This window comes from Noviherbaspirillum album, from assembly GCF_035916955.1.
Taxonomy (GTDB): Bacteria; Pseudomonadota; Gammaproteobacteria; order Burkholderiales; family Burkholderiaceae_D; genus Noviherbaspirillum; species Noviherbaspirillum album.
Window position 1 is genome coordinate 1 of record NZ_JAWIIV010000006.1, and the last position, 57,671, is coordinate 57,671.

45 protein-coding genes (1 of these 45 running past the window's edge) are annotated in these 57,671 nt (G+C 61.0%); 16 read left to right on the plus strand and 29 right to left on the minus strand.

All coding sequences use genetic code 11. The features are described from left to right. The 3 genes from RY831_RS09000 to RY831_RS09010 all read left to right on the plus strand — a co-directional run. A partial coding sequence (locus RY831_RS09000) for a DUF4832 domain-containing protein (RefSeq protein ID WP_326506000.1) occupies positions 1 to 242 on the plus strand: 242 nt, incomplete at its 5' end. 147 nt (positions 243 to 389) lie between these two features. Further along, entirely contained in the window at positions 390 to 1,868 is a 1,479-nt protein-coding gene (locus RY831_RS09005) for a DUF4832 domain-containing protein (protein WP_326506001.1), read from the plus strand. 183 nt (positions 1,869 to 2,051) lie between these two features. Beyond that, positions 2,052 to 3,065: a GNAT family N-acetyltransferase gene (locus RY831_RS09010; protein ID WP_326506002.1), complete on the plus strand. Its 1,014-nt coding sequence runs from the start codon at positions 2,052 to 2,054 to the stop codon at positions 3,063 to 3,065. 17 nt (positions 3,066 to 3,082) lie between these two features. On the opposite strand, the gene RY831_RS09015 is transcribed toward RY831_RS09010, so the two are convergent. From RY831_RS09015 to RY831_RS09080, 14 genes are all read right to left on the minus strand, one after another. After that, positions 3,083 to 4,660: a methyl-accepting chemotaxis protein gene (locus tag RY831_RS09015; protein ID WP_326506003.1), complete on the minus strand. Its 1,578-nt coding sequence runs from the start codon at positions 4,658 to 4,660 to the stop codon at positions 3,083 to 3,085. Positions 4,661 to 4,863: 203 nt separating this feature from the next. Further along, positions 4,864 to 5,961 (minus strand): acyltransferase family protein, encoded by a 1,098-nt coding sequence (locus tag RY831_RS09020; RefSeq protein WP_326506004.1) that lies wholly within the window; start codon positions 5,959 to 5,961, stop codon positions 4,864 to 4,866. Positions 5,962 to 6,069: 108 nt separating this feature from the next. Beyond that, positions 6,070 to 7,185 (minus strand): glycosyltransferase family 4 protein, encoded by a 1,116-nt coding sequence (locus RY831_RS09025; protein WP_326506005.1) that lies wholly within the window; start codon positions 7,183 to 7,185, stop codon positions 6,070 to 6,072. Positions 7,186 to 7,251: 66 nt separating this feature from the next. After that, positions 7,252 to 9,036 (minus strand): glucosamine inositolphosphorylceramide transferase family protein, encoded by a 1,785-nt coding sequence (locus RY831_RS09030; RefSeq protein ID WP_326506006.1) that lies wholly within the window; start codon positions 9,034 to 9,036, stop codon positions 7,252 to 7,254. Beyond that, complete coding sequence (locus RY831_RS09035) at positions 9,033 to 10,211, minus strand: glycosyltransferase (protein WP_326506204.1); 1,179 nt, start codon at positions 10,209 to 10,211, stop codon at positions 9,033 to 9,035. The genes RY831_RS09030 and RY831_RS09035 overlap by 4 nt, the downstream gene beginning before the upstream one ends. 5 nt (positions 10,212 to 10,216) lie before the next feature. Further along, entirely contained in the window at positions 10,217 to 11,371 is a 1,155-nt protein-coding gene (locus RY831_RS09040) for a glycosyltransferase family 4 protein (RefSeq protein WP_326506007.1), read from the minus strand. Next, positions 11,368 to 13,335 carry an asparagine synthase (glutamine-hydrolyzing) gene (asnB, locus tag RY831_RS09045; protein WP_326506008.1) on the minus strand — a complete coding sequence of 656 codons (1,968 nt, stop codon included), beginning with the start codon at positions 13,333 to 13,335 and terminating at the stop codon, positions 11,368 to 11,370. Before asnB ends, RY831_RS09040 begins: the two co-directional genes overlap by 4 nt. Before the next feature lie 122 nt (positions 13,336 to 13,457). Further along, positions 13,458 to 14,723 (minus strand): O-antigen ligase family protein, encoded by a 1,266-nt coding sequence (locus tag RY831_RS09050; RefSeq protein ID WP_326506009.1) that lies wholly within the window; start codon positions 14,721 to 14,723, stop codon positions 13,458 to 13,460. After that, on the minus strand, positions 14,704 to 15,897 hold the full coding sequence (locus RY831_RS09055; RefSeq protein ID WP_326506010.1) for a glycosyltransferase family 4 protein: 1,194 nt from the start codon (positions 15,895 to 15,897) through the stop codon (positions 14,704 to 14,706). Before RY831_RS09055 ends, RY831_RS09050 begins: the two co-directional genes overlap by 20 nt. A 40-nt stretch (positions 15,898 to 15,937) precedes the next feature. Then, a complete protein-coding gene (locus RY831_RS09060; protein ID WP_326506011.1) occupies positions 15,938 to 17,266 on the minus strand; it encodes a lipid II flippase MurJ in 1,329 nt (442 codons plus the stop codon). A gap of 71 nt (positions 17,267 to 17,337) precedes the next feature. Then, the gene (locus RY831_RS09065; RefSeq protein ID WP_326506012.1) at positions 17,338 to 18,108 is read right to left on the minus strand and encodes a GNAT family N-acetyltransferase; all 771 of its coding nucleotides are present in this window, start codon (positions 18,106 to 18,108) and stop codon (positions 17,338 to 17,340) included. Between the two features lie 36 nt (positions 18,109 to 18,144). After that, on the minus strand, positions 18,145 to 19,179 hold the full coding sequence (locus RY831_RS09070) for an SDR family oxidoreductase (RefSeq protein WP_326506013.1): 1,035 nt from the start codon (positions 19,177 to 19,179) through the stop codon (positions 18,145 to 18,147). Positions 19,180 to 19,240: 61 nt separating this feature from the next. Continuing rightward, positions 19,241 to 20,518 (minus strand): Vi polysaccharide biosynthesis UDP-N-acetylglucosamine C-6 dehydrogenase TviB, encoded by a 1,278-nt coding sequence (tviB, locus tag RY831_RS09075; protein ID WP_326506014.1) that lies wholly within the window; start codon positions 20,516 to 20,518, stop codon positions 19,241 to 19,243. A gap of 53 nt (positions 20,519 to 20,571) precedes the next feature. After that, entirely contained in the window at positions 20,572 to 21,777 is a 1,206-nt protein-coding gene (locus tag RY831_RS09080; protein WP_326506015.1) for an MraY family glycosyltransferase, read from the minus strand. A gap of 29 nt (positions 21,778 to 21,806) precedes the next feature. Between RY831_RS09080 and RY831_RS09085 the strand changes: the two genes are divergently transcribed. Continuing rightward, positions 21,807 to 22,115, plus strand: a complete 309-nt coding sequence (locus RY831_RS09085) for a hypothetical protein (protein ID WP_326506016.1) — start codon at positions 21,807 to 21,809, stop codon at positions 22,113 to 22,115. Between the two features lie 446 nt (positions 22,116 to 22,561). Then, the gene (locus tag RY831_RS09090; RefSeq protein WP_326506017.1) at positions 22,562 to 23,791 is read left to right on the plus strand and encodes a nucleoside recognition domain-containing protein; all 1,230 of its coding nucleotides are present in this window, start codon (positions 22,562 to 22,564) and stop codon (positions 23,789 to 23,791) included. Between the two features lie 23 nt (positions 23,792 to 23,814). On the opposite strand, the gene RY831_RS09095 is transcribed toward RY831_RS09090, so the two are convergent. After that, positions 23,815 to 24,048 (minus strand): hypothetical protein, encoded by a 234-nt coding sequence (locus RY831_RS09095; RefSeq protein WP_326506018.1) that lies wholly within the window; start codon positions 24,046 to 24,048, stop codon positions 23,815 to 23,817. Positions 24,049 to 24,160: 112 nt separating this feature from the next. Beyond that, on the minus strand, positions 24,161 to 26,587 hold the full coding sequence (locus RY831_RS09100) for a penicillin-binding protein 1A (RefSeq protein ID WP_437126249.1): 2,427 nt from the start codon (positions 26,585 to 26,587) through the stop codon (positions 24,161 to 24,163). A 362-nt stretch (positions 26,588 to 26,949) separates the two neighbouring features. Here RY831_RS09100 and RY831_RS09105 point away from each other — a divergent pair, with 362 nt between their 5' ends. The 5 genes from RY831_RS09105 to RY831_RS09125 all read left to right on the plus strand — a co-directional run bounded on the left by RY831_RS09105 (position 26,950) and on the right by RY831_RS09125 (position 31,486). Beyond that, on the plus strand, positions 26,950 to 28,032 hold the full coding sequence (locus tag RY831_RS09105) for a phosphoribosyltransferase family protein (protein WP_326506020.1): 1,083 nt from the start codon (positions 26,950 to 26,952) through the stop codon (positions 28,030 to 28,032). A 10-nt stretch (positions 28,033 to 28,042) separates the two neighbouring features. Beyond that, positions 28,043 to 28,978: an aldo/keto reductase gene (locus tag RY831_RS09110; RefSeq protein WP_326506021.1), complete on the plus strand. Its 936-nt coding sequence runs from the start codon at positions 28,043 to 28,045 to the stop codon at positions 28,976 to 28,978. Positions 28,979 to 29,067: 89 nt separating this feature from the next. Further along, positions 29,068 to 29,649, plus strand: coding sequence for a hemerythrin domain-containing protein (locus RY831_RS09115; protein WP_326506205.1), 582 nt, complete (start codon positions 29,068 to 29,070; stop codon positions 29,647 to 29,649). 101 nt (positions 29,650 to 29,750) lie between these two features. Further along, positions 29,751 to 30,623, plus strand: coding sequence for a YihY/virulence factor BrkB family protein (locus tag RY831_RS09120; RefSeq protein ID WP_326506022.1), 873 nt, complete (start codon positions 29,751 to 29,753; stop codon positions 30,621 to 30,623). Between the two features lie 29 nt (positions 30,624 to 30,652). Continuing rightward, the gene (locus RY831_RS09125; protein ID WP_326506023.1) at positions 30,653 to 31,486 is read left to right on the plus strand and encodes an aldo/keto reductase; all 834 of its coding nucleotides are present in this window, start codon (positions 30,653 to 30,655) and stop codon (positions 31,484 to 31,486) included. A 27-nt stretch (positions 31,487 to 31,513) separates the two neighbouring features. Here the strand turns inward: RY831_RS09125 and RY831_RS09130 are convergent, their stop codons facing one another. From RY831_RS09130 to RY831_RS09165, 8 genes are all read right to left on the minus strand, one after another. Next, positions 31,514 to 31,768 (minus strand): hypothetical protein, encoded by a 255-nt coding sequence (locus tag RY831_RS09130; RefSeq protein WP_326506024.1) that lies wholly within the window; start codon positions 31,766 to 31,768, stop codon positions 31,514 to 31,516. Positions 31,769 to 31,840: 72 nt separating this feature from the next. Beyond that, on the minus strand, positions 31,841 to 33,883 hold the full coding sequence (locus RY831_RS09135; protein ID WP_326506025.1) for an acetoacetate--CoA ligase: 2,043 nt from the start codon (positions 33,881 to 33,883) through the stop codon (positions 31,841 to 31,843). 51 nt (positions 33,884 to 33,934) lie between these two features. Next, on the minus strand, positions 33,935 to 35,188 hold the full coding sequence (locus RY831_RS09140) for an MFS transporter (RefSeq protein ID WP_326506026.1): 1,254 nt from the start codon (positions 35,186 to 35,188) through the stop codon (positions 33,935 to 33,937). 117 nt (positions 35,189 to 35,305) lie between these two features. Continuing rightward, entirely contained in the window at positions 35,306 to 36,580 is a 1,275-nt protein-coding gene (locus tag RY831_RS09145) for a branched-chain amino acid ABC transporter substrate-binding protein (RefSeq protein WP_326506027.1), read from the minus strand. 130 nt (positions 36,581 to 36,710) lie between these two features. Further along, entirely contained in the window at positions 36,711 to 37,352 is a 642-nt protein-coding gene (ribA, locus tag RY831_RS09150; RefSeq protein ID WP_326506028.1) for a GTP cyclohydrolase II, read from the minus strand. Positions 37,353 to 37,399: 47 nt separating this feature from the next. Further along, on the minus strand, positions 37,400 to 38,299 hold the full coding sequence (locus tag RY831_RS09155; RefSeq protein ID WP_326506029.1) for a pirin family protein: 900 nt from the start codon (positions 38,297 to 38,299) through the stop codon (positions 37,400 to 37,402). Positions 38,300 to 38,340: 41 nt separating this feature from the next. Beyond that, entirely contained in the window at positions 38,341 to 39,222 is an 882-nt protein-coding gene (locus tag RY831_RS09160; RefSeq protein ID WP_326506030.1) for a pirin family protein, read from the minus strand. A gap of 35 nt (positions 39,223 to 39,257) precedes the next feature. Then, on the minus strand, positions 39,258 to 39,878 hold the full coding sequence (locus RY831_RS09165) for an FMN-dependent NADH-azoreductase (protein WP_326506031.1): 621 nt from the start codon (positions 39,876 to 39,878) through the stop codon (positions 39,258 to 39,260). 117 nt (positions 39,879 to 39,995) lie between these two features. On the opposite strand from RY831_RS09165, the gene RY831_RS09170 reads away from it, so the two are divergent. Continuing rightward, positions 39,996 to 40,967, plus strand: a complete 972-nt coding sequence (locus tag RY831_RS09170; RefSeq protein ID WP_326506032.1) for a LysR family transcriptional regulator — start codon at positions 39,996 to 39,998, stop codon at positions 40,965 to 40,967. A 26-nt stretch (positions 40,968 to 40,993) separates the two neighbouring features. Here RY831_RS09170 and RY831_RS09175 read toward each other — a convergent pair whose 3' ends face one another. Next, on the minus strand, positions 40,994 to 41,365 hold the full coding sequence (locus RY831_RS09175) for a response regulator (protein ID WP_326506033.1): 372 nt from the start codon (positions 41,363 to 41,365) through the stop codon (positions 40,994 to 40,996). 192 nt (positions 41,366 to 41,557) lie between these two features. Here RY831_RS09175 and RY831_RS09180 point away from each other — a divergent pair, with 192 nt between their 5' ends. From RY831_RS09180 to RY831_RS09190, 3 genes are all read left to right on the plus strand, one after another. Then, positions 41,558 to 42,709 (plus strand): NAD(P)/FAD-dependent oxidoreductase, encoded by a 1,152-nt coding sequence (locus tag RY831_RS09180; RefSeq protein ID WP_326506034.1) that lies wholly within the window; start codon positions 41,558 to 41,560, stop codon positions 42,707 to 42,709. A gap of 389 nt (positions 42,710 to 43,098) precedes the next feature. Then, positions 43,099 to 44,934 carry a putative bifunctional diguanylate cyclase/phosphodiesterase gene (locus RY831_RS09185; protein WP_326506035.1) on the plus strand — a complete coding sequence of 612 codons (1,836 nt, stop codon included), beginning with the start codon at positions 43,099 to 43,101 and terminating at the stop codon, positions 44,932 to 44,934. A 56-nt stretch (positions 44,935 to 44,990) separates the two neighbouring features. Continuing rightward, positions 44,991 to 51,296, plus strand: a complete 6,306-nt coding sequence (locus tag RY831_RS09190; RefSeq protein ID WP_326506036.1) for a HAMP domain-containing protein — start codon at positions 44,991 to 44,993, stop codon at positions 51,294 to 51,296. 70 nt (positions 51,297 to 51,366) lie between these two features. Here RY831_RS09190 and RY831_RS09195 read toward each other — a convergent pair whose 3' ends face one another. The 3 genes from RY831_RS09195 to RY831_RS09205 all read right to left on the minus strand — a co-directional run bounded on the left by RY831_RS09195 (position 51,367) and on the right by RY831_RS09205 (position 55,866). Next, on the minus strand, positions 51,367 to 53,055 hold the full coding sequence (locus tag RY831_RS09195; RefSeq protein ID WP_326506037.1) for a methyl-accepting chemotaxis protein: 1,689 nt from the start codon (positions 53,053 to 53,055) through the stop codon (positions 51,367 to 51,369). Between the two features lie 261 nt (positions 53,056 to 53,316). Continuing rightward, complete coding sequence (locus RY831_RS09200; RefSeq protein WP_326506038.1) at positions 53,317 to 54,510, minus strand: serine hydrolase domain-containing protein; 1,194 nt, start codon at positions 54,508 to 54,510, stop codon at positions 53,317 to 53,319. A gap of 420 nt (positions 54,511 to 54,930) precedes the next feature. Then, entirely contained in the window at positions 54,931 to 55,866 is a 936-nt protein-coding gene (locus RY831_RS09205; RefSeq protein WP_326506039.1) for a serine hydrolase, read from the minus strand. 220 nt (positions 55,867 to 56,086) lie between these two features. Between RY831_RS09205 and RY831_RS09210 the strand changes: the two genes are divergently transcribed. Both RY831_RS09210 and RY831_RS09215 read left to right on the plus strand, forming a co-directional pair. Further along, positions 56,087 to 57,067, plus strand: a complete 981-nt coding sequence (locus RY831_RS09210) for a 2-dehydropantoate 2-reductase (RefSeq protein ID WP_326506040.1) — start codon at positions 56,087 to 56,089, stop codon at positions 57,065 to 57,067. Beyond that, positions 57,064 to 57,210: a hypothetical protein gene (locus RY831_RS09215; protein ID WP_326506041.1), complete on the plus strand. Its 147-nt coding sequence runs from the start codon at positions 57,064 to 57,066 to the stop codon at positions 57,208 to 57,210. Before RY831_RS09210 ends, RY831_RS09215 begins: the two co-directional genes overlap by 4 nt. On the opposite strand, the gene RY831_RS09220 is transcribed toward RY831_RS09215, so the two are convergent. Next, on the minus strand, positions 57,207 to 57,671 hold the 3' portion of the coding sequence (locus RY831_RS09220) for a M48 family metallopeptidase (protein ID WP_326506042.1). It continues 420 nt past the right edge of the window; the window shows 465 of its 885 coding nt (coding positions 421-885); its start codon lies beyond the right edge, outside the window — the gene reads right to left on this strand; the stop codon is at positions 57,207 to 57,209. The genes RY831_RS09215 and RY831_RS09220 overlap by 4 nt on opposite strands.

Consider the following 57,671-nt stretch of genomic DNA (forward strand, 5'->3'; position numbering starts at 1 on the left):
GCTTCAAGCTCAATGCCGATCCGCGCAAGTGGCTGCCAGGCCAGAACGTGACGGTGAGCCAGAACGTGACTCTGCCGGCGGACATGCCCAAGGGGAACTATGCGGTGCTGCTGAACCTGCCTGATCCGATGGCAGCGCTGCGCGGCCGTCCGGAGTACTCGATCCAGCTGGCCAACACCAATGCCTGGGAAGCCTCCACCGGCTTCAACAGCCTCAACCACACCGTCGGCGTCGGTTCCTGACCCGACAAATCCTGCACGGAGGCCGGCATTCGTGGTGGCCGGTCTTCGGCTGCAAGTCGGACGCGCTTGATCCACCTCAGCGGCCGGTCGTCCGGCTTTTGATATGGTTGGACTCACCAGTGTTCGCCATTTGCAGGTAATCCAGCCATGCGACTCTCCGCCGTCGGCACGACCACGTTTTTCATTCTGCTGCCGTTCTGGTCGGGCGCGGGTGCTGTGAGCGACGTTAAATCCGGGCGTGCCGATGCATCCCCCTTCTTTCGCAAGGCCGATCTTGTCAGCCGGGAGTACCGTCCCGCGCGCGGCCTCGTGCCGAATCCCGAACGCGGCTGGTATTACAGCGCGGACTGCGACGGGAAGGTTGCCGTCGAACAGCTGAAGACTTGGCGGAATCGGGAAGGCATTACCCTTGCCGTCTGTTCCGTCGGCCTAGGCGAATTCATCAGCAAGGAGATTTCTCCAGCCGCCCTGGAGAACTTCAGCAACAACATGAGCTCCTTTCGTGCCGCGGGCATGAAAGCCATACTTCGTTTCTCCTACAGTTCGGATATTTCCGGCATCGATGCCAACCTGCCGCGCATCCGCGCCCACATGGACCAGCTGAAGCCTTACCTGGAAAAGCACAAGGATGTGATTGCCGTGGTCCATGCCGGCTTCGTCGGCGGCTGGGGCGAATGGGCTTACAGTCGAAACTTCGGCAACCTCGGGCAGTTGAGCGAGGCAAACTGGCGGGACCGGAAGGCGGTCGTCGACAAGCTGCTCGCTGTCGTTCCGAAAGAACGCATTGTCCAATTGCGGACACCGGCTTTCAAGCGCCGCTTCGCTGGAGAAAAACCGCTGCAGCCGGGAGAAGCCTACGGTACCTCCGCGCGCGCAAGGCTTGGGCATCACAACGATTGTTTTCTTGCATCCGCCAATGACTGGGGCACCTATACCGACAGAACGGTCGAGTATCCCTATTTGCAGGAGGAAACCGCCTATGTCGCCATGGGAGGAGAAACCTGCAATCTCGAGCCCCAGCGCAGCAATTGCAAGAATGCCCTCGATGAACTAGGCCGCTTTCATTATTCCTATCTTAATGCGAGCTATCATCCCGAGGTCTTGAAGGCCTTCAAGCAGGAAGGCTGTTACGGCGTAATAGAAAACCGGCTCGGCTACCGATTCGTGCTGCAGCGGGCGGCATTTCCCAAGGCGGCACAGGCAGGCGGCGTTCTTTCCTTCGAACTGGCGGTGCAAAACGACGGCTGGGCTGCGCCGTTCAACCAGCGCGATGTCGAACTGGTTTTGCGCAATCGTTCAACCAGGGCATTGACGCGGCTGCGCGTGGAAACGGAGATTCGTCACTGGCGACCGGGCGCGACCACACGATTGCGACAGGCAATACCTTTGCCGGAGACGCTGCCGCAAGGCCGATACGAGCTTCTGCTCAACTTCCCTGACGCAGCCCCCGGGCTGCGCAACCGTCCGGATTATTCCATCCGGCTCGCGCACGAGGACGGATGGGAGTCCGAGACGGGTTTCAATCGTCTCCATCACAATCTGGAAATCAAGGGCGCGGTTGCATCGGACGGCCTCAGGAAACCATCGAACCGTTCGAACAATTCGATTGCGATTGACCAGCGGTGATCATGGATTCGAACGATCTCCATCACGCGACACCCGCAGGTCCGCGCATTTTCACTCACATTGAGCGGGAACAAGGCCGAACTATAACGAGCGCTATAGCGTAGGCGATAGATGCTTGACAGGCAGCCGAGGAGCAATCGACCGCCGGCCCGAGCCGATAATTTCTTGCATGTGGAGACAAGCATGGGCGAGCTCAACTTACGGCCCCTTCAGGAAGCGGATCTGCCGCGGCTGCGTGAATTGTTTGCCGCTTCCTTCGGCCAGAATCGTGCCCAGGACTACGACCGTTGGCGTTTCATCGATACTCCCTATGGCCTCGCACCGACCATCGTTGCCGACGACGGCGAAAAACTGGCCGGCTCTTACACGATCTGGCCGACGCTGCTCAATATCGGCGGCGAGGTGGTGCGCGGCGGCCAGTCGATGGATACGATGACGCATCCGGAATACCGCGGAAAAGGATTATTCACCAAGCTGGCGATTGCCTGCTTCGACCAGCTGGCCAAGGATGGCTATGAAGCGTTGTACGGCTTTCCGAATGCAAACAGCTACCCCGGCTTCATCAAGCGCCTGAACTGGGATCATGTGGGCGACGTGCCGCACTGGTCGCGCCTGATCACGCCGCTCGCGGAAAAGCCTGCCCCGCTGCCGGCGCTTTCCCGCATGGGGACACGGATCGTGTTCAAGACGAAATCACGCGGGCTGCATGTGGAGGCGCAAAGGCCCGACGACGACACCGTTAATGCGGTCATTGCCCTGCATACTGAAAGCAAGGACCTGTGCCGCATCGAGCGCAATGCGTCCTGGTACGCATGGCGGTATTCTCCGCCTTTCGGGCGTTCCTACCAATGGTTCACCGCCTTCAACGGCAGCGAGCCGCACGGCTTCGCGGTCATGGGTTTCGACACCGACAAGGCAACCGGCGGCGAAGCCCAGCTTTGCGAAGTCATTGGAACTGACGAGGCAAAGGCGGCGCTGATCGCGGAAGCGGTACGTGTCTGCTACCGTACCTACCGCAAGGCACTCAAGACGATCACCAACGATCCTGCCGTGATTGCGGCGCTGCGCGACAACGGCTTCATCCGGCGCAGCGAGATGCGCACCATCGTCAAGCCCCTGACCACCCGTCTGTTCAAGGCGAACATCCACAACTTCGACGCATGGCGCTTCATGGGCGGAGACTTCGATGTCTACTGAAACAAAATCCGACCCTGCTAAGTGCGGCTGCCGGTATTGAACACGGACGCGGAGTCACTGAGCTGCCCCGCCTGTTCATGCAGGCTATGCGAAGCCGCCGCCGCCTGCTCTACCAGTGCGGCGTTCTGCTGCGTGATCTGATCCATGTGCGAAATGGCGTCATTGAGCTGCTGAACACCGGCGGACTGTTCGTTGCTAGCCAATGCGATCTCGGACATGATGGTCGACACACCATCGATCGATGTGATGATGTTCCGCATGATCTCCCTGGTTTCCGATACCAGGGCGCCTCCCGCTCCAACCCGCTCGACCGATGTCCCGATCAAGGTACCGATTTCCTTCGCCGCTGATGCGGTACGCTGCGCAAGCGTTCGGACCTCCGTTGCCACCACGGCGAAGCCCCGGCCCTGTTCTCCCGCGCGCGCAGCCTCAACCGCCGCATTCAGCGCAAGGATATTGGTTTGGAAGGCAATTCCGTCGATCATGGCAATGATGTCCCTGATCTGCTGCGAGGATTCGACGATGCCGTTCATGGTCAGGCCGACTTTCTCCACCAGCTCGCCGCCCTGCTGCGCCACCCCGCTGGCGGATCGGACCAGTTCATTGGCCTGCTGCGCATGTTCGGCATTCTGACGCACGGTGGATGCAAACTCTTCCATGCTCGATGCGGATTCCTCCAGGCTGGAGGCTTGCATTTCGGTGCGTGAAGACAAGTCCATGTTGCCGGATGCGATTTCCTGCGTGGCCCGGCGCATCGATCCGATATTCACATTGATATCCCCGACCAGCGCGACAAGAGTAACGTTCATCTGCTGCAAGCCCTGCAACAGGCGACCGACGTCGTCACTTCGATGCGTGCCGACGTTTCGGCTAAGATCGCCGCCGGCGATCGCTTTCGTCATTTCGGTTGCTTCACGAAGTGGCAGCACGACACCGTTGCGGAACCAGAGCCATTGATACAGCGTGACCACGATCGCCGCCAGACCAAGGCCGCCGCCCAACATCGATGTCATGCTCAAAGGCGCGTCACCTACGAGGACCCCGATCGTGGCAGCGGTCAGCATGCTCAGCTGCAGCAGCGACGCCAGCGCAATCCGCTTGCCGAGATGCATTTCGCCGAGCCTGCGGAGCCGCGCCAGAAAACCTTTTCCTATCACCGAACCGCGCCTGAGCATCACGTCGGCCGTGCCTTCGCGCAAGCGGCGATAAAGTTCTTCGGCCTCGCGAATCTGCTCCCGCGTAGGCTTGGTGCGTACAGACATGTATCCAACCACGCGGCCGTTTTCCATGCATGGCGTGACATTGGCTACCACCCAGTAGTAATCGCCATTCTTGCGCCGGTTCTTCACCAGCGCAGTCCAGAGTTCGCCTTCCTGCAGGGTCTTCCAGAGGTCGGAAAACGCTTCCGCCGGCATGTCGGGATGACGAACAAGATTGTGCGGCGCGCCTAACAGCTCTTCTTCCGTGAAACCGCTGACTTCAACGAAATAAGGGTTAACGTAGGTAATTTTTCCCTTGAGGTCCGTCTTGGAAACAATGGGCCGGCCTGCGGCCATTTGATATTCGGTATTGGTTACCGGCAGGTTCTTGCGCAACGTATCCCCCTTCGCATCCATGAATGGAATGGCAATTTTGATAATCTATTTTTATGCGGCTACGTTTTTTGGGGAGCGCAATTGACATTAGACGAAAAAAAATGCCTTAGTGCAACTTATTATCGTATTTCGGCTTCGGACGACGGACGACGGACGACGGACGACGGACGACGGGCGACGGGCGAGCAGGCAAACTCTGTTAGTTAATAAGTAAGTTTTGGTTTAATAAAACGCCAGTTGAATGTCTTAAGCCTGAGGAAAGGTCTTTCTATGGCATACCAGCTGACCAGGCCAAGCACTAGCGAACACGCCAACGATGATGCAAACAGCATGCGCGGCGTCATTCCGGGCACGTACCAGAGCAGAAGCTTCTGCACGGGCCAGCCGTAGAGGTAGACTCCATATGACATGTCGGGACATTTCCTGTAACAAGCCAGGACGGGATGCTGCCAGAATGCGAGGCTGAAAAGCAGATACCCTGCACCTAACGCGAGAACGACATCCGGCAGCGCCTTGTACGACACGCCGAGCAGTAACAGCAGACCGCCGGCGAACAAGGGCAGCCACCGGGACGGCGAACGATCCGGATACGGCACGTATTCCCTGAACAGATAGAAGCAGGCGCCGATAAAGAAGAAGGTCGACAGGCGCAATGCCGGAAAGTAGAAGTTTTGCGCAGGAAGAAATGGCCAGGCCTTTTGGGCAATGCCGAGGGCCACGAGCAGGAGCGTCGCCATGAGCCAGTAGCGCCGATGACGGATGGCGCCTGTCAGCCCCAATACCGCGACCGAAAGATAGCAGAGGAACTCGAAGAAAATGGTCCACATCGAGCCGTTGACCGTCGGGAAAGGCAGGCTTTCGAAACTAGGCGGTACGGCGGGCACCTTCAGAAACAGCATGCTTTTCGCAAGTTTGAATAGTTCGAGCTGCGAAAGATAGGATGCGGCATTGCTGCCCAGCGGGCCGGCCACGAACGCGGAAAACAGGGCGGCGACAATGAAGCCCGGATAGATTCGCCATATCCGCTTCATCATGAACGACCAGAGATCGGGGGTCTTTTCCCAGCTCTGCACGATCAGATATCCGCTGAGGAGGAAAAATCCGTCGACTGCCAATTCGCCCAAGGTGATTCCTCGAAAAAGCGAGGCCAGCGGGTCGCTCGCATCCCTGCCGTCGAACATGATATAGGAGTGCGAAAGTATGACAGACACCGCCAGCAGCAGGCGCAACAGGTCGAAATTGTTGGCACGCTCCGGCCGCACCGGCGGCGACTGCGCTGGCAGTGCATGAATGACTGGCATCTTGTCTCCTTTCGCGGCGAGGCGGTCCGGTGGCGTAGAGTGCGTTTGGCAAACACCGTGCGCCGGAATGTACGGGACGTTTTCGGATTCGGTGTGAATCGGTGTGAATCAGTCCTGAACCAGCAATGCGCTCCTGCGTCGGGCAAATATGGTTTCATAGACGCGCACCGTCTTGCCCACCATGCGTTCGGACGTGAACTGCGACAGATAGCGTTCGCGACCGGCGCTGCCGAGCCGTTTTCGCAGGGAAGCGTCGCCGAGCAGCCGGCGCAGCGCATTGGCCAGTTCGATATGGCTGTTCGGCGCGACGAGTATTCCGGTCACGTCATCCATGACGGCCTCGGGAACGCCGCCCACACGGGTTGCCACGACCGGCAAACCGGCGCGCATGCCTTCGAGTACGCTGATCGGGAATCCTTCCCAGCGGCTGATCAGGGTAAATACGTCGGCGTCTCGCAAAAGGTCGGCGACATTATTGCTGGCGCCGGTAAATTCGACGCGGTCGTCGAGTCCGAGCGCGGTCGATAGTGCCTTGCATTGACCAAGCATGGGGCCGTCTCCCACGCACCGCAGCTTGAAATCCAGGTCGCCAAGCATCGCGGCAGCATGCAGCAGGGTCTGATAATCCTTGGGTGCGGCGAAGCGCGCCACCATGACGATGCACGGCACCGCGTTGTCGTGCGCGGATACGCATTCCGGCAGATCGGGAATGCCGTTATGCACGGTCATGAGTTGTGAGCCTTCCACGACCTCGTGCCGCATCGCCAGATTGGCATCGTATTCGGATACACAGATGACCTGCCGCGTGATGAACGACGAAATGCGCTCTATCCACTTGTACACCCGCGCACTGCGGGGGTCCGAGCCTTCTGTAAATGCCCATCCGTGCGCAGTAAACACGGCGGGCACTCCGGCGAACAGCGCGGCGACACGGGCAATCACTCCCGCCTTTGACGAGTTGGCGTGAACCAGGTCCGGTTTTTCTTCACGCAGCAGCCGATACATGTTGAGCATCGCCTTCAAGTCCTGCCACGGGCGAACCGGATGGATCAATCCCTTGCAGACCTGATACCGTATATCAAGCTTCTCAGCGGTTTCGGTCAGGTAACCGGTATCCCCGGTAATCAGGACCCGTTCGTACTGCCGTACCGATGACATGAGAATGCGCAGGTATTCCTGCGCGCCGCCGAATTCCGACTTGGTAATGACGTAGGCAACTTTCATGCAACACTCCATTTGAATTGGCAGAGAACGGCAACGATTCACGCGATCTCATGCCAGGGAACGGAATCAACCCAGGCGCCCGCCCACCCTCGCCCTGCTCTGCGATGATTGGCTAAGCAGAGCCGGCTCCGCGCTTTCCCTGCGTCCGGCAAGCCAGGCCGGCAGGCATCGAACGGCATTGTTGAATAGTTGCCGGGGACGCTTGCGCACTTTCATGGCGTCGATGCAGCTCAAGCCGCTCATGTGCGTGAGCGTGTGCGTGCACACAATATCCTCGTCCCAATCAGGGTCGAGGCGGCTGACCGGCGTTTCGCGGTAGTACATTTCATTGATCAGGTCGATGCGATGGATCTGTATCGCCTTGCCGTAAGCCCCCGAGCAATCCTGAGACGGGCGGTACCAGTGCTCGCCGACCTGGAACACGCGCCCCGCCTGGCGCGCATTGCGCACGTCGGAAACGATGGGATTGGCCGGATGGGGATGCCAGCTGTCGCTGAGCAGGTCTTCTGAATAAAACAGAAACAATTCGTCGCAGGTGGACGCGCCCGGGGTCTGGGAAATGTTGGTGAACATCCAGTACTTGCCGTCGTGGTGCCAGATGGTCGTGTCGACCGCACGCACATCGGTCATCAGATTGATGACGAATTCCCACTTATCGGGAAAGTGCTGCGCCCGGTACAGCTCGATCGTACCGTTCTGGCTCGTCTCGGGAACCATGTAGAGATTGCCCCTATCTTCAAAGACATGGGGATATGAAAGATGGTACGGCTTCTTCAGGATCGGCACGGGCGGCAGCACAGGTTCATGCTGATCGTTGAAATTGATCACCGAGAGATAGCCGATGTTGTCCGCATATTCCAGCTCCTCGATGAAGATGGCATGGCGGCCCTGATGCTCGTACACGAAAGGGTCTGCCCAGAACCGGTCTTCCGGCGGCAGCAGCTGCTTGAATTCCCGCGCGCGTACCGGAAACGCGTTTTCGTCGCCGAAATGATAGAGCAGGATCCATTGCTTCCAGTAGAGCTTGTCGACCAGCTTTTCATGCAGTTTCTGGCCGAATAATGCCACCAGTCGTGTCAAGACCGCCTTGTTGTCGAAATCGGTAACATCGTCATGGTGATCGGTATTGTCGTGCTCCATCTGCGCATGCCTTGCGATGAACGCATCGAGCCCTTCATCGCGCAGTTCGCACAGCTTGCGCGGCACGAAGGACGCGGTCTTCCAGTAGACGACGCCGGCGGTACGCGCGGCGGAGATCGAATCGGTCGCGGACCAGGAACGCTGCAGCACCAGCGTATCGCTTTCCTTCGCCGCAAGGACGGTCAGCTCGGAGCGCGTCGTCGGCTTGCCGGTCAGGACCTCCCAGGCGCCGGCGACGGCTTCGTCGGCTTCTCCCTGCCGCGCATACTGGCAGGCCCAGACACCGCAGGATGCAGCATGCAGGATGTCTCCGCGCAGCGTGCCGAAGCCAAACTGGATCATGACGTCAAGCCGATACTCGGTGATATGCCGAATGTCCTCTTCGGAAAACTCGTCGAACTTCCCATGCCGGTGCGTCGCAACCTGATGGACCGGAATGCCATCGAGCGGTGCGGTCATGTCTACCGGGCGGAACGCGTCGCGCTGGTTCTTGAATAATTGAGAGTCGAGTTTTTTCCAGAGCCGGTAGGCGAGCGGAGCATAGGTGCGCCGCAGCTGTCGACCGCCGCCGCTGCCGCGCCGCGAGCCCGCATTTCTCACCACCAGGGCTATCTCCAGTCCCTGTTCCGCCAGAATCAGTTCCAGCGACCGCGCAATCCATGCCGGTACGATCAACTCATTGACCAGCACGCCTATTCGTATGGTTTTCATTGCTGTCCCCTTGTATTGGTCACTGCGCTCAGCTTGCATTGCCCGGCGTTTTCCGCCGGCTCCGGCTCAGGCTGCATGCCGGCAGAGTACCCGGCATAGAGTTGCAGCCATTTCTGCACCACGGTGGAAAGTGCATAGTGCGTCATGATGCGTTCGCGTCCCGCCATGCCGCGCCGCTGCCGGTCCCCGACTCCAGCCTCAAGCGCGGCGCCCAGCGCATCGGCCAGCGCAAGGCTATCGCGCACCGGTACCACATAGCCGCAGTCGCCCAGCCATTCGCGCACGCCGCCGGCATCCGTTGCCACCACCACCCGCTGGCAAGCCATGGCTTCCCCGACGACCAGCGGCAGGCCTTCCCAAGCGGAGGACAGGACGAACAGGTCGGCGGCGCTCATGAGCGCCGGCACGTCCCGCCGCAACCCGAGAAAGCGGACATGTTCAGCGATGCCGAGACGCGCGGCATCGGCCTGGAAAGTTCGCTGTTCGTCTCCCGTGCCGGCAATCCATAGCACGCAATCGTTGCGCCGCTTGCAGAGGCGAACGAATGCCTCGGACAGGTTCCCGTAATCCTTCTGCGGGCTGAACCGGCCTACAGCCAGCAGCACGTGCGTATCGTCGGGCACCTGGAATTCGCGTCGCAATCGCTGCCGGTCCTCTTCGCGAAAACGGAAACGCTCGGCATCGATGCCGTTATGCATGGTGACAATGCGGCCCTGGCGCGCCGCGCCGCGCTCCAGAAAGGCGCGCACCGCCTCGTCGCTGACATTCGTGGTCAGGTCGGCGAGCCGTTCCGTCAGGCGATAGGCCAGCATCCGCGCGGCACCGCCTTCGTTGGTGTTGTGCGCGCTGCAGATCAGGCGCCGCATCGGCAAGCCTGCACGCAAGGCCCTGGCAAAGAGATTGGCGTGCACCATATGGCTATGCACCACGTCCGGCGCGAATGCCTTGAGCAGGCGCCGCGCATGCAGGTAACCCCGGACCAGCCCCGGGAGAGTGCGCTCCATGCGCAGTATTTCCAGGCGGACGCCGCGATGCCGAGGCATCACCGTCGCTTCGCCGGTCATTGCGATAAGCATGACGGCGTGCCCATCCGCCGCATAACAATCGGCGAGCGCGGCGACCTGGTTTTCAGCTCCACCCATGCCCAGACCGGTGGCGACCAAGGCAATCTTCATCGGTTTCAAGCGTTCGCCTCCCGCTGCGGTACACGGCTACCGGCCGCCGGGGCCATGAGTTCATCGAACAAGTGATCCCAGCATTCCAACACCACTGGAAGGCTGTATCGAGCCAGCACCGAGGCGCGCGCCTGCATGCCGAGCGTCAGCCGCCGCACCGGGTCCGTCATGAGATGGTTGAGAGATGCCGCCAGCTCCTCGCGGTCGTTCTGCGCGATCAGCAAGGCGTCGCTGCCGTCACGGGTGATTTCGCGCGGACCACTCCTGCAGTCGAATACCGCACATGGCAGTCCGAGTGCCATGGCTTCCAGCAGCGCATTCGGAAAACCCTCGACGCGCGAGGTCATCGCGAAGATGTCGGATCGCGCCAGCTCGGGCCAGGGTGCATTGGTCGCGCCGGCAAGCTTGATTCTCGCGGCAAGCCCGGCGGCTTCCGCCTGCTGCTGCAGTCGCTCCCGCAGCGGTCCCTCGCCATAAATGACAAGGTCCCACTCAGGCCGTCGCGCGGCCAGTTCCGCGAACACATCGATCAGCAGATCGAACTGCTTCTCCTCGCAGAGGCGCCCCATGGCCACGAGGCGCCGCCGGATTCCGGGTGCATGACGGGAGCCGGGGTCGGGAAGGTAGGCCTGTACGGGTGACGGAACCGGATTCGGCACCACGCGCACCGATTTCAGCCCCGGGAATACCGATGGCAGGCGCTGCGCCGCCGACTCCGTCTGCACTGTCACCATGTCGGCCTGCCGATAGACGAGGCCGTACAGGCGCTTCTTCCATAGCGGCATTGGCCATGCGACGGGATCGGTGCGCTCGCAGGCAATGAGCGGAATGCCCAGCCCGCGCGATGCCAGCACGGATGCGACGTTGACACCGGGCAGGAACGATATGATCACGTCCGGCTTCTCGTCGCGAAGCAGGCGGCGGTAGGCGGCGAGCCGGTGAACGCGGTTTTTCAGCGAGCGCTCGTGCGAGGCAACGCGATCCGCAAGATAGACCACCCTCACCCGTTCCGGCAGTGGATAGAAGCAGTTGCCCCTGCCGGAAAATGTGGCGAGAAGAGTTACGTCATCGCCTCGCGCGGTCCATGCCTCGGCCAGAGTGCAGGCGACGCGCTCGGCGCCACCGGAATACAGGCTGCTGAGGGCGACAAGTATCTTCATTTCTGCTGCTCCAGCCAGGCTTGAAACATGAGCACAATCCACAAATGCCATTCCCAGTTGTAGCGGCCAGCGAGATGCTCGGTCCATTTGGCGCGGACCAGTTCCGGCTGGAGAAAGCCTTCGTTGCGCAGGCGGTCGGCATCCAGCAGGGCTTCCGCCCAATCGCGAAGCGGCCCGCGCAGCCAGCTTCCGATGGGAACGGAAAAACCCATCTTCGGACGATCGACCAGCTGTCGCGGCACGTGCCTGTACAGGACATTGCGCAGAATCCACTTCGACTGGCCATCGCGGATCTTCATGCTTTGCGGCAGGCTCAACGCGAATTCCACCACCCTGTGGTCGAGGAAAGGCACCCTCGATTCGAGCGAAACGCCCATGGCGGCCCGGTCTACCTTGACCAGAATGTCGTCCGGAAGATAGCTGTGCATGTCAAGCGTCATCAGGCTCTGGAATTCGTCCAGCCCGGCGAGCTCCTGCCTGCCGCCGGTAAGCACCGTCGGCAAGTCATGGCCGCCGATCACGACCGAAGCCGGGTCGTTCCAATGGGAGATCAGCCCGAAATACAGGGCAGCGATCGAGTCGCTTTCCAGGACGGCGGCGCCCTTGTGGAACTTGTGTCCGACATTGGCGCCGCGAAACGCCCGAGGCAGCACCGCCTGCATGTTCCCGGTCAGCGCATTCCACGACTGCGGCGACAGGCTGAGCAGCCCACGTGCCGCCAGGCGGCGCAGCATCAGCGGCTTGGCCGCCAGGCGCCGCCACAGATCCGCGGTTTGCTGATAGCGCTGGTAGCCGCAGAACAACTCATCGCCGGCGTCGCCGGACAGCGATACCGTCACATGCCGGCGCGCCAGCTTGGATACCAGATAGGTCGGTATCTGGGAGGGGTCCGAGAACGGTTCGTCATACAGGCCGGGGAGCTGCGGGATGACTGACATTGCCTCGCTGGCGGTGACATAGAGTTCGGTATGGTCGGTGCCGAGGTGCGCTGCCACTGCCTTGGCATGCTCGGCTTCGTTGTAGCCCTCTTCGTGGAATCCTATCGAAAAGGTCTTTACCGGCCGCGACGACTGCGCTTGCATCAAGGCCACCACCGTGGAGGAATCGATGCCGCCCGAAAGGAAGGCACCCAGCGGCACGTCCGACATCATCTGCTTGCCGACCGCATCCTTGAGCAGTTCCTCAAGAGAGTCTGCCGCTTCTTCGGGACTTCCGGCGAAGGCGTTCGACGCCCCGCTGCGCGCGTTATGGAAGCCGTTCCAGTACGGGCTGATGCGCGGTTCGCGCTCGGCGAGCGACACTTCCAGGAGGCACCCCGGAAGGAGCTTGGAAATGCCCTCGTAGATCGAGTATGGCGCCGGGATATAGTTATGGCGAAGCTGCAGGCTCACCGCCCCGCGGTTGACGCTGCTTTCGAATGCCGGATGCGCTCGCAGCGCCTTGAGTTCCGAACCGAACAGAAAGGCTGCGTCGCTTCCCCGCCCCTGCCAGCCGTAGTACAGCGGCTTCTCCCCGATTCGATCCCGGCCCAGCGTCAGTACACCGGTATCGCAATTCCAGGCCGCAAATGCGAACATGCCGATCGCGCGCCTGATGGTGGCTTCGATGCCCCAGGCTTCGAAGCCGGCCAGCAGGGTTTCGGTATCCGAGTGCCCGCGCCATGCCGGTGCCGCGCCCATGGCGTCGAGTTGCCTGCGCAGGTCGAGGTGATTGTAGATTTCGCCGTTGTATGCGATGACGAAGCGCGAGCTTCCAGAACGCATCGGCTGATGGCCGTTGGAGGAAAGATCGACGATGGCCAGCCGCCGGTGGCCGAGGCCGACCGCGCGGTCGCGATCGAACCAGAATCCCTCGTCATCCGGTCCGCGTCGCGCAATCGTGTCCGTCATGCGCTTGAGCAGCGCACGGTGCCCTTCTCCTTCCTGCCGCAACGCCCCGCCGAGATATCCCGCAAATCCGCACATGCTTGTCTACCTTCCCTGGTTCGGATGAGTTTTTCTGCCTGCTGCCTGCTACCTGCTGCTGGTTGTGAATTTTCGGTTTTCAGTCTTTTCGCCTTCGATTTTTCCCGCTCAAATGCCAATGCTTATTCGATCCGCCTTCCCGACACGAGAGCAAACGTAAGGAGCCAGAACTGAAAATCGAACATGTTGTGGGTAAACATGGTCATCAGTACGAACAGCAGGCACATGGACTGCTGGAGCGCACGGTCTTTGAAATAGCGGCCGTTCCATATGATCAGCGCCAGCGATATCCACATCGCGATCCCGAACATTCCGTATTCGGCGGCCAGCAGGACAAATTGGTTGTGAGGACCGACGCTGCCGATCGCGTGCGGCCAGCTTTCCGTGGCGCCCGGACCGGCGCCGACCACCATGTTGTTGATGAAGGTCTGCCAGCCGTCGCTGAGCACGGCGGAACGTTCCAGCGCGCTTCCGTCCTTGAGGCCGCCGCTGGTAAAGAAATTCAGCCGCTGCTGCAGGTCGATCAGCGCCGGACTGAAATCGTGGCGCGTTTCGAAGTAGATTTGCATGCTAGCCATGAGGACCGGCGCCGCGGCGGACACCGCAAGCAGCAGGATCAGCGCCGAGCGCGGCAGCACGCGGGTGAAGGCCAGTACGATCCAGAGGATCAGCCATGCAAGAATGGCGGAACGAGAAAATGTCAGAAAGATTCCGGCCCCAACCACCAGCAGCAGCACGGTACGGGTGGATCGCTTGAGCACCGGACAGGCGAGCAGGAACAGCACCAGCATGACTTCCCCGGCCGTTGTCGGGTTGATCAGCGTGGCGGCGCTGCGTCCGCGCACCGCGCCGTCGATGTCCACCGGATAAAAGAGACCTGGGGCCAGGAAGTCGACAAACACCATCACTGGCAATGCGACCGCAAGCAACGGGAAAATTTTCTCGAAGCGACTGCTTCGCACGTTTGCAAAGCACATGCCGAGTACGACAGCGAAGATCAGCGTCTGTATGCGCGTGGAAATCAGTTCCGCCCGGAAGACGCTGCCGTCCGCGGATGCACCGTACCAATACACGGCATTGAAACTGACTGCGACAAATGCCCACAGGGCGAATGGTGACAGCAGATACGTGACCCAGGTACGGAAACGCAGCAGCAGCGGCAGCAGCATTACCAGGAAACCCACATAAAAGTATTTCGGGGCGAGCGACTTGCTCAGCGCGTTGGCATAGTTGGGCAGATTCAGAAAGATCAGCACCAGCACCGTCGCCAGCGCCGCGGCCACATAGTGTTCGACAAAACTGCTCGCGGCGGAGCTTGGCAGCCGGCGATGTGCGTAGGCAGGCGTCGCCGCGGCGATCGGATGCATTTCACTCAAACCGTGATTCATGAGCTATTCCTCGAACATATTCCGTTTTGCGTGCACCCGACGCCGTGATGCCCTGTTTCCTGTGCATGCATTCATCGAACAATTCTTCCCAGAGCGATGAAATCTTTTTCAGCGAAAAGCGCTCCCGCGCCTCGATTGCGCGTTGTCCGAATTCCTTGCGGAGTTGGCCGTCCGACATCATTGTTTGCAGTGCGCGCTGGAGGCCGGCATGATCGCCCGGCGGTACCAGGAAACCGTCGACTCCGTGCCGGATGATGTCGCGCGGGCCGGTTTCGCAATCGAATGCAACCGCCGGCAGACCGTGAGCCATGGCTTCGGCCAGAGTATTCGGAAAGCCTTCGTATTCGGATGTCATCGCATACAGGTCGGCATGCCGGTACCAGTCGCCGAGGTTGCCAACGCGACCCGCGAAGAAGACACGGCCGTCCAGTGCCGCGTCCTTGACCTGGCCTTCGAGCGTGGAACGCAGCGCGCCCTCTCCGGCGATGACCAGATCCCAATCGCCGTTGCTCCGCGCCGATGCGGCGAATGCGGCAATCAATGCCCCGACATTCTTTTCACGGATGAGGCGACCGGCCGCGAGAATGATCTTCCTCCCCGGCCGGCAGAACATGGCGGGTTCGACAATCGGAACATGCGCGGCTAGCGGCCAGCCGGCCGGATTGGGGATCACCGGCACGCAGGAAGCATTGGTATGCTGCTTCAGCCAGTCGGCGCATTCGCTGGTCAGCGCCACGACGGCATCAAGCTTGCCGTAGGTCCGTTGCCGCAGATGCTGCCAGATGCTTCCGAGCGGAGAGCGCGGCGGATAGGTGCGTTCGGATCCTATGATGCGCAGGGTCGGCATGCTGCGGGCTGCCAGCGGCAGCAGGATATTGGCTCGGCTTTCCATGGCGATCGCGATGTCGGGCTTCGCCTGGAGAATGACTTCACGCAGCGCTCCGGCACGCCGCAGGTTGTGCGCAATGGCCTTGAAGATGTTTCCACTTTCGCCGCCCAGACCGAGAACAATGCGGTTGACGCCGGGGTCCAGGTCGTAGGCATCGCTGCCGCTCGCCACGAGCGATACGACGGTAACTTCCCATCCCCTGGACACCCAGTGGCTGGCGAGCGTCGCGGTCACGCGTTCAGCGCCGCCGCCGTTGAGTGCATAAATGAAGAACAGAACCTTCATGTGCGCTCCAAGCGGGTTGTGAAGTTGCCGAGATAAACGATCATCTGATCCGCCCCAGGGTGATACGGAAGAAGAGTGCCGTGGCCGCATACACCGCCACCCAGCCCAATGCGATGCCGTTGAGGCCGAGCGAAGGGATCAGCAGCAGGTTGGCAGTGATTTTTACCGCGATGCCGATGACGCCCGGCCAGAACAGCAGCCGGTACTGCCCGCGGCTGGATGCGTAGGTGACGAGAACCAGTCCGCCGAAATAAAAGGGCAGTTGAAACAGCCCATAACGCAGGACTTCGGCCACCGCTTGCGTGTCGTGGGCGGAGAAGGCGCCGCGTTCGAACAGGATCTGGACTGCCCAGGGAGACAAAGCCCACCCGGCGGCGGCGGCAGCGGCGCCCACGAGGAATAACAGGCAGGCCCATTGCCTGACGAGCCTCCATTGCCCTTTTCCGCCGCGCGCTGCGGCACGTGAAAACACCGGCAGCATCGCCCGGCCGGCCACCGTTGCGCCGAGTCCAAGCAGCAAGGCCAGCACGCGGTTCGCGTAACCGAGCATGGAGACCGCACCGGAGCCCAGGCTCGCCGCGAAATAGATGTCGATGAAACCGATCAGGGTCATCAATGCCTGGCCTGCCAGCAGGATGCCGAACCCCTGGAAGAATGACTTCCAGTGCGGCGAACTCAGCGCCAGCACGGGTGCCTCGATCTCGGCACGCCGGATCAGCGGCAGCAGCAGGCATGCGAGATGAATGACGAATCCGGCAACCGTCGCCCATACCAGCCACTCGATACCCGAAGCTGGCAGCATGAGCAGCGCGGCGGCAATCGTCAGTGACGGAACGCCTTCGAGCAGCGTGTTGGCGTGCCTGCCCGCGGCCAGGGTCCATGCCGACAACAGGCTTGCGAGCAAACCCAGGGGACCGAGGGCAAGCAAGGGAAGCAGCATGCGTTCAGCAATGACGGTCGCTTCGTCGGGAAGCCCGGACCATGTGCCGCTCAGGGCAAGGGCCAGGGCCAGCCAGCTCAGCAGAAAGAGAGCCGCGCATGCAAGCAGGGTTTGCCCCAGCAGTTCGGCCCGAAAGCGCGGCAGGTCGAGCGGCGCCTCGCGGTGAATGCGCGATGCCAGCGGCACCAGCACGACGGTCAGCACCGCGAACCAGACGCCAACCGGCCAGCTGATGATGTTGAACAGATAGAGATAGGCATCCACTTCGGCACCCACCCCATACTGGTAAGCGACGGCCATTTCCTTGATTGCGCCTGCCACTTTGGCGAGCACCACGAACAGCGATACCCAGGCGATCCCCCGGAAGATTGCGCGATGGTCCGAATGGCTCGCCTTGATGCGAGTGGTGGCGGCGCTGAGCAGGCTCACTGCAGTCCTTTGTATCGTTTGTTTATGTTGACAGGCATGGTTGATAACAATCCTTCTGCATGGTGGCTTCTCTAACCGGTGCGGGACACCTGGGCCGCGTCGACCGGCCGGTTCCTGTTGCGCTGTTTGAATTTCACTGCGGCGTTGATCGCTCCCGACGCCCAGTTCAGCAGGATCGAACGGTGATTGGCCTCGTGTACCAGGCGCCCGCCGAACTGATCCTTGAAATCGTTGATCTTGCGCAGTTCGTCATCGGTTGTATCGGGAGCGTAGCCACCGAGATCGTAGGTGCGGAATCCATCCTGCTTCAGCCTGCACATGTCATAAAAATGCAGGCCGCGGTTGGCGGAACTGAGCACCGCACCGCTGATGTCACGCTTTTCCTCCCTGAGGATCGACGCGCCATAGAGAATGGTGGCCCTGGACGTGTTCCTGTCGCACAGATACAGGTGCGCAAACAGGATGTCCCCATGCAGTTCTGCCTTCGTAATTCGGTATTCACGAACGCGCTTGCGCAGGGAATCGGCCTTGAGCCAGTAGTTCAAGCGTTTCTGCCCGGAGAACCGGTTGAAAAAACGCACGAACTCATCAATGTCGCTGCTCTCGCGAAAAGCGATGCCTTCCTTGTCGGCGCGGCGAATCAGGCGCCGGGTATCGGCGCTGAAGCTCATGAGCAAGCTTTCCTCGCTCTGCGTCAGGTCTATCAACTTGGTGAAAAAGGTTTCCTGAACAAACCCGGGCACGCGCCGGGTCACCGTGCTGCGCTGGTAATCGGTCAGCCAAAGTGCTCGCCAGGGACTGACGGCATGGCTGAACCAGATCGTTTTAACCTTCGGTTTCATCGAACATCCGCTCCTATGACCATTCCTGCCGCGCGTTCATGCCGCCGCTGCGAGTTCCTGCCGGATATACCAGGGCATCGCGGCTTCTAGCCCTTGTCTCACCCGGTATTGCGGCATGTAGCCAAGCCGCTCGGCCGCCTTGCCGATATCGGCCTGCGAGTGTCGGACATCGCCCTTGCGGAAGTCGCGGTAGATCAGCTTCTTTTCGTAGAGAATGCCGCGCATTGCAAGCTCCTGGCGCAGCATGTCCGCCAGCTGCCTGAGCGTGGTGGTGTCGCCTACCGCTACGTTGTAGATCTCGTTCCTGTCGTGCTCGGCGGCCATCGCGGCAAGCAGGTTGGCTTGCACCGCATTTTCGATGTAGCAGAAGTCCCGGCTGGTTGCGCCGTCGCCGTTGATGACCACGTCGTCGCCGCGAATCATGGCGGCGGTCCAGGTCGGTATCACCGCGGCATATGCACCGTTGGGATCCTGCCGCTTCCCGAACACGTTGAAATAGCGCAGGCCGATGGCGTTGAAGCCATAAGAGCGCGCGAACACGTCGGCGTAAAGCTCGTTGACATATTTCGTGACCGCATACGGCGACAGGGGACGGCCGATCCGGTCCTCGCGCTTGGGAAGATCGGGATGGTCGCCGTAGGTGGAACTGGAGGCCGCATAAACGAAGGAAGAGACTTTCGCATCGCGGGCAGCCACCAGCATGTTGAGGAAGCCGCCGATGTTGACGTCATTGGTCGTCTGGGGGTCATGCAGCGAACGCGGCACGGAGCCCAGCGCGGCCTGGTGCAGCACGATATCGACGCCCGATGCGGCTTCGCGGCACATGGCGGCGTCACGGATGTCGCCCTTGATGAAACGGAAGCGGCGCCACTGCTCGCCGCTCACGAAGGCGCGAACTTCATCGAGATTGCACTCGTAGCCGGTCGAGAAATTATCGATGCCGACAACCTGCTGGTCGAGCTTGAGCAGGGTTTCCAGAAGGTTGGAACCGATGAATCCGGCGCATCCGGTCACTAGCCATTTGCGCGGTTGCGCGCGCAGCGCTTTCTGGACGATTTCGTAGGCGATCATGTCATTCCTTTGCGTTCGGTGCGGGTGCATCAAGGTGCATCAAAGGGGCATCGGCGCCTCATCAAAGCCGCATGTCGGCATCTTCCTTCGGCAGCACGTACTTCAGATCGAACAGGACATGCTTTTCCTTGCCGAACCTGCGCATGTCGGCGGCGCTCATTTCGCGGAACTGTCGATGGGCGACGGCCAGGACGATCGCATCATATTTCCCGACCGCCGGCTCCTGCACCGGCGTGATGCCGTACTCATGCTGTGCGGCGGCCGGACTCACCCAGGGATCGTAGACATCGACATTAATGTTGTAGTCCTTGAGCTTGTTGATGCTGTCGATCACTTTCGAGTTGCGCAGGTCCGGGCAGTTTTCCTTGAAAGTCATGCCCATCACCAGTACGTTCGCGTTTTCCAGATGAATGCTGCGCTTGATCATCTGCTTGACCAACTGGCCGACCACATAGCCGCTCATATTGTCATTGATGCGACGCCCGGCAAGGATGACCTGCGGGTGATAGCCGAGACCTTCGGCCTTATGGGTGAGGTAATAGGGATCGACGCCGATGCAATGGCCGCCTACCAGGCCGGGGTTGAACCGCAGGAAATTCCATTTCGTACCGGCCGCATTGAGCACGTCTTCGGTATCGATGCCGAGTTTCTTGAAGATGATCGCCAATTCATTCATCAGCGCGATGTTGAGATCGCGCTGCGTGTTCTCGATGACCTTTGCCGCTTCGGCCACCTTGATCGAGGAGGCCTTGTGCGTGCCCGCCGTGATCACGCTCGCATACAGGGAGTCCACGAACTCCGCGGATTCCGGCGTCGAGCCCGAGGTTACCTTGGTGATCGACGTCAACCTGTGCGCCTTGTCACCCGGGTTGATGCGTTCCGGACTGTATCCGGCGAAGAAATCGACGTTGAACTTCAAACCGGAGACACGTTCTATGATCGGCACGCAGTACTCCTCTGTCGCGCCAGGGTAGACGGTGGATTCATAAACCACGGTGCCGCCGGGACGAATGACCTGCCCCACGGTCTCGGAAGCTTTCTGCAGCGGGGTCAGGTCGGGTTTCTTGTGGTCGTCCACCGGCGTCGGTACGGTAACGATGAACACGTCGGCCCGGCGCAGCAGTTCCATGTCGGTGGTGTAGGTAATGCGCGCAGATTCGGCGAGCTCTTCCGGGCTGACTTCGAGCGTGCTGTCCCGGCCTTCCTTCAATTCATTGATGCGGCTGCGATTGATGTCGAACCCGATGGTCGGATAGCGCTTGCCGAACTCGACGGCCAGCGGCAGACCGACGTAACCGAGACCGATCACCGCGATATGGGTATTGATTGAGATTTTCATATTGAATCCGATCAGTGTTGGCAACAATGTTGGCGGCTAGAACATGCGGGCGCTCAGGCACTTTCCCGTACAGGCACGTCGGGTTGCAGCTTCGAGTGCATCTTGACGGCGCGGCGCATCTGCGGCGCGGCACGCATGCTCCGGAAGCTGCGGATGCGCCATGTCCCGCGCACCAGGCGGGTATAGAAGGCGATATACGCGACGACTTGGGCGATGACGATTGCAACCGCAGCGCTTGTGGTATCGCCCAGCAGCACGGCTGCGGCGGTCGATACCGCGATCCATACGGCCAGCACGCTGGCCACGGAGGCATTGCGCATCCAGGGCTGGGGAGCATTGCGCGGCACGAGCTTCCAGACCAGCCTGCGGTACACCAGCATGTGCATGTGCAGCCTGTCCGGCAGCGCCGGGCTGGACTTGCGAACGATCTTCTTCCGGTAGATGCTGTACATGGCTTCGATCACCGGATAGGAGCACACGGCAAGGGCTTGCCAGGCATTGACGTCGGGATTGCGGGCGATCAGCAGGATGGCGACTTCTGCTATCCAGAAACCGGCCAGGTAGGCGCCGCCGTCGCCGAGAAAGAGCCGTCCCGCGGGATAATTGACTAGCAGGAAGCCGAGGCTGGCCCCCGCTCCCGCCAGTGCCAGCTGAAGCACCAGCATGTCTTCGGTGCGCCATGCCAGGAAGCCGAGCCCGGCAAGTAGAATGATGACAGTCGAGCCGGCGATGCCGTTGAAGCCGTCTATGATGTTGACGGCATTGGCAACCCCGCCGACGGCGAACACGGTGAACGTGATGGCGATGAAGGGCGCCCAGCGGAACAGGGCATCGATGCCCCAGACATCCACCCTCAGCAGGATGGCTCCCAGCAGCCAGCAGGCCAGCAACGCGCTGGCAAACGTGGCAATCAGCCTGCCGTGTATCGAGACCTTCTTGGTCATGTCCTCGACAAGCCCGGCGACGAAGGCCGGCAGACCTGCGAGCAGCAGCCACATCACGGTGCTCGATTGCGCGGACTGCGCCGCGTTGGCGGAACCGAAGGACAGGTAAAGCGCGGAGGCGAATGTGCCGAAAAGTATGGCCACCCCACCGATACGTGGCACCGGCCTGGTATGGAATTTCTGTACGCCTTTTGTGTCGCTGTCGAGCGAGAGGCTTCCGTGCCAGCGCTGGGTCAGCAGGATCAGCAGGCATGCAATGAAACTGACCAGTGCCGCGACCATCGCGGTGCTGATGATGTCCGTCCCTGACAACATATTCACTCCCCGTTGAAGAAGCATTGCAAATGAACGGCGCGAAAGGTCTCCTGCCTGACGCCTGCGGCGTCATGCTTTGTCGGACATTCGTGCGGTATTCCCCTGCCGGATCGATGGCGAAAGATCTCCAGGCCCGGATGCGACGGCACGGCCGTGCCTGCATTCCGGGTCATCCGGTTTCTGAAAAAATGCTGGACCTCTTCGCCTCGCTACAAGCGGGAACAGGCTCGGCCCTGCCTTCGTCTCTTGCCTTTAATGCCTTTTCGGATCGGTTTGCTGTCAGAGCTAGTTCTTTTTACCGTCTTACTGTTGTCGATACTTTACCTATCCATGGATAGAAAGATAAGTATCAAATTTCGATGGGCGCTGAGTGTTTGCGTGGGTTCTAATGATGAAAATCGATGAATGCAATGAATGAAGCCCAGCACCGTGCATCCGGCATATTTCCTGGGCTCGTGGGGGATGCAAGACATTCCCCGCCCGGCGACCGGTGGCACAAACAAGGCATGGCAGGTATGGTTCAATCAGGCGTTTCGATCTATTTTGCGCGTCGCGGAACCTGCCGATTGCCATCACCCGAACGGAAAACTATCGAATTTTTCGTCCTGCTTTTGGAATCGGCTAGCGGTTATTCGATGACTTCATCGAACAGATCGACCCTCGCCTCGCTGCCATATCGAACAGCATGGTAGAAACCGCTCTCCTCCTCCCAAGGCGGATCGACGGAAGACGTTACAGTTTTAGGGTTTGAACGAATCTGTCACATCAATATAGAAGGAAGCGTATGTTGAATGCACTGTGGCTGGGATTCTTCGTCATCGCCGCCGTGTGCGCCTTCGCGCGCTGGCTGATCGAAGGGAATGCCGCCGTGTTCGCCGCCATGGTGGACAGCCTGTTTGCCATGGCCAAGCTGTCGGTCGAGGTGATGATCCTGCTGTTCGGCACACTGACCCTGTGGCTGGGATTTTTACGGATCGCGGAGAAAGCCGGCGTGGTCGACGTGCTGGCGCGCGCGCTGTCGCCATTGTTTCGCAGGCTGATGCCGGAAGTTCCTCCCGGACATCCCGCGCTCGGACTGATGACGCTGAACCTGACGGCCAATGCCCTCGGCCTGGACAATGCCGCTACGCCGATGGGTCTCAAGGCGATGCGCGCGCTGCAGGACCTCAATCCCGACCCGCAGACCGCGACGCGTGCCCAAGTATTGTTCATGGTGCTCAATGCGTCGGCGCTGACCGTGCTGCCGGTATCCATCTTCATGTACCGCGCCCAGCAGGGAGCGAGCGACCCCACGCTGGTGTTCCTGCCAATCCTGCTGGCCACAACGGCATCGATGCTGACCGGCTTCCTCGCGGTGGCCATCGCCCAGCGAATCCGTCTCTGGGACCCCGTCGTGCTCGCCTGGCTTGGCGCCGCCGGACTGGCGCTGGGCACGGCAATCGCGGTGCTGGCCGGCATGTCGGCCACGGCGCTGGCGGCGGTCTCGTCGCTGCTCGGCAATCTCGTGCTGTTTTTACTGGTGCTGTTTTTCGTGGTATTCGCCGCATTCCGGCGCGTCCCGGTCTACGAGACTTTCGTCGAGGGCGCGAAAGAAGGATTCGAAGTGGCGCGCAACCTGCTCCCCTATCTGGTGGCGATGCTGTGCGCCGTAGGCGTGATGCGCGCATCCGGGGCGCTCGATATTGTGCTGGAAGGCGTGCGCTACCTGGTGCAGGCAATCGGACTCGATCCGCGTTTCGTCGACGCCTTGCCGACGGCGCTGGTCAAGCCCTTTTCCGGAAGCGCGGCGCGCGCCATGCTGATCGAGCTGATGAAATCCGGCGGCGTTGACAGCTTCCCCGCCCTTGTTGCCGCGACCGTCCAGGGAAGCACGGAAACGACTTTCTACGTCCTGGCAGTCTATTTCGGTTCCGTCGGCATACAGCGTGCCCGCCATGCGGTCAGCTGCTCGCTGATCGCCGATGCGGCCGGCATCGTCACGTCGATCGGTGTTTGCTACTGGTTCTTCGGATAGGACTACAAATCTGAAGTTGCCGATCAGGAGAATTCGCGCGCCTTGGAAAGGATGACCAGCCAGCGGCGCAGGATCAGCAGTTCGACGTGGCCTGCCTGGACGCCCGGGCTGCAGTCAAGAACCGGATTAACCTTGTAGTAGCGGTTCCGGAAATCGCGGCAGACGAACAGTTCGCGCTTGCCGAAACGGACCAGGAAAGACATCGGTGCATATTCGAGGCCAAAACGTGTGCCGAAAGAGTTGTTCAGGTAAGCCATGTCGGTTCTCCTTTAACTACTAGCGAATGAGTGAGTAGTTAATGTAACACAAGTACTGTACGGAAATACAGTACTTTTTGAAAACGCGGAATTTTGGCTATGCCCGACCGATTCAGCTCCCGCCGCGATAGGTCATGTCTTCACCAGACGGGATGGGACGCGGTATCGGTGCGGGCGCGGGTCCCGGGGCGGGCCCCTGCCCCGGGACCTGAGGCCGGCTGCCGAACAAACGCTCCCAGAAGCTGCGGGTGTCCTCGACATCCACCGACCGCACGGCATTGCCGTTCGCGTACTCCTGGTAGATCCAGTCACCGTCGATCTGGACGACGCCGTCGGGAACCGCGCGCTGTACCGGCGGCTTCCCCTTAAGCGCCGTGCGCATGTACTCGATCCACATCGGCAGCGCGACCGTGCCGCCGAACTCCCGGCCGCCGAGCGAACGCGGCTTGTCGAAACCCATCCAGGAAACCGCGACGATGTCGCCTCCGTAACCGGCAAACCATCCGTCGATGGAGTCGTTGGTGGTACCGGTCTTGCCGGCCAGATCGCGCCGTCCCAGTTTCTGGCTCGCCGCAAAACCGGTTCCGCCGTTGACCACGTCGCGCATCATGCTGTCCATGATGAAGGCATTGCGGGCATCCAGCACGCGGGTTGCTTCGTCTCCGGCCTTTGCAGGCTGAGAGTCGATCAGCACCTGCCCGCGGTTGTTGACCACTTTCTGGATAATGAACGGCTTCACCTGGTAGCCGCCGTTGGCGAATACCGCGTAACCGCTCGCCACCTGCATCGCGGTGACCGACCCGGTTCCCAGCGTCATGGTGAGATTGGCAGGATGCTTGTCCTGCTCGAAACCGAATTTCGCCAAATATTGCTGGGCGTACGCCGGTGAGATCGACTGCAGGATGCGAATCGATACCAGGTTCTTGGATTTCTTCAGGCCGGTGCGCATGCTGATCGGACCTTCGTACTGTCCGTCGTCGTTCTGCGGATCCCAGCTCTGTCCGCCGGAGTCGCCGGAATTCAGAGTCAGCGGCGCGTCATTGATCAGCGTTCCCGGCGAAAAGCCCTTCTCCAGCGCCGCCGAGTAAATGAAGGGCTTGATTGTGGAGCCGGGCTGCCGCCAGGCCTGGTTCACGTGGTCGAACTGGTTGAGCGTGAAGTCGAATCCGCCGACCATCGCACGTATCGCGCCGTCCTGGGCATTGAGCGCGACCATCGCCGCCGATACCTCCGGAAGCTGGGAAATCCACCATTTCTTTTTCGCATCGCGCACCACGCGGATCACCGCGCCGGGACGTATCTTGTTCTGGCCCTTCCCGGACAGTGCCCGAGCGGCGAAGCGCAGGCCATCGCCGCTTACCTCGACGTCTTCGCCCGAGAGCAGCTCCGCGCGCACCAGCTTGGCGGTTGCCGACACCACGACCGCGGATTGCAGCTCATCGCTGTCGGGATGCTTGAGCAGGATCTCGGAAATGGCCTGGGCGCGGTCATCGGCGTTCCGCGGCAGATCGATGAAACCTTCCGGGCCGCGGTAGCCGTGCCGGCGGTCGTATTCGATGACGCCGCGCCGCACCGCGTCGTACGCAGCGGTCTGTTCGGCGAAACTCAAGGTGGTATAGACGTTGTAGCCATGGGTATAAACGTCATCCTTGTATTGCGCAACCATGTACTGCCGGACCAGTTCGGCGGCATATTCGGCATGCGTCGTGAAGCGGCGGCGGTCGCCGCGCAGAAGAAGCTTTTCCTGGGCTGACTTTGCATACTGGGCCTCGCTGATATAGCCCAGCTCCCGCATGCGCTTGAGGATGTATTGCTGGCGCTGCTTGGCCCGCGTTGGATTGACGATCGGATTGGCGCTGGCGGGAGCCTTCGGCAATCCTGCCAGCATGGCGGCTTCCGCCACCGTAAGTTCCTGGACAGGCTTGCCGAAATAGACGCGAGCGGCGCTGCCGAAACCGTAGGCCCGCTCGCCCAGATAGATCTGGTTCATATAAAGCTCGAGGATCTGGTCCTTGCTCAGCTTGCGCTCGATCTCGTAAGCCAGCACGATTTCGTGCAGCTTTCGGGCATAGGTCTTCTGGCGGGAAAGGAAGAAAGTGCGGGCAACCTGCATCGTAATGGTCGATGCACCCTGCGAGCGGCTGGAGCGCAGGTTCGCCAGCCCGGCCCTCAATACGCCGATATAGTCGACGCCGCCATGCTCATAGAACCGGTCGTCCTCGATCGCCAGCAAGGCCTTTTTCATGACTTCGGGCATTTGCGCGATCGGTATGAAGTCGCGCCGCTCTTCCCCGAACTCCCCGATCAGCACTTCGTCGGCGGTATAAACACGCAGCGGCATTTTCGGCCGGTAATCGACAAGCGAATCCAGAGACGGCAGATTCGGCATCACGATCAGGGTGACATATCCGAACATGACGAGGCAGACCAGCACCAGGGAGGCGAGAAGGATGGCACCGACTTGTCCAAGCCGGCTGCCAAGCGGCTTGAACAACGAATTGCCAGACCTTGATCGACGCGATGATTTTGCCAACGAAATCCCCTCTTGTAAGAATGATGCACCGTCACTTTAACAGGCTACGTCGTCAGCGATGTAACGCGATGTTACGGTCCCCAACAAGATGGCTTGCCGCGAATTGCTGGTGAACGATTTCCACGAAGAAGTGTTGCGCCGTGACGAATGCGCGCATTGTAATTGCTGCAGGCAAAGGCACGGATGCGATTTTTTGTAGTTTATACATCGACAAGGTAAAGATGGGCAGTGGCGGCAAGGATAAATACCTGTATTTGCCTCCCACCCCATGGCAAACATCTTGCTGGCGGAAGAGACCCGGAATCTTGACATGAGGTGAAGCTGTGAGGCAACCGCCATTCACTGATCGCAGGGAAGCAGGTCGCCATTTGTCGGCGGCATTGAGTTTCCTTCGGCATCGCGCCCCGGTGATTCTCGGCTTGCCCAGGGGTGGCGTGCCGGTCGCTTATGAAATCGCCCTTGCGCTCCAGGCTCCCCTGGATATTCTGCTGGTGCGCAAGCTCGGTTCGCCGCTGTCGCCGGAAATCGGCCTCGGCGCCCTCGCCGAGGGGGATCCGCCGCGCCAGGTCCTGAACGAGGAAATGGTGCGCCGCATGCGTCCGTCGTCATTGTTCCTGGCGCAGGAAATCGAACGCCAGGCACGGGAGCTTCAGCGTCGCCGTCGCCTGTATTGCGGCAACCGCGAGCGCGAACCGCTGACCGGGCGGACCGTCGTCATCGTCGACGACGGCATCGCGACGGGCGGCTCCATGCTGGCCGCGCTGGAGGCCGCTCGCGCGGCGCGGCCCGAGCGCCTGCTCCTGGCTGTACCGGTTGCGCCTGCGGAAACGTTGGAAAAATTGTGTTCGCTTGCCGACGATGCGATCTGCCTGCAGGTGCCTGACGATTTTCGCGCCGTCAGCCAGTTTTATGGCAATTTCGAGCAAACCGGCGACGACGATGTCACGAATCTGCTGGACAAGGCCGCCAGGCGCGGCCTGCCTGCTTTAACCGAAAGGAATGCAAACATGCCAACCGTCTCACAAATCATGGACCATGACGCGACCGTGGTCGGGCCGCACGACAACGTGGCGCGTGCAGCCGGCATCATGCGCGACTGGAAAATCGGCGTGCTGCCGGTATGCGACGGCCGCCGGCTGGTCGGCATGATCAGCGACAGCGATATCCGGCTCGGTACGGCCCGTGAAGGCAGGAGCCAGGAAGAACTCCGCGTTGCGGAACTCATGAGCGAAGAACTGGCCTGGTGCTTCGAGGATGAAAGCATGGGAGCCGTCATGCGGCGCTTCGGCGGCTCCATGCTGGAACGCATTGCCGTGCTGGACCGCGACATGAATCTGGCCGGCATGCTCAATATCGACCGCAGCATGAGCGACCCACGCGTACCGCACGACGGCTCCGAAATCGTGCGCATGAACCGCCTGCCGTCGGACCAGGCAAACGGAAGGTTTTGAAGCTGTGACCATGGATTTCAACCGTCTTAGCAGGCGTGACGCGATACGCCTCATCGCCGCCGCGCTGGGGACCGCCGGTACCGTCGGCGCCCAGGCTGTACCGGCGGGCCCCGGCGGCAATGCCATGCTTTCGCGGCGGATTCCATCCTCCGGCGAAATGCTGCCGGTCATCGGACTCGGGACCTGGCAAACATTCGATGTCGGCAATGGATCGGCCGAGCGGGCACCGCTGGAACAGGTGCTGGCCGCATTCATCGAGGGTGGCGGCAAGCTGATCGATTCCTCGCCGATGTACGGACGCTCGGAGGACGTGGCGGGCGAACTCGCCGAGCGCATGGGTTTGCGCAACAGGCTATTCATCGCGACCAAGGTATGGACTCAGGGAAAGGAAGCGGGAAAAAGGCAGATGGAAGACTCGATGCGCAAGCTCAAGGCCGATCCCATCGACCTGATGCAGGTCCACAACCTGATCGACGTGGAGCGCCATCTGGAAACGCTGAAGGAATGGAAGCGCACCGGCCGGGTGCGGCATATCGGCGTCACGCATTACACCGCCAGCGGCCAGCAGGAGATAGCGCGCGTGCTTGAACGGCATGCGGTCGACTTCGTGCAGATCAACTATTCAGCCGGCGAGCGCGAGGCGGAGCAGCGTCTGCTGCCGCTCGCCGCGGAACGCGGCGTCGCGGTCATTGCCAATCGCCCATTCGCCAGCGGCGAGCTCCTGCGGCGTTTAAAGGGCAAGCCGCTGCCGGCGTGGGCCGCCGAGATCGACTGCGTCAGCTGGGCGCAGGCCCTTCTCAAATACGTGGTGTCGAATCCGGCGGTGCATTGCGCGATCCCGGCAACGGCGAATCCTGTTCACGTGCGCGACAACGTGCGCGCGGGATATGGGCGAATGCCGGATGCGACATTGCGCAAGAGAATCGTTGCCGATGCGATAGCGTAACGCGCAGACTTCGTGCAGGTACGCAGTTTGCTCATGTTTTGCTTTCGCCCATGCGGCGGCGATAAACGATAACAATGGAGAGTGCCATGATGAAAAACTTTACCGACAAATTGTCTCCCAGCATCACGAACATGATTCGCATGGATCATACATCCGTGCTGGAAACCTTCCATCAGTACGAGATGAACTCCGCCCCCCAGACCAAGAAGGCGCTTGTCGGCACCATCTGCATCGCACTGGAAATCCATGCGCAGCTTGAAGAGGAAATCTTTTACCCTGCAATGAGCCATTTGGCGGCGGACACTCCTATCGTAGGCAAGAGCGTTCCGGAGCATAATGAAATGCGGCGGCTGATTGCACAGCTTCGCGCGATGGAAGCAACCGATCCAACTTATGACCAGACCTTCCTGCAATTGATGAAGGATGTCATGCACCACGTCGCCGATGAGGAAACGACCCTGCTGCCCGATGCGGAGCGGCTGATCCCCGACCGCCTCGGCGAACTCGGCATGCAGATGACGAAGCGCCGGCTGCAGCTGATGGCGCCGCGTGCGGGAGAAATGGCCATGAATACCGCGCGTACCTTTCCGACCAGTTCCATGCTGGTAGCGGCAGGCGCGGTACTGGCAGGCACTTATTTCGCCAAGCGCACCATGTCGCGCCACCACTGATAAAGTAGCCGGTCATGCCTGCGGATGGCCGCGGGCTTACAAATCAACAGCGCGGGTACTGGCTCGAAGGCGGGTGCCCGCGTTTTCCTGCAAGGAGGATTATGCGGATTCCGGGATTTCGCGGCCTGAAACCGAGCCTGGTGATCAGAAAAACCATCAGCGACTTCTTCGACGACGACATGACTACCTATGCGTCGGCGCTCGCTTACCAGGTGCTTTTTTCAATTTTTCCCTTCATTATCTTTCTGATCGCCCTGCTCGGCTTTCTGCATCTGTCGGATTTCTTTAACTGGTTGAGGGAACAGGCGCAAGTTTTCTTCCCCAAGGAAGCCATGCCGACGGTCAACCAGGTCATCGACGAGTTGCAGCAGCAGAAAAGCGGATTGCTGTCCTTCGGCGTGATCGCGGCACTGTGGACCGCGTCGGCGGCGGTCCGCGCGACGATGAATGCATTGAACGTTGCCTATAACGTGCGGGAAAGCCGGCCGGCCTGGAAGCTATACCCGCTGTCCATCCTTTATACCCTTGGATTGGCCGCCCTGCTGATCGTCGCTGCCGCACTGCTGATCGTCGGACCCCAGGCCATCCAGTGGCTGGCGCACTGGGTCGGGCTGGAGCAGCTGTTCGTGACATTGTGGGCATGGCTGCGCTGGCCGGCCGCGCTCTTCCTGCTGATGCTGTCCGTTGCCATCATCTATTACGCCGCACCGAACGTGCGCCACGAATTCCGCCTGATTTCACCGGGTGCCCTGCTCGCCGTCCCGATATGGATCGCCGCCTCGATCGGGTTCAATTACTATGTGAGCAATTTCGGCAATTACAGTGCGATGTACGGCAGCGTCGGCACGATCATCGTGCTACTGCTGTTTTTCTTCATCTCGGCGGCCGTGCTGCTGTTCGGCGCGGAACTCAATTCCGTGGTCGAACAGAACGCCGGCAATACCCGCGCGAACGATCCGCAAGAGTTGCGTTGACGTCCATCCCCTAGCTTCCACACGAATCCATGCGAACACTGCAATTAAACGACGGCCCGGAAGTCCCCGTACTCGGCCAAGGCACCTGGTGCATGGCTGAAGAAACGCGTCGGCGCGGGGCAGAAATTGCCGCACTGCGCGCGGGCATCGATCTCGGCATGACGCTGATCGACACTGCGGAAATGTACGGAGACGGTGCATCGGAATCACTGATCGCGGAAGCCCTCGCGGGCAGGCGCAGCGACATCTTCCTGGTCAGCAAGGTATTGCCGCATCATGCAAGCCGGCAAGGCACCATCGCCGCCTGCGAGCATAGCCTGCGCAGACTGGGCACCGATTATCTGGATTTGTATCTCCTGCACTGGCGCGGGAACATACCCCTGGAAGAAACGCTGGAAGCCCTTCAGGCATTGGTGCGTAGCGGCAAGATCCGCCGATGGGGCGTGAGCAACTTCGATGTGGATGACATGGAAGAGCTCGAACGACTTGCCGGAAGCAACAGGCCCGCAGTGAACCAGGTGCTGTACAACCTGAGCCGCCGCGGCATCGAATTCGATCTGATTCCCTGGTGCGCCCGGCGGGGTATCGCGGTGATGGCCTATTCGCCGATCGAACAGGGCCGCCTGCTGGGCCATCCCTGCTTGCGCCGGATCGCCGAACGACACCAGGCGAGTGCCGCGCAGATCGCGCTCGCATGGGTGCTGCGCCAGCAGGGAATGATCGCCATCCCAAAATCAGGCAAGGTCGACCATGTGGCCGACAATCGCCATGCGCTGGAATTGCAGCTTGGGGCAGACGATCTGGCGGAACTGGACCGCGCATTCCCGCCGCCGTCGAAACCGCAGCCACTGGAAATGATTTGATTCGGTCTTTCCCGCTTATTTTCCTGCTTATCCCGCGAGCAGTGAATCGACGATCGCGTAACCCTTGACGAAGCCGGCCTCGACCGCGGCCTCTCTAGTCGGATAATCGCCGTTATCGCCCGACGCGGCCGTCAGCTCGCTCTCGTAGCTGGCATCCTCCCCCGGCTGCGAGATGCGAACGCTGAAATCCCATGCCGTGCCGGCGTCGTCGTGCGCCAGCGGGGTCACGTGCACTTCCATGCCCTTGTATTCCTCGGTCTGCCAGTCCTGCTCGAATGCCATCGCCGCCGCCCGTGTGTATGACTATAATGCGCAAATCCTAGCGCGCCCGGGGCCGGCGGCGGTTGAGAAATCTCACCGCTGGGCCGTATCGACGGCATTGCTTGCGTTCGCTGCCCTCGTAACATGTGTCGAATGAGATGCATCCGATTCCCTGCGTCGCCGTGCGAGATCGACGTAATAGGCAAGGCTGGCGGGATTGCTCATCGCATCCGGATTGGCCACTTCTTGCACCGCCATGCCGAGCAGGAGCTTCTTGACCGGCAGTTCCATCTTCTTGCCGGACAGCGTGCGCGGAATTTCCGGCACCTCGAAGACTTCATTGGGCACATGGCGCGCGGACAGCGCGGTCCGAATGCTCGCGTTGATCCTCGCGACCAGGGAATCATCCAGCGCGGCGCCCGGACGCAGCACGACGAACAGCGGCATGTAGGATTCGCGCCCCAGGTATTCCAGGTCCACCACCAGGCTGTCGAGGACTTCCGGCAGCGCCTCGACCACGCGGTAAATCTCGCTGGTTCCCATGCGCACGCCATGGCGGTTGATGGTCGTGTCGGATCTTCCATAGATGATCGCGCCGCCTCGCGGCGTGATGCGCAGCCAGTCTCCATGCCGCCACCATCCGGGATACATGTCGAAATAGCTGTCGTGATAGCGCCGTCCGTCCGGATCGTTCCAGAAGAACAGCGGCATCGACGGCATGGGCCTGGTCACGACGAGTTCTCCGACCGCATCATCGAGAGGCTTGCCCTGTTCATCCATTGCGTAGACCGCCACGCCGAGACTGCGGCATTGCATTTCCCCCGCATACAGGGGCAGGATCGGGCAGGCTCCTACGAAGGATGCCGCGACGTCGGTGCCGCCGCTGATGGAAGCCAGCAGGATATCCGGACCCAGCTGCTGGTAGATCCATGCGAAGGCATCGGCCGACAGCGGCGAACCGGTCGAGCCGACGGTATGCAGACCATCGATGCGCGCCAGCTTGCGCGGTTCGATGCCGGCTTTCATGCAATTGGCGTAATAGGCAGCGCCGGCGCCGAATACGGTCAGGTCGGCTTCCTCGGCGAACTTCCATAAGGTGCCGAGATCGGGATAGCCGGGGTTGCCGTCATAGACCGCAATGGTGGCGCCGACCAGCAGCCCGGTGACCTGGGAATTCCACATGATCCAGCCGGTCGTGGAAAACCACATAAAGCGGTCCTCTTCGCCTATGCCGTTCAGCAGCGCCTGCCCTTTCAATGACTCGAGCAGGGTTCCGCCCTGGCCGTGGACGATGGGCTTGGGCATGCCGGTGGTTCCGGAGGAATACACAACCCACAGCGGATGGTCGAACGGCAGCTGTTCGAAGCGCATCTCGTCGTCGCCCGCGATCAGATCATCCCAGCGATGTGTATCGGGCAACGCCGCCTCCCGGTCCAGGTAAGGCAGCAGGACGACATGCTCCAGCGTCGGCAGCGACCGGGCCAGCTCCGTGACCACGTCGAGCCGGTCGAAGTCCTTGCCGCCGTAGCGATAGCCATCCACCGCGAACAGGACCTTGGGCGAGATCTGGCCGAAGCGGTCAAGCACGCTGGGCGTACCCATGTCGGGCGAGCAGCTGGACCAGATCGCGCCGAGGCTGGCGCAGGCATAGAAGGCAATAACGGTTTCCGGAATGTTTGGCAGATAGGATACGACGCGGTCGCCCGGCTGCACGCCCATGCCGCGCAAGGCATTTGCCATCGCGCCGATCTGGCGCCGCATGTCGCGCCAGGAGAGCCGTACGGTGGAACGCACCTCCGAGCGGCCGATGATGGCGATGCGGTCAAGGTCGTTCTCGTGGAAACGGAACAGTTGCTCGGTAATGTTCAGGCGCGAGCCTTCGAACCATTTCGCCCCGGGCATCCTGTCGCCGTCGAGCACACGGGAATAAGGCGCGGAGTGGCGGACGTCGAAATACTGCCAGACCGATTCCCAGAAATCCTCCAGGCTATCGACCGACCATTGCCACAAGGCCTGGTAGTCGCCGAAATGCAATGCTTTATCACGTCCCAGCCACTGCATGTAATCGTGCAGGCGGCTGCGTTCGATTCTTTCCTTGCCGGGTGTCCAAAGCAATACGGGTTGTTCCTGGCTCATCGTCGTCTCCTGTTTGTTGTTTGCGAGTATGCCGTTACACCTTCCTGACCATTATCCTTTCAACGCCGCACGCTTGCGCAGGCGGCTGCTGAAATTCAGCGCCGCCGCCAGCACCCCCAGGCCGCCGGCCAGCATCACGTTGACCGTGCCGATCCGCTCCACCAGCACGCCGGCGATGCCGACCCCGACCGACTGGCCGAGGAAGAAACTCGACGCAAAGGCGGCCACCGCCGCGCCGCGCCGCTCCGGGGCCATCTGCGTGGCATTAATCTGCAGGGTATTGTGAAACATGTAGAAACCGAGGCCCGCCAGAAAGCAGGCGCCCACGGCCCACCACCAGACCGGCGCCAGGCCGATGGTCCACAGCGACAGCGCAAGAAAGCCGCCTCCCCAGCGCGAAAGGCCGACTTCCCCAAGTCGTTGCACCAGGATCCGCGACAGCATTGCGAACACGAAGCCGCCAAGGCCGAACAGCATCACCAGCGCCCCGGATGCGGTCAGGGACAGGCCAAAGGTGTGATGGACATGCGATGCTATGAAGGCAAAGGCGCCGTACAGGAATGCGCCCTCAAGAAAGACGATAGTCAGCACCATGCGGGCCCAGGGCTGGGACAGCACCTGCCGGAACTCGCCCACCATGCGCGGAATGGCCGCGCCTTCTGCTCGATGCTGGCGGCGCGCATGGGCCGGCAGCGTACGATCAAGGTAAAGCAGCGCGATGCCGACGGCCAGGAACAGGACGGCGATCAACAGGAACGGCAGGCGCCAATTGCCCGCATCCGCCGCAAGCCCGCCCACCAGCACGCCGGCGGAGAGGCCGAGAATCTGCCCGATCAGGAAGCGCGCGAGCACAGGCTGCCGGTCCTCATAGGCAATCACGTCGCCGATCCAGGCCATGGACAGCGGAATGATGGAAGCCGCCGTGGCACCCGCAAGCAGGCGCGCGAACAACAGCAAGGAAAAATCCGGCGCCAGGCCGCAGAATGCGGAAGTCACCGCGCAGGCCAGCGAGCCGCAGGCAATGATGAAATATTTCCCGTAGCGGTCGCCCAGCGGACCGAACAGCAGTTGCGACAGCCCGTAGGCAATCGAGAATACCGTGATGACCAGCGAGACATTGCCCAGCGATAGCCCGAACTCCCTTGCCAGCTGGGGCAGCATGGGATCGGATACGCGCAGCGAAACGCCGCTGCCGAATGCGGCGAGCGACAGCAGCGGAACGGCCAGCTTGGGAATCGCTTGGACCGGCGCCTCAGGGTTTGCTGAGGTCTCGTGTTTTGGTATGGCTTGATCGGTCGGCGTCATGAATCGGCAGTTGAAAGCAGGCGGCCGCGCACCGGTCTATGCCGGAAAGCGCGGTCCGTGCCGACCATTCTAGTGGGAATCCGGATCGCGCGTATCTGGAGCGCTTTCGGTCTGCCTTCAGTCCGGTCGCTTCATCCTGCAGCTCGTCGGCAGCATGGTGCTTGCCAGCGGCAGGTAACGCTCGGTCTTGAAGCCGTAGCCGCTGCCTTCGTTATCGAAGCGCACCGAGCCATCGCTTGTCTTGCGCATCACCGATACATAGAGGGGCTGCATCAGCTGATGGTCGTCGGCGCGCATTATCGCCTCATGGAAGGCATTCTTGTAGCGCGCGCCTTCCATCGCCTTCGCCACTGCGGCCGCTTCAGTGCTGCCGGCTTTTTCAATGGCGGCGGCCAGCATTTCGATCATCAGGTGCATGCGCATGTGCACGTAATCGTCCTCCGGCTGCGGATAGCGGCGGCGGAAGCTTTCATAGTAGGCGTCGCTCGGGGAGTTCGCGATCCCCTGCCCGGAGTTCGGATGCCACTCGGCCACCGCGCGCACGCGTCCCACGCCGGCTTCACCAATGGCTGCCGGCGCACCCAGGCCGTTGCCGTAAAAGGTATAGAACTTGACGTTGAGCCCGCCTTCCCGAGCCGCCTTCACCAGCAGCGTCAGATCGTTGCCCCAGTTGCCGGTTACCACCGTATCGGCGCCGCTGGCCCTGATCTTTGCGATATAGGGGGTGAAGTCCTTGATCTTGCCGATCGGATGGAGCTCGTCGCCGACGATTGCGATATCGGGACGCTTGGCTCCGATCTGCGCGCGCGCCGACCGCGCCAGCTGCTGGCCGAAACTGTAGTCCTGGCCAATCAGGTAGACCCGTTTTGCCGAGCTGTCGTCCTTGATGACTTCCGTCAGCGCATGCATGCGCATGTCGGCATGGGCATCGAAACGGAAATGCCAGAAACTGCATTTCTCGTTGGTCAGCGTCGGGTCCACCGCCGAATAGTTCAGGAACAGCACTCGCTGCGCGGGCATGCGCTGATTGTGCTTGTCGACGCCATCGATCAGCGCAGCCGCCACCGCCGAGCTGTTACCCTGCGTGACGAAGCCGATGCGCTGGTCGGTCAGCTGCCGCAATGCGATCAGCGACTCCTCGACGCCCTGCTTGTTATCGATGCTGACCAGTGCCAGCGGCCTGGCGCCGTCCGGCAGCCGGACCCCGCCCTTGGCATTGATGCGTTCGATGGCGAACTGCAGGTTGCGCGCGACCGCCTGCCCGGCGTTGGCAAACGGCCCGGACATGCCTTCTATCATGCCGATGCGGATGGGTTCGGCCGCCTGCGACAAGGCGCAGACGAACAATGCGGCGAGCGGAAGTAGCTTGGTCTTGAGAATCTGCTTTGACATGGAGGGGAACTGCTTGAGTGCTGAGGAAGGTAAAACCAGCCGGAGAACCGGCCGGGAGTCTGCAGCGTGCCAGGAAGGAGAGCCCGACGCACCGGAAGGAGCAGCCGCCAAGCGGTCCGCTCCGGTCCGATTATTCGAAATCGAGCATGTGGCCCAGCTTTTCCTGCTTGGTGCGCAGGTAGCTGATGTTGTGCGGCGTATGCGCGGTCAGCACCGGAACGCGTTCGATGACATTGACGCCGTATTCGGCGAGCTTCATCATCTTGCGCGGATTGTTGGTCATCAGGCAGATCGACTTGATACCCAGGTCGCTCAAGATATGCGCGGCCACCTGATAGTCGCGGATATCGACCGGCAGGCCGAGGTCGAGGTTGGCTTCGACCGTATCGCGCCCCTGGTCCTGCAACTGGTATGCGCGGATCTTGTTCGCGAGGCCGATCCCGCGGCCCTCGTGGCCGCGCAGGTAAACCACCACGCCCTGTCCGGCCGAGGAAATCTTGGCCAGTGCGGCATCGAGCTGTTCGCCGCAATCGCAACGCATGGAGCCGAGAACGTCGCCCGTCAGGCATTCGGAATGCACGCGGACCAGCACGCGCTCCTGGTCTTTCAGGTCGCCCTTGACGATGGCGACATGTTCGACCGTCTCGCCGACGGGCTGGTACACGTGGATACGGAACTCGCCGTGCCGTGTCGGCAGCAGCGAAGAAACGATGTGATCAAAAATCCTGGCGGAGCCGGCGGTCGCCGTTTGTTGCTCTCCGTTGTTGTTCATTATGCAGTGTCCTAAAAACGCCAGCCCGAAGTTTAACCGAAAGATTCTCAACTGAAAGATTCGGGCGGCTTGCGCTCGGCGGGCAGCGGAATCCATTCGGTTTCATCCGGCACTTTGCCAAACTCCTGGGAACGCCACCTCTCCTTGGCTTCCTCGATCGCTTCCCTGCTGCTGGAGACAAAATTCCACCAGACGAAGCGGTCGCCGTCCATCGGGGCGCCGCCAAGCAGCATCAGCCGCGCGCGGGTGGCAGCCTCTATTGTAATTTCCCGGGCGTCTTCCGGTACAGCCATGTGGTTCTCGGCCAGCGGCGCGCCGTCAACCGTCACCTGACCTTCGACGGCATAGACGGCGCGCTGCGCATGTTCTGCCGGCAAGGGAAAGGAAGAACCGGCATCCATTTCCACGGCGAGGTAGAACATGTCGGAATAGGTGCGCGCAGGCGCCGTTTGGCCATAGGCAGAGCCCACGATCAGGCGCATTGTCACGCCGGGATATTGAATAACGGGCAAGCTTTCCGCCGGATGGTGTTCGAATGCGGGCTCGGCCCGTTCGTCCGCCTTCGGCAGCGCCACCCAGGTCTGTATGCCGTGCAGCGTCCCGCCGCTCTGGCGGAGTCGTTCCGGGCTGCGCTCGGAATGGGCGATTCCGCGTCCGGCGGTCATCCAGTTGACGTCGCCGGGACGGATTTCCTGAACGGTGCCCAGCGAATCCCGGTGCTGGATGGCGCCGTCAAAGAGATAAGTGACCGTTGCCAGGCCGATATGCGGATGCGGCCTTACATCCAGTCCCGTGCCGGGGTCGAACACGGCCGGACCCATGTGATCGAAGAAAATGAAAGGCCCAACCATCTTGTGCGGATGGCTGGGCAGCAGACGGCGAACTGTGAAGCCGTCGCCAAGATTCTTGACGTGCGGCTTAACGAGAGCAAGCGGGTTGGCGGCCATGGAATTCACTCCTCGGAGAAGATATCTCCTGCATTATCCACTCAAGCGGCGGCCTGCGTGAAATTACCCTGCTGGAAATCCCTGATTGCCTGTTCGACTTCCTCCAGAGTATTCATCACGAACGGCCCGTATTGGGTCACTGGCTCATGCAGCGGCCGTCCCGCCAGCAGCAGAAAGCGCGCGCCGCCCGCCTCCGCCTTCACTTCCACCAGGTCGCCCGGCGACAGGATGCCAGCGCTTTGCGGATTGAGCCGTCTCGGCGCATCGGCGGCACCGACCTGCACGCTGCCTTCGTAGGTATAAAGAAAGACGTTGTATCCGGCATTGACCGCATGCGCAAACCGCGCGCCTTCCGGCAGGTGGACGTCGAAATACAACGGGTCCGTTGTCAGCCCCTGTATCGGTCCATCGACCGAACTGCCTTCCTGCGCCAGCGTGCCGGCAATCACCTTGACGCTGCCTTCCCCGGCAAGCGGCGCAACCGGAATCTCCGATGCCGGAATATCGCGATACCCTGCCGGCTTCATCTTTTCCTTTGCCGGCAGGTTGATCCAGAGCTGGAAACCGCGCATGCGCCCCTCTTCCTGCTGGGGCATCTCGGAGTGAATGATGCCGCGCCCGGCGGTCATCCACTGCACGCCGCCGCTCATCAGCTCGCCGACATTGCCGAGGTGGTCTTCATGCCGCATGTGACCGTCCAGCATGTAGGTGACGGTTTCGAAGCCGCGGTGCGGATGCGGCGGAAAGCCCGCGATATAGTCGCCCGGATTCTCGGATGAGAATTCGTCGAGCATCAGGAACGGGTCGAGACGGCTGCCCTTCCCCTGGCCAAGGGTGCGGCGCAGCTTGACGCCCGCGCCATCGGAAGTCGCCATGCCTGCAATCACGCGCTGCAGCGAGCGGGAAACAACGGTGGTGTCCATGATGATGTCCTTCCTGTCGGTTGGTTTAATAGAGTTTATGCGGCGGCGCGCAGCGGCTCGACTAACTGGCCGATCGCGCCGCCGGCTTCGGCCAGCGCCTTTTGCTTGCTTTCGTCGCCCATGGCCAAACCTTCGGCATAGACGAATTCCACATCGGTGAGACCGATGAAGCCCAGGAAATCGCGTACATAGGCGGTCTGGCTGTCGCGAGGCGTGCCGGCATAGAGGCCGCCCCGGGCTGCGAACACATAGACTTTCTTGTTCTGCAGCAGGCCTTCAGGGCCGTTTGCGGTATAGCGGAAGGTGACGCCGGCGCGCGCCACGTGATCGAAGTATGCCTTCAGCGTCGAAGGAATGCCGAAGTTGTACATGGGCAGGCCGAGTGCAATCACATCCGCGCTGCGCAATTCATCGATCAGGCGATCCGAGAAGTCAACCACTGCCTGCTGTTCCGGGGTGCGTGCATCGGCGGCGGCCAGGAATGCGCCGAAGCGCTCGGCTGTCAGGTGCGGCACCGGCTCGGCTGACAGGTCGCGTCTGACGACCTGTCCTTGCGGATTGGCGTCTTGCCAGGCCGCGACGAACTTGTCGCTCAGCTGGCTGGATTGACCGTTGCCGGCAAAGAGGCTGGAATTGATCTGAAGAAGCGTTGTCATGTTTTTTTCTCCTGGTGATGTGTGGGTGAGTTCATTAAACTATTTATTCAGACGATAAAAAAGTAGAATGATTAGCTCTAACCTATCTATTCATCTGATAAATCGTTCCGAAACACCATGGATACTCAATACATCACCCTTGAGCAGTGGCGCACCCTGGTTACCGTGGTCGACACCGGCGGTTATGCCCAAGCGGCGGAAGTCCTGCATAAAAGCCAGTCGTCGGTCACTTATGCGGTGCAGAAGATCGAAGCCCTGCTCGGCGTCAAAGCCTTTGAAATCCAGGGAAGAAAGGCCGTCCTGACCCCCACCGGGCAGTTTCTCCACCGGCGTGCGCGGGCGCTGCTGGAAGAAGCGGCGACACTGGAGCGGGCGGCGAAGCGCTTGTCGGCGGGGTGGGAAGCGGAAATCAGGATCGCTGCGGAAATCATTTTCCCGAGCTGGATGCTGCTGGCGTGCTTCGACAAGCTGGGAGAGGAAAGCCCGCATACCCGTATCGAATATCTTGAATCCGTTTTGGGCGGAACCATGGAAGCGCTGCTGACCGGACAGGTCGACCTGGCGATCACCAACCAGGTGCCGCCAGGATTTCTCGGCATGCCATTGATGCAGCTGCGCTTCATTCCAGTGGCGAGCCCGTCACACCCGCTGCATCAGCTTGCGCGTGAACTGACGCTGGAAGACCTGCGGGGGCAGCGCCACCTGGTAGTCAGGGAATCAGGCAGCCGCCGGGATACGCGGGTCGCCTCGCTGGAAGCGCCGCAGCGCTGGACCGTCAGCCATACCGCGACTTCGATTGAAGCGGTGAAGCTGGGCTTCGGATTTGCATGGTTTCCCGAGGAGAAAATTCGCAATGAGTTAGGTGACGGCAGCCTGAAGCCGCTCCCGATGCGCGACGGTGCGGAGCGCTTCACGCAGCTCTATCTCGTTCTTGCCGATCCTGACAGCGCCGGCCCGGGAACCAGGCGACTTGCCGAAATCATCCGCTTCGCGGTGGCGCATGAATGCATGCGCTTCAGCGACCAGAAGGCTGCACCGATCAAAATGCAATCGCAGTTGCCGGCAACCACCGGCGATATGTCCGACTAAAGATCCGGCAAACCTGGCAAACGGATTCAGCGCCTGCCGGCAAGAACGGCTTTGATTTCCCCGGCGAAGGAAGCAAAGTCGATCGGCTTTTCGATGTAGCCATCGCAGCCCGCGGCCAGCATGCGCTCACGATCACCCTTCATCGCCGATGCGGTAAGGGCGACCACCGGTATGTCGCGGGTGCTCTCGTCCGCCTTCAGGATCGCGGTCGCTTCCATGCCATCCATGTCCGGCAACTGCATGTCCATCAGGATCAGATCCGGGCGTTCGGACCGCGCGAGTTCGATGCCCTTGCGCGCATCCTCCGCCTGCAATGGCGCATGCCCGGTGCTGCTCACCAGCAGTACTGCAAGTTTCATGTTGGCGGGAGAGTCTTCGATGATCAGTATTTTTGGCATGATAGGTGTTGCATGACGAACCGGATTGCCGCAGTTGCGGAAGAGCGTGCGCGCCTGATTGAATCCTTGCACTCCAACGGGCACGCTATTCTAACCGTTTCGTTTGACTCCACACCCTGCAGCGCTGCGCAAGGCGGGTAATAATCGGACATGCGACATCAATGAAAACCAGTGCATCTACAGGAAGCCGCCATGCCCGAGTCGACTGCAAAAGCACCACCTGCAAAAACCCAATACCTGATCATAGGCGCCGGCATTGCCGGTGCGTCGATTGCCTATTGGCTGGCTCCGCATGCGTCGGTCATGCTGCTGGAGCAGGAATCGCAGCCGGGCTACCACAGTACCGGACGCTCCGCGGCGCTGTTCATGGAAAGCTACGGGCCGGAACAGGTACGGGCATTGACATGCGCGAGTCGCGCATTCCTTGACCAGCCACCGCCAGGCTTTGCCGATCATCCGATCCTGACGCCGCGCGGTGCAATGATGGTCGGCGCGCAAGGCCAGGCCGATCTCCTCGATGAACATGAAGCGACGGTGCGCTCGGTATCGCAGCACGCCAGGCGGCTGAGCGCGGACGACGCTTGCGCGCTGGTGCCTGTGTTGCGGCCGGGGGCGGTGCTGGGCGCGGTCTATGAGCCGGATGCCGCGGATATCGATGTGCATGCGCTGCACCAGGGTTACCTGCGAGGAGCACGGGCGGCTGGCGCATTGCAGGTATGCGATGCAAGGGTCGCCGCGCTGAACTACGAGCGCGGCCTTTGGACCGTCACTGCCTCTGGCAGGCAATACTGCGCCGAAGTCATCATCAATGCCGCCGGCGCCTGGACCGACATGGTCGCCGAACTCGCGGGAGCGGCTCCCATCGGGCTCGTTCCGAAACGCCGCTCCGCCTTCACGTTTCTTCCGCCAGGCGGCATGGATGTATCCCGCTGGCCGATGTTCATCGGCGTCGACGAGTCTTATTACGTCAAGCCGGATGCGGGCATGCTGCTTGGCTCTCCGGCCAATGCCGATCCGGTCGCGCCGCATGACGTGCAAGCAGAAGAGCTTGATGTCGCACTGGCGATCGATCGCATCCAGAGCATGACCACGATGACAATACGTCGACCGCAGCGTGTCTGGGCGGGTCTGCGCTCCTTCGTTGCCGATGGCAGTCTGGTCGGCGGCTTTGATGCGCAACGTCCTAACTTTTTCTGGGCCGCCGCACAAGGAGGCTATGGCATACAATCTTCCGCTGCGGCCGGACACCTGTATGCATCAATGCTTCTCGGAAACGCATTACCTACCTATCTGCAAGATTTCGGTGTGATGCCCATGGCGCTCAGCCCCAATCGACTTCGTTAGCTTTTCCAAAACTATTCCAGCTTTTTCCGCCCTTTTATTTCTTGTGCGAAATGAACAGCGGCAATTCCGTTTCCCTCAAAAAACACTTTCCTTGATTTACCACTTTTCGAAGGGAAATCGGGAACATTGCCATGGCTATTGCTTCTAAACAGGCCTCGAAACACCTGTGCAAAAAATCTTGAATAAATGCATTTCTCGCTGAAAAGACACTTTCCTACGCTCAATTAAATTCATGCTCAGGGACATGTAACGCTTCGCAACCGCATCGGCCAAACGCCGAGCGCATTCCTGCTGGGCAAATCGCCGGTCGTCCACATCCATGACGGCTGTTTGAATGAACTCTAACAAAGAGCCTGCCCAGATCACGCAGCTCAACTACGAGAAAAAAAGTGCGCACACCGAAAATCCTGCTCGTCAACGACCATCCCGCCAGCCTGCTCGCTCTCAAAACCTTGTTGGTCAATTCGCCGCAAGGACAAGACTATGAACTGATCACCGCCACCTCCGGCGCCGAAGCCTTGCGCGCGGTGCTGGATCATGAATTCGCAGTCATTCTGCTCGACGTCAGCATGCCCGGCATGGACGGCTTCGAAACGGCGGAGACCATCCACTCGCATCCTCGCTCGGCATCCGTTCCCATCATCTTCATCACCGCGCACTATGCGGATGAAATGAACCGGCTCAAGGGGTATCAGCACGGCGCGGCCGATTACCTCATCAGCCCGGTGATTCCCCAGATCCTGCAGAGCAAGATCGCGGTCTTCATCGAACTGGCGAAGAAAAACCTGGAACTGGAAGCACAGAAGGAAGCACTGGCGATGATGAACCGTGATCTCCAGGTACAGCAGATGCAGGACCTCAAGCGCATCAACGCGGCGCTCGAATCCGAGATCATCGAACGGCGCCAGGCGGAAGAGCGCGCGCATGAACTGGCCACGCGCGATCCGCTGACCAGTCTCATGAACCGCCGCTCGCTGACCGATCGCCTCGAGCATGCCATCGCGGTCTCCGCGCGTTATGGCCAGCGGCTCGCACTGCTGTTTCTCGACCTCGACAAGTTCAAGGGCATCAACGATGCGTTCGGACACGATGCCGGCGACGACCTGCTGCTCCAGGCCGCGGAGCGCATCAGCGGATGCGTGCGCGAATCGGATATCGTCGCCCGGCTGGGCGGCGACGAATTCGTCGTGCTCATGGAAGCACTGCCTGCCTATTCTTCCGCGGCCGAGGTCGGCCGCAAGATTGTCAGCGCCATCGACACGCCCTTTCATATCGGTTCCCAAACCATCAAGACCTCGGCCAGCGTCGGCATCGCTCTCTATCCGCAGGACGGCAACACCAGCCAGTCGCTGATGCGCAGCGCGGACCTTGCGATGTACCACGCCAAGCAGGAGCAGCGCGGCAGCATCCAGTTCTTCCATGAAGAACTCAACATGAAAATGCTGGAGCGCACCCGCCTCGAGCAGGAACTGCGGCATGCGCTGGAAAACGATGAGTTCGAGCTGTACTACCAGCCGAAAGTCGAGGCGCGCACCGGCCGCATTGCAGGCGTGGAAGCGCTTCTGCGCTGGCACCATCCGCGCCTCGGCCTGCTGAGCGGCGGACAGTTCATCGGCGCGGCGGCGGATACCGGCCAGCTGGTGCCGATCGGGGAATGGGTGATTGAAGCCGCCTGTGCGCAATCGCGCCGCTGGCTCGATGCCGGGCTGTGCTTTCCATCGATACCTATCGCGGTCAATGTCGCCATTCCCCAGATCTATGCCGATCTTCCGGAAGTGATCGAACGGCATCTCCGCAAGTACGACGTACCCTCTTCCAGCCTGCAGCTTGAAATCACCGAATCGCTGGTGATCCGCGACGTCGAGAAAGCCACCTCGGTGCTACGCGAAATCAGCGAAAGCGGCATCACCATCGCCATCGACGACTTCGGCACCGGCTACTCCTCGCTATCCGTACTCAAGGCGCTGCCGATCGACATCCTCAAGATCGACCAGTCATTCGTGCGCGACCTCGGCAAGGACCTTGGCGACCACGCCATTGTCGAAGCCATCGTCAACATGGCGCGCGCCCTCGCGCTGCGCGTGGTTGCCGAAGGTGTCGAAACACATGAACAGCTTTCCATCTTGCGCGACCTCGGTTGCGACGAGCACCAGGGCTATTACTACAGCCGCCCTCTTCCCGCCCACGTTTTTGCCGAACAGATGCTGCACACCAGCGCTGCATAAGGCAAGCTCGCGCCCCCAAGTACGCCGGGTACTCCCTTTAAAGAATTTGCCGCCCCATGGATATGAGAACCGAAACCAATGACGACCTAGACGTCAAGGTCCTGCTGACCACGCTGAAGTCGCTCAAGAAAGGCGATTTCACCGCCCGCATGCCGTCCGACTGGACCGGCCTTGCGGGCAAGGTTGCCGATACCCTGAACGAAATCATCGACACCAATCAGCAGATGGCCGAAGGGATCACCCATGCGAGCCGGGTGGTCGGACGCGAAGGCCGCCTTACGCACCGGGCGTCTCCGCTCAATCTCTGCGGCGGCTGGGCCACCATGGTCAATTCCATCAACGCACTGATTGACGATCTGGTGCGGCCGACCACGGAAATGGCGCGCGTCATCGGTGCCGTGGCCAAGGGCGACCTGTCGCAGACGATGTCGCTCGACGTGGACGGACGCCCTTTGAAAGGCCAGTTCCTGCTGGCGGCGACCACCGCTAACCGGATGGTGGACCAGCTTGGCTCGTTTGCTTCGGAAGTCACGCGCGTGGCGCGCGAGGTCGGCACCGAGGGCAAGCTCGGCGGCCAGGCCAACGTACCCGGCGTGGCGGGCACATGGAAAGACCTGACCGACTCGGTCAATTCCATGGCCGGCAACCTGACTTCGCAGGTGCGCAATATCGCGGACGTGACGACGGCCGTGGCGAACGGCGACCTGTCGAAGAAGATCACCGTCGATGTGCGCGGCGAAATCCTGCAGCTGAAGGACACCATCAACACCATGGTGGATCAGCTGCGATCCTTTGCGTCCGAGGTCACGCGCGTGGCGCGCGAGGTCGGCACCGAAGGCCGGCTTGGAGGCCAGGCGGATGTGCCTGGCGTGGGCGGAACATGGAAGGACCTGACCGACAACGTGAATTTCATGGCGTCGAACCTGACCGCACAGGTGCGAAACATCGCCGAGGTGACCACGGCGGTGGCTAACGGCGATCTGTCGAAAAAAATCACCGTGGACGTCAAGGGCGAGATCCTGCAGCTCAAGGACACCATCAACGTGATGGTCGATCAGCTGGGCTCGTTCGCCTCTGAAGTCACGCGGGTGGCGCGCGAGGTCGGCACCGAAGGCAAGCTGGGCGGCCAGGCGCAGGTCAAGGGCGTGGCTGGCACCTGGAAGGACCTGACCGATTCCGTGAACTCGATGGCCGGCAATCTGACCGGGCAGGTACGAAACATTGCCGATGTCACCACCGCGGTGGCCAACGGCGATCTGTCGAAGAAGATTACCGTCGACGTCAAGGGCGAAATCCTCGAGCTCAAGAACACCATCAACGTCATGGTCGACCAGCTCAACTCCTTCGCCTCGGAAGTCACGCGCGTGGCGCGCGAGGTGGGTACCGACGGCCGCCTCGGCGGACAGGCAAACGTGCCCGGCGTGGCGGGCACCTGGAAGGACCTGACCGACTCGGTCAATTCGATGGCGGGCAATCTCACGGGCCAGGTGCGCAACATCGCCGACGTCACCACCGCGGTAGCCAACGGCGATCTGTCTAAGAAAATCACCGTTGACGTCAAGGGCGAAATCCTCGAGCTCAAGAACACGATCAACACCATGGTCGACCAGCTCAGCTCATTCGCCTCCGAAGTCACGCGCGTTGCACGCGAGGTCGGCACCGAAGGCAAGCTGGGCGGCCAGGCGTATGTGCCCGGCGTGGGCGGCACCTGGAAGGACCTGACCGACAACGTGAACTTCATGGCGTCGAACCTCACGGGCCAGGTGCGAAACATCGCGGAAGTGACCACGGCCGTGGCGCGCGGCGACCTCTCGAAGAAGATCACCGTACATGTCCGGGGCGAGATCCTGGAACTGAAGGACACCATCAACGTCATGGTGGACCAGTTGTCATCATTCGCATCGGAAGTCACGCGGGTGGCGCGCGAGGTCGGCACCGAGGGCAAGCTGGGCGGCCAGGCCAACGTGCCTGGCGTGGCCGGCACCTGGAAGGACCTGACCGACTCGGTCAACTCGATGGCCGGCAACCTGACGGCGCAGGTTCGAAACATTGCTGACGTCACCACCGCCGTGGCGAACGGCGATCTGTCGAAGAAGATCACCGTCGACGTTCGCGGCGAGATCTACGAGCTGAAAAACACCATCAATGTGATGGTGGACCAGTTGAATTCTTTCGCCTCCGAAGTGACGCGCGTAGCGCGCGAAGTGGGCACCGAAGGCAAGCTCGGCGGCCAGGCGCAGGTCAAGGGAGTGGGCGGGACATGGAAGGACCTGACCGACAACGTCAATTTTATGGCGTCGAACCTGACCGGCCAGGTGCGAAACATCGCCGAAGTGACCACGGCGGTGGCTCGCGGCGACTTGTCGAAGAAGATCACGGTGGACGTCAAGGGCGAGATCCTGGAACTCAAGAACACCATCAACGTGATGGTGGACCAGCTGTCTTCCTTCGCCTCTGAAGTCACGCGGGTGGCGCGCGAAGTCGGCACCGAGGGCAAGCTCGGCGGACAGGCGAATGTGTCCGGCGTGGCCGGCACCTGGAAAGACCTGACCGATTCCGTGAACTCGATGGCCGGCAATCTGACCGGGCAGGTGCGCAACATCGCCGATGTCACCACCGCGGTGGCCAACGGCGATCTGTCGAAGAAGATTACCGTCGACGTCAAGGGCGAGATCCTGGAACTCAAGAACACCATCAACGTCATGGTCGACCAGTTACGCTCCTTTGCCTCGGAAGTCACCCGGGTGGCGCGCGAGGTGGGTACCGAGGGCCGTCTCGGCGGACAGGCGAACGTGCCCGGCGCATCCGGCACATGGCGCGACCTGACCGACAACGTCAATTTCATGGCGTCGAATCTGACGGCGCAGGTGCGCAACATTGCCGGCGTCACCACGGCGGTGGCTCGCGGCGACCTGTCGAAGAAGATTACCGTGGACGTCAAGGGTGAAATCCTCGAACTGAAGGACACCATCAACGTGATGGTGGACCAGCTATCTTCCTTCGCCTCGGAGGTCACGCGCGTGGCGCGCGAAGTGGGCACCGAGGGCAAGCTCGGCGGGCAGGCCAACGTACCGGGCGCCGCGGGCACCTGGAAGGATCTGACCGACAACGTCAATTTCATGGCGGCCAACCTGACTGCACAGGTGCGCGGCATCGCCGGCGTGGTGAGCGCGGTAGCAAAAGGCGACCTCAAAAAGAAGCTGACCGTCGCGGCGCGCGGAGAAATGGCGACGCTGGCCAACACCATCAATGAAATGACCGACACGCTTGCGGTATTCGCCGATCAGGCCACTACTGTGGCGCGCGAAGTGGGCGTGGAAGGCAAGCTGGGCGGCCAGGCAAGCGTGCCGGGCGCCTCGGGCACATGGAAAGACTTGACCGAGAACGTAAATCAGCTCGCGGCCAACCTGACCAACCAGGTGCGAGCGATCGCCGAAGTGGCGACCGCAGTGACGCGCGGCGACCTGTCGCGTTCCATCCAGGTGGAAGCGCGCGGCGAGGTGTCCTATCTGAAGGACAACATCAATGAGATGATCCGCAACCTGAAGGAAACCACACAGAAGAACGCCCAGCAGGACTGGCTAAAGACCAACCTCGCACGCTTCACCCGCCTGCTGCAGGGCCAGCGCGATCTCGAAACCGTATCTGCGCTGATTCTTTCCGAACTGGCGCCGCTGGTCTTCGCACACCATGGCGTGTTCTACATGATGGATTCGGCCCAGGAAAATGCGCATTTGCACCTGATCGCAGGATACGGCGTACGCGCGAACGGCGGCCTGCCGCGTTCCGTGCGTCCTGGCGAGGGACTGGTCGGCCAGTGCGTGCTTGAAAAGCAGCGCATCTGGCTCACCAACGTACCGCGCGATTACGTGATGATTTCCTCGGGCCTGGGCGCGGCGCCGCCAACCAACATCGTCGTGCTGCCCATCCTGTTCGAGCAGAAGGTCAAGGCGGTGATCGAGCTCGCCTCCCTGGAGCGTTTCACCGAGACCCATCTCAACTTCCTGGACCAGCTGATGGAAACCTTCGGGGTCGTGATCAACACCATCGAAACCAACAGCCGCACCGAAAGCCTGCTGATCCAGTCGCAGTCGCTGGCGCAGGAACTGCAACAGACCAACCTGGAACTGGCCGAAAAGGCGCGGTTGCTGTCCGAGCAGAACATCGAGGTGGAACGCAAGAACTTCGAGGTGGGCCAGGCCAAGCTGGCGCTCGAAGAAAAGGCTACGCAGCTTGCCCTGTCGTCCAAGTACAAATCCGAGTTCCTCGCCAACATGTCGCATGAACTGCGCACGCCGCTTAACAGCCTGCTCATTCTTGCCCAGCAACTGTCTGATAATCCGGACCACAACCTGAGCGACCTGCAGGTCGAGTATGCGAAAACCATCTATGGATCCGGCAGCGACCTGCTGACCCTGATCAACGACATCCTCGACCTGTCGAAGATCGAGTCCGGAACCGTGACGCTGGAATTGAGCGAATACCGCTTCGAAACCCTGCGCAATTACGTGGAGCGCACCTTCATCCACATGGCCGAGGCAAGGAAGCTGCAGTTCTCCGTCGAACTGGCGGAAAGGCTGCCGCTGTCGCTGCGCACCGATACCACGCGCCTGCAGCAGATCCTCAAGAACCTGCTTTCGAACGCCTTCAAGTTCACCGCGCACGGGCGGGTCTCGTTGCGTATCGGCCTGGCGCAGGGCGGTTGGACCCCGGACCACCCGCATCTTTCGCAGTCCCCGGCCGTAGTCGCCTTTGCCGTCACCGATACCGGCGTCGGCATCGCCTCCGACAAGCTGCAGCTGATTTTCGAAGCCTTCCAGCAGGCCGACGGCAGCACGGCCCGCAAGTACGGCGGTACCGGCCTTGGCCTGTCCATCAGCCGCGAACTCGCGCGCCTGCTCAACGGAGAGATCCGGGTGGAGAGCGAGCTCGGCACCGGCAGCACGTTTACGCTGTACCTGCCCTACCAGAGCGAGACCATGGGAAGCCTCGACGACTTGAGGGCCCTGGCCAGCGCGGAGCAACCGGGCGAGGCAAGTGGCTTCAAGATGCTGCCGATGGCGGAAACCGAGCGGACCGCGTCGGCAACGGAGGCAGCCGAGGCAACCGATGCGGCCGCCACCGCGGACGAAGATGCGTCGGAGCCCGATGAGCTGCACATGGATGACAGGGCCCTGGTCAATCCCGGCGACCCGGCCGTGCTTATCGTCGAAGACGACGAAGAAGTCGCGCGTACTCTGCTGGAGCATGCGCGGGAGCGCAATTTCAAGGGCATCGTTGCCCGGCAGGCCGACGCGGCGCTTCCGCTGACCCGGGATTACCTGCCGACGGCAATCCTGCTTGACCTCGACCAGGCCGACGCCGACGGCTTCACCGTGCTTAACCGCCTCAAGAGCGACCCCGGGACGCGTCATGTGCCGGTACACGTGCTATCGGCTCAGCATGAGCGTGAACGCGCGCTGCGCGACGGCGCCTTCTCCTATCTTGAAAAGCCGGTCAGCATGGAACGGCTGCAGGAGGAGCTGAACCGAATCCAGAAGTATGTCACCAGCGGCAAGCGCCATCTCCTCATCGTCGAGGACGACGAGGTGCAGCGCAATGCCATCGTCGACCTGATCGCCGGCAGCGATATCGAGATCGCTTCAGTCGATACAGGCATGGAAGCATTGAGGCAGATGCGCCGCACCGCATTCGATTGCGTGGTGCTCGATCTCAGGTTGCCGGACGTCGATGGATTCAACCTGCTCGATCAGATCAGCCACGACGAGGCGCTGCGCGATATGCCCATCGTGGTCTACACCGCCGCCGAACTGTCGCAGGGCGAAGTGGCCCGCCTGCAGATGCTTGCCAGCACCGTCGTCCTCAAGGACGCCCGCTCGCCGGAGCGTCTCGTCGCGGAGACCGCCCTCTTCCTGCACCGGCCCCACGCCAGCCTGCCGGAGCGGCAGCGCAAGATGCTGGAAGATGCACACGAATCCGGCATCAACCTCGCCGGCCGCAAGGTGCTGATCGTCGACGATGACCTGCGCAATATCTTCGCCCTCAGCTCCGTGCTGGAAAGGCAGCACATGAAGGTCATCTACGCGGAAAATGGCAGGGATGGCATCGAAGTGCTGCAGTCGGACCCGTCGATCGAAATCGTGCTGATGGATATCATGATGCCCGAGATGGATGGCTACGACACGATGCGGGCAATCCGTCGCATCCCCCGCTTCAAATCGCTGCCCATCATCACGCTGACAGCGAAGGCAATGAAGGGAGACCGCGACAAATGCATCGCTGCGGGCGCCTCCGATTACATCACCAAGCCGGTCGATGCGGCTCATCTGCTGTCGCTGATGCGGGTGTGGCTGCAGGGTTGAGCCGGCATTCGACGTGTCGATAAAAAATGCCCGCGCAATGCGGGCATTTTTCGTGCGTCGCCGCGCCGGTTCAGCCCGGCAGCGACAGCGGCTTCTTTTCTGGGCTATTGGCTTGCCTGTTATGTTCGGGAAGCGCAACGCGGGCGGTTGTGCCGCCGCCGGCGAGCGCACTTCCAGGCATCGCCGTACTGGAGACTTGCGGCAAGCCGCCTGCGCCGCTGAGGTCGAACGCCGCGACGGTCTGCCCCAGGCTGGCGGCACGCTGCTGCATCGACGATGCCGCGGCGGAAGCCTCTTCGACCAATGCGGCGTTGTGCTGGGTCATTTCATCCATGCTGGCTATCGCGCGATTGACCTCTTCGATGCCTTCGCTCTGCTCGCGGCTGGCCGCGGTGATTTCGCTCATGATGTCGGCTACGTGCTTGACGGCGGAGACGATCTCCGTCATCTGCCGCCCGGCATCGTTGACCAACGCATTGCCATCCTCGACTTTCCTGACCGAGTCGCTGATCAGGTCCTTGATTTCCTTTGCCGCCTGCGCCGAGCGCTGCGCGAGCGTGCGGACCTCCGAAGCAACGACCGCGAAACCGCGACCCTGCTCGCCGGCACGGGCGGCTTCGACCGCCGCATTGAGCGCGAGGATGTTGGTCTGGAAGGCGATGCTGTCGATCACGCCGATGATGTCGACGATCTTGCGCGAACTTTCCTTGATCGATCCCATGGTATCGACCACCTGGTTGACTACTTCACCGCCCTTCATCGCCGATTCCGAGGCGGAATGAACGAGCTGGTTCGCCTGCTGCGCGTTCTCGGCGTTGTGCTTGACGGTGGAGGTCAGCTCTTCCATTGAGGAAGCGGTTTCCTCCAATGCGCTGGCCTGCGACTCCGTGCGGGTCGAGAGGTCGGCATTGCCGCTGGCGATCTCGTTTGAGGCGGCGCCGATCGCTTCGGTACCCGCGCGCACCTGGCTGACGATGCTCGATAGGCTGGTATCCATGTCTTTCAGGGCCCGCAGCAGTTCGCTGGTTTCATCCTTTCCCTTGACCTCGATGTTCGCTCCCAGCTTGCCGCCAGCCACACGCTGCGCAACTTCCACTGCATCGCGCAAGGGACGGGTAATGCTGCGCGTAGTGAAAATCGACAGGATGGCGCCGATGATGACCGTAAAGAGCGCGGTCAGGCCGAGGATGGTCGTCATGCGGCTGCCTGAGGCTTCGCTTTCGGCAATCAGCCGGTCAACCGCCTTTTGCTGGATGGCGACCAGCTTGTCGATCTCGGCAATGGTTTTCTGGTTCAACGGGTCGATGCGGGTGGAGATCAGCTTGCCGGCCGCCTCGTTGGCATACTCCTTGACCTTCTGGATCGATTCCTGGAACGGCGCTTCGGTCTGCTTGTCGATGTCGACGATGCTGTCGACCAGCGCCTTCTCTTCGGCGCTCAATCCGAGCGCCACCAGCTTGCCCTGGGCTTCCTTGAAGCGCTTGCGCTGCTCGCTGGCCTTGGCGGCTTCGCGTTCGATGTCGGGCGTGGTGTATTGGAGGCCGACATTGCGGGAGGCGATGCCGCCTTCCAGTATCGCGCCGCGCATCGCATTGGCGTGCAAGGCTTTGGCGGTCGCGCGCTTCATGCCTTCGTTCTGTGTCTGCCGCACATTGGCACTGATGACGATGTCAACAGCAAGTACGCAAACCAGCAAGGCGAGAATAATCCCGAACCCCATGCCCAGCCGCGTACCGATTCTTACGGTACGAATGTTCATTCTTGTGTCTCCAGTTCCTCATGCCCGGAGCCGGGAGGCGCATGCCGGACTTGTTGCCCGGTCTGTCTGATGTGCTGCAGCCTCGCTCCGGGCGAAGTCAAAACGCCCCAGCCGGCACAGTGTAGCGGAACACAGGCTCAATTGCTATTGGGCAACAACAACTTTGATTCAGGTCAATGTGCCGGAAGCCGGTTTCGAATGCTGTTTAGCGACACAGGCCGGTGTCCGACCTGTTGACCTGATTACGTTCATTCATCACGCTCAATCGAGCGCGGCATAGACGAGGTTGCGGAACAGCTGGCGATAGTGATTGCGCTGCTCAGGTGCCTGCATCAGGAATATTCCCACCAGATCCTCCCGTGGATCGATCCAGAAATAGGTGCCGGCAAGGCCGCTCCAGGTGAAATCACCGACAGAACCGGGAATGAAAGCCGCCCCCGGCTCGGTGCGCACCGCGAATCCCAGCCCGAAGCCATAACCCGGTCCGGGGAGATAGCTCAGACCGTTGCGCGCCTGCGGCATGCCGGCGAGGTGATCGCTCGTCATCCATTCCAGCGTCTTGCGGGAGAGCAGCCGCGTGCCGCCGAGTTCACCGCCGTTGGCCAGCATCTGCGCGAACTGCAGGTAGTCACGCATGGTAGACATCAGGCCGCCGCCGCCGCCGAGAAGGTTCGGGCGCCGGCGGGGCTGGTTCATGCGGACCTCTGCGCCGGTCACGGGATCGACGTTAAAGCCCTCGGCGATACGGTGATGCTGGCTCTCCTCGACCCAGAAACCGGTGTCGCGCATGTCCAGCGGATCGAGTACGCAGCGTGCGAGACATTCATCCAGCGTCAGGCCGGAGACGCGCTCCAGCAAAACGCCGAGCACATCGGTGGAGTGGCTGTACTCCCAAACGGTGCCGGGCTGATACATCAGGGGCACCTGCCCCATCGCCTTTACAAATTCGTCGCTGCTCATGCGCGGATGCGCGATACCGGCCTGTCGGTACTCCGCCTTGACCAGCGAATCGCCGAATATTCCGTAAGTGAAGCCCGAGGTGTGGCGTAGCAGGTCCTGAACCGTGATCGGCTGCAATGCCGGTTCGAGCTCCAGGACCTGTTTTCCATTCACGGTGCGCTCCACACCCACCTTGAGGTTGCCCAGCTCCGGCAGGAACTTCGAAACCGGATCGCTCAGCAGTAGGCGTCCCTGCTCGACCAGCATCATTATGGCGACCGACACGATGGGTTTTGTCATCGAGTAGATACGGAAGATCGTGTCTTTCGACATGGGCACGGCGGTGGACGGATCCTGCATGCCCAGTGCGGATTCATGAACGATCTTGCCGCGGTGCGCAATCAGCATCGATGCGCCGGGGATCATCCCCTTGTCGATATCGGTCTGGATGCACCGCGTCAGCCTTTCGAGTCCGTGGTCTGAGAATCCGCCTTGGCCCTGGATGCGCTCATTCATCGTGTTGTCTCCCTTTTTTCCTATGTTGTCGGCCAGTGGCCGTGATGCCTTAGATACTGCGAATACTGTTAGTGCTGCGAGTGCTGCCAGCCGCAGAAATGCGAACGCTCGTGTTTATTCTAGGTGAATGCCTGAATTGCTGCCGGATCAGCCAAGTTGTCGTTAGGAACCGCGCCATTGCCGTCTGTCACTCATGGATAAACGCAAGCCACTGCAGCCTTTCCCTGATTGGACATGTCATGAATCTATTGCACCGCGTTCGACTTTTCCTGTTGCATCGCCAGGCGGACGCCTTGTTGCGGCGCATGCGCAGGCACCGCCTGGCCTCGGCCAATCAATGGCACAAAAAAAATGGACCCTGAAGGTCCATTTCTTGATTTCTTGATTTCTTGTTTTTCCGCCGGATGCCGCCTCGGCGGATCACATCGAGCCGCGCTTCCGCCTGCTCGGCTTCGCCGCCTTGGAACCGGCGCTGCTCTTGGTCTTGACCAGCATGATTCCGTCGCGGCCTTGCCTTGACTTGGCGCGCACGTTGCGGTGCGGCGCCGGTGAACGGGCTGCCAGCATCGGTTCGCCGGTCAGCAGGCGCTGGACATTTTCCGCGTCCAGCATGCGCGCCGCGCTTTCATTCGCATTGAGCAGCACCATGATGACCCGCTTGCCCGCGGCCTGGAAACGCATCACCAGGCAACGCCCCGCCTCGCGGGTAAAGCCTGTCTTGGAAAGCATGATGTCCCAGCCATCCTTGCCCACCAGGCGGTTGGTATTGCGAAACCGCGCCAGATGGCCATTCATGTCCACCATGTCGCCCGTTTCCGTCGACATTCGCGCAATTTCCGGATAAGCCGAAGCGGCGGCAACCATTTTTACCAGATCGGCAGCCGTGGAACGGTTGTGCGGCGAAAGGCCGGTAGGCTCCTCGATCGCTGAATGGTGCATGCCCAGCGAAACCAGCTTTTCCCTGACCGCTCTCTGGAAACCGGCGTGGCCGCCGGGATAGGTGCGTCCCAGCGCGGCAGCGGCACGATTGTCCGACGACATCAAAGCCAGTTCAAGCAAGGCCTTTCGCGTCAGTACGGAGCCGACCGGCACCCGCGATGAACTGAACTTGAGCGTATCGACATCGCTCTCGTCGATGGCGATCGGTTCATCCATGTCGAGCCGGGCGTCAAGCACAACCATGGCCGTCATCACTTTGGTCAGCGACGCGATAGGCACCACGTCATGCGCATTCTTTTCGAGCAGGACCGTGCCGGAGTCTTCTTCAAATACCAGTGCGTGCTGGGAGCTCAACGGGACGGCAAATGCGGTCGCTGCAGTACTCAAAAGCAGCGACATCAGGGTTTTTTTGAACATGGGAAGCCAAAAGTGAAAGTTGTCCAGCGGCATCAATCATAGCGTGTTAATGCAGCGTAAAGCTTTCCTTCAGGCATTGATTTACACAAATTTTTTCAATTGTTGCGAACGCGTCTTGAAGGGATTTCAAGTAGCGCCCGACGCCAAGACGCCCTTGCCGTTACAATTTCCGGCAGCTTCCCTATCTCGATTCCACTTACTTCCTCTATTTCTCACTACCATGAACACAATTCCTGATAGCAAGGCGCGCGTGCTGATACTTGGTGCCGGCGCAATCGGCAGCTTTTATGGCTCGCTCCTGGATGCCGCCGGCGCGGACGTTTCGGTGGTGTGCCGCTCGGAGTACGACATCGTCAGCAACAGCGGCTTCTCGATCACCAGCCGCAAGCTGGGCGATCGCGTGTTCCATCCGGCGCAGACGCTGCGCAGCGCATCTGACTACCGGGGCGGCGCGCCCGACTACCTGGTCGTCAGCGTCAAGGTGGTGGAAGGAACGGACCGTGCCGCGCTGATCCGGCCGGCGCTGGGACCCGATACCGTGATCGTCCTGATCGAGAATGGCGTGGAAATCGAGGCGGAAATCGCGGAAGCCTTCCCCGGCCATGAATTGATCAGCGCGCTGGCTTTCGTGCAGGTGGCACGCACTGCGCCCGGAAAGGTAGCGCATTACGCCTATGGCGACCTCACCTTCGGCAACTATCCGTCCGGCGTCAGCGAACGCGCGCGCCGCTTCGCTGCCCTGCTCGAGGCTGGCGGCATTCGCTGCACGCTTACGGAGAAGGTTTCCACCGCCCGCTGGCACAAGTGCATGTGGAATGGCGTGTTCAATCCGATCTCGGTACTCGGCAATGCCCTCGATACCGGGCACATCCTGGGCGGCGCCGAAGGAGAAGCGCTCGTCCGGAGCGCGATGCAGGAAGTCGCAGCGGTTGCTGCGGCTGCCGGCCATCCCCTGCCGGAGCAACTGGCGGGACAACTGGTCGAGGGCACGCGCAAGGCGCCGCCTTACAAGACCAGCATGGCGCTCGATTACGAAAACCGGCGCCCGATGGAAACCGAAGTCATCCTGGGCAACGCGGTACGCGCCGGCCGCCGCGAAGGCGTCGCCATCCCGGTGCTGGAAAGCCTGTATGCACTGATGAAGATGGTCGAGCGCAAGCTGGAATCCGAGGCCGGTTCGCCTGGAGCGGTTTCGCCTTGACTGGCTTAGTCGAGGCCGAGGCGGATTGTTTCTGGGACAAGGCGCGGCGACGCGACATGGCGAGCCATGGCAAGAAGCCGCAACGCCGCACCAGGGACAATGCGCACAGGAGCGGCAAGCAGGACAGGGCGAAACCGCTCTAGTCCCTGAATTCTGTCAGTCTCATGGCCGGCGGCGGGCCGTCCTTTCCGGGCAGGCCGTCGAAACGATCGCGCATGAGTGCTTCGAGCATGGCGATACGTGCCGAAGGCGCGGGATGCGTCCTGAACAGCAGGGAAAATTCGCCGTCGGCCGGATTCTGCGCTTGCAGCGCCTGCAGTACCGCCGGCAAGCCGTAGGCATCATAGCCGGCGCGGGCCGCGATCACCACGCCGAGGCGGTCCGCCTCGAATTCATCTTCCTTGTCGAGTCCGCTGGTATAGAGCTTGCGGCCGACATTCATCAACGCACTGCGCGCCTCCGGATGCGGACTGCCGGAGCCTTTGCCGGCGGCGCCCAGGAAATCGCCCAGCAGCGCCATGCCGGCGTTTTTCTGCACCGCACGAAGATGATGCTTTTTCAGCACGTGCCCAATCTCGTGCGCCAGCACGCCGGCAAGCTCCGC

Bases quoted from the DNA above. Each gene is read 5' to 3' on its own strand.
- RY831_RS09005 (WP_326506001.1), top strand. From the start codon at position 390: ATGCGACTCTCCGCCGTCGGCACGACCACGTTTTTCATTCTGCTGCCG.
- RY831_RS09010 (WP_326506002.1), top strand. From the start codon at position 2,052: ATGGGCGAGCTCAACTTACGGCCCCTTCAGGAAGCGGATCTGCCGCGG.
- RY831_RS09020 (WP_326506004.1), bottom strand. From the start codon at position 5,961: ATGCCAGTCATTCATGCACTGCCAGCGCAGTCGCCGCCGGTGCGGCCG.
- RY831_RS09025 (WP_326506005.1), bottom strand. From the start codon at position 7,185: ATGAAAGTTGCCTACGTCATTACCAAGTCGGAATTCGGCGGCGCGCAG.
- RY831_RS09030 (WP_326506006.1), bottom strand. From the start codon at position 9,036: ATGAAAACCATACGAATAGGCGTGCTGGTCAATGAGTTGATCGTACCG.
- RY831_RS09035 (WP_326506204.1), bottom strand. From the start codon at position 10,211: ATGAAGATTGCCTTGGTCGCCACCGGTCTGGGCATGGGTGGAGCTGAA.
- RY831_RS09040 (WP_326506007.1), bottom strand. From the start codon at position 11,371: ATGAAGATACTTGTCGCCCTCAGCAGCCTGTATTCCGGTGGCGCCGAG.
- asnB (WP_326506008.1), bottom strand. From the start codon at position 13,335: ATGTGCGGATTTGCGGGATATCTCGGCGGGGCGTTGCGGCAGGAAGGA.
- RY831_RS09050 (WP_326506009.1), bottom strand. From the start codon at position 14,723: ATGAATCACGGTTTGAGTGAAATGCATCCGATCGCCGCGGCGACGCCT.
- RY831_RS09055 (WP_326506010.1), bottom strand. From the start codon at position 15,897: ATGAAGGTTCTGTTCTTCATTTATGCACTCAACGGCGGCGGCGCTGAA.
- RY831_RS09065 (WP_326506012.1), bottom strand. From the start codon at position 18,108: ATGAAACCGAAGGTTAAAACGATCTGGTTCAGCCATGCCGTCAGTCCC.
- RY831_RS09070 (WP_326506013.1), bottom strand. From the start codon at position 19,179: ATGATCGCCTACGAAATCGTCCAGAAAGCGCTGCGCGCGCAACCGCGC.
- tviB (WP_326506014.1), bottom strand. From the start codon at position 20,518: ATGAAAATCTCAATCAATACCCATATCGCGGTGATCGGTCTCGGTTAC.
- RY831_RS09080 (WP_326506015.1), bottom strand. From the start codon at position 21,777: ATGTTGTCAGGGACGGACATCATCAGCACCGCGATGGTCGCGGCACTG.
- RY831_RS09085 (WP_326506016.1), top strand. From the start codon at position 21,807: ATGAACGGCGCGAAAGGTCTCCTGCCTGACGCCTGCGGCGTCATGCTT.
- RY831_RS09090 (WP_326506017.1), top strand. From the start codon at position 22,562: ATGTTGAATGCACTGTGGCTGGGATTCTTCGTCATCGCCGCCGTGTGC.
- RY831_RS09095 (WP_326506018.1), bottom strand. From the start codon at position 24,048: ATGGCTTACCTGAACAACTCTTTCGGCACACGTTTTGGCCTCGAATAT.
- RY831_RS09110 (WP_326506021.1), top strand. From the start codon at position 28,043: ATGGATTTCAACCGTCTTAGCAGGCGTGACGCGATACGCCTCATCGCC.
- RY831_RS09115 (WP_326506205.1), top strand. From the start codon at position 29,068: ATGAAAAACTTTACCGACAAATTGTCTCCCAGCATCACGAACATGATT.
- RY831_RS09120 (WP_326506022.1), top strand. From the start codon at position 29,751: ATGCGGATTCCGGGATTTCGCGGCCTGAAACCGAGCCTGGTGATCAGA.
- RY831_RS09125 (WP_326506023.1), top strand. From the start codon at position 30,653: ATGCGAACACTGCAATTAAACGACGGCCCGGAAGTCCCCGTACTCGGC.
- RY831_RS09130 (WP_326506024.1), bottom strand. From the start codon at position 31,768: ATGGCATTCGAGCAGGACTGGCAGACCGAGGAATACAAGGGCATGGAA.
- RY831_RS09135 (WP_326506025.1), bottom strand. From the start codon at position 33,883: ATGAGCCAGGAACAACCCGTATTGCTTTGGACACCCGGCAAGGAAAGA.
- RY831_RS09140 (WP_326506026.1), bottom strand. From the start codon at position 35,188: ATGACGCCGACCGATCAAGCCATACCAAAACACGAGACCTCAGCAAAC.
- RY831_RS09145 (WP_326506027.1), bottom strand. From the start codon at position 36,580: ATGTCAAAGCAGATTCTCAAGACCAAGCTACTTCCGCTCGCCGCATTG.
- ribA (WP_326506028.1), bottom strand. From the start codon at position 37,352: ATGAACAACAACGGAGAGCAACAAACGGCGACCGCCGGCTCCGCCAGG.
- RY831_RS09155 (WP_326506029.1), bottom strand. From the start codon at position 38,299: ATGGCCGCCAACCCGCTTGCTCTCGTTAAGCCGCACGTCAAGAATCTT.
- RY831_RS09160 (WP_326506030.1), bottom strand. From the start codon at position 39,222: ATGGACACCACCGTTGTTTCCCGCTCGCTGCAGCGCGTGATTGCAGGC.
- RY831_RS09165 (WP_326506031.1), bottom strand. From the start codon at position 39,878: ATGACAACGCTTCTTCAGATCAATTCCAGCCTCTTTGCCGGCAACGGT.
- RY831_RS09170 (WP_326506032.1), top strand. From the start codon at position 39,996: ATGGATACTCAATACATCACCCTTGAGCAGTGGCGCACCCTGGTTACC.
- RY831_RS09175 (WP_326506033.1), bottom strand. From the start codon at position 41,365: ATGCCAAAAATACTGATCATCGAAGACTCTCCCGCCAACATGAAACTT.
- RY831_RS09180 (WP_326506034.1), top strand. From the start codon at position 41,558: ATGCCCGAGTCGACTGCAAAAGCACCACCTGCAAAAACCCAATACCTG.
- RY831_RS09190 (WP_326506036.1), top strand. From the start codon at position 44,991: ATGGATATGAGAACCGAAACCAATGACGACCTAGACGTCAAGGTCCTG.
- RY831_RS09195 (WP_326506037.1), bottom strand. From the start codon at position 53,055: ATGAACATTCGTACCGTAAGAATCGGTACGCGGCTGGGCATGGGGTTC.
- RY831_RS09200 (WP_326506038.1), bottom strand. From the start codon at position 54,510: ATGAATGAGCGCATCCAGGGCCAAGGCGGATTCTCAGACCACGGACTC.
- RY831_RS09205 (WP_326506039.1), bottom strand. From the start codon at position 55,866: ATGTTCAAAAAAACCCTGATGTCGCTGCTTTTGAGTACTGCAGCGACC.
- RY831_RS09210 (WP_326506040.1), top strand. From the start codon at position 56,087: ATGAACACAATTCCTGATAGCAAGGCGCGCGTGCTGATACTTGGTGCC.